This window comes from Paraburkholderia sp. USG1, assembly GCF_031570135.1.
In the GTDB taxonomy this organism is placed as follows: domain Bacteria; phylum Pseudomonadota; class Gammaproteobacteria; order Burkholderiales; family Burkholderiaceae; genus Paraburkholderia; species Paraburkholderia dioscoreae.
In genome coordinates this window covers 1-57,671 of record NZ_JAMWXW010000004.1, presented here as the reverse complement: position 1 = coordinate 57,671, position 57,671 = coordinate 1, and the positions used below count along the sequence as shown (strand labels likewise).

48 protein-coding genes, 1 pseudogene and 1 riboswitch (1 of these 50 running past the window's edge) are annotated in these 57,671 nt (G+C 63.7%); of the genes and pseudogenes, 20 read left to right on the top strand and 29 right to left on the bottom strand.

The features are described from left to right. A protein-coding gene (locus tag NE850_RS06705; RefSeq protein WP_007177351.1) for an MFS transporter crosses the window boundary here: on the top strand, window positions 1-1,218 show its 3' portion. It extends 39 nt beyond the left edge of the window; only the last 1,218 of its 1,257 coding nucleotides appear in the window; its start codon lies beyond the left edge, outside the window; its stop codon occupies window positions 1,216-1,218. A 14-nt stretch (window positions 1,219-1,232) separates the two neighbouring features. Here the strand turns inward: NE850_RS06705 and NE850_RS06700 are convergent, their stop codons facing one another. Then, complete coding sequence (locus NE850_RS06700) at window positions 1,233-1,865, bottom strand: LysE family translocator (protein WP_007177352.1); 633 nt, start codon at window positions 1,863-1,865, stop codon at window positions 1,233-1,235. Window positions 1,866-2,074: 209 nt separating this feature from the next. Then, a riboswitch (glycine riboswitch) is annotated at window positions 2,075-2,168 on the top strand. A 183-nt stretch (window positions 2,169-2,351) separates the two neighbouring features. On the opposite strand from NE850_RS06700, the gene NE850_RS06695 reads away from it, so the two are divergent. Both NE850_RS06695 and NE850_RS06690 read left to right on the top strand, forming a co-directional pair. Continuing rightward, window positions 2,352-3,563, top strand: a complete 1,212-nt coding sequence (locus NE850_RS06695) for a D-amino acid dehydrogenase (protein WP_165188420.1) — start codon at window positions 2,352-2,354, stop codon at window positions 3,561-3,563. A gap of 126 nt (window positions 3,564-3,689) precedes the next feature. Then, the gene (locus tag NE850_RS06690) at window positions 3,690-3,950 is read left to right on the top strand and encodes a BON domain-containing protein (protein ID WP_310698553.1); all 261 of its coding nucleotides are present in this window, start codon (window positions 3,690-3,692) and stop codon (window positions 3,948-3,950) included. 2 nt (window positions 3,951-3,952) lie between these two features. On the opposite strand, the gene NE850_RS06685 is transcribed toward NE850_RS06690, so the two are convergent. Together NE850_RS06685 and NE850_RS06680 are read right to left on the bottom strand one after the other, a co-directional pair. Further along, the gene (locus NE850_RS06685; protein WP_310698625.1) at window positions 3,953-5,113 is read right to left on the bottom strand and encodes an acetate/propionate family kinase; all 1,161 of its coding nucleotides are present in this window, start codon (window positions 5,111-5,113) and stop codon (window positions 3,953-3,955) included. A gap of 13 nt (window positions 5,114-5,126) precedes the next feature. Further along, window positions 5,127-7,520: a phosphoketolase gene (locus tag NE850_RS06680; protein WP_007177356.1), complete on the bottom strand. Its 2,394-nt coding sequence runs from the start codon at window positions 7,518-7,520 to the stop codon at window positions 5,127-5,129. A 401-nt stretch (window positions 7,521-7,921) separates the two neighbouring features. Here NE850_RS06680 and NE850_RS06675 point away from each other — a divergent pair, with 401 nt between their 5' ends. Both NE850_RS06675 and NE850_RS06670 read left to right on the top strand, forming a co-directional pair. After that, window positions 7,922-8,047 (top strand): hypothetical protein, encoded by a 126-nt coding sequence (locus NE850_RS06675; protein ID WP_007177357.1) that lies wholly within the window; start codon window positions 7,922-7,924, stop codon window positions 8,045-8,047. Between the two features lie 124 nt (window positions 8,048-8,171). Then, window positions 8,172-8,708 (top strand): ankyrin repeat domain-containing protein, encoded by a 537-nt coding sequence (locus tag NE850_RS06670; protein WP_007177358.1) that lies wholly within the window; start codon window positions 8,172-8,174, stop codon window positions 8,706-8,708. Between the two features lie 46 nt (window positions 8,709-8,754). On the opposite strand, the gene NE850_RS06665 is transcribed toward NE850_RS06670, so the two are convergent. The 5 genes from NE850_RS06665 to NE850_RS06645 form a co-directional block, all read right to left on the bottom strand. Then, on the bottom strand, window positions 8,755-9,447 hold the full coding sequence (locus tag NE850_RS06665) for an HAD family hydrolase (protein WP_007177359.1): 693 nt from the start codon (window positions 9,445-9,447) through the stop codon (window positions 8,755-8,757). Window positions 9,448-9,461: 14 nt separating this feature from the next. Next, window positions 9,462-10,559: a phosphogluconate dehydrogenase (NAD(+)-dependent, decarboxylating) gene (gnd, locus tag NE850_RS06660; protein WP_268738027.1), complete on the bottom strand. Its 1,098-nt coding sequence runs from the start codon at window positions 10,557-10,559 to the stop codon at window positions 9,462-9,464. Between the two features lie 347 nt (window positions 10,560-10,906). After that, the gene (locus NE850_RS06655; protein ID WP_007177361.1) at window positions 10,907-12,229 is read right to left on the bottom strand and encodes a sugar efflux transporter; all 1,323 of its coding nucleotides are present in this window, start codon (window positions 12,227-12,229) and stop codon (window positions 10,907-10,909) included. 172 nt (window positions 12,230-12,401) lie between these two features. After that, complete coding sequence (locus tag NE850_RS06650; protein WP_165188426.1) at window positions 12,402-13,007, bottom strand: hypothetical protein; 606 nt, start codon at window positions 13,005-13,007, stop codon at window positions 12,402-12,404. A gap of 146 nt (window positions 13,008-13,153) precedes the next feature. Further along, a complete protein-coding gene (locus NE850_RS06645; protein ID WP_007177363.1) occupies window positions 13,154-13,450 on the bottom strand; it encodes a DUF2628 domain-containing protein in 297 nt (98 codons plus the stop codon). A gap of 244 nt (window positions 13,451-13,694) precedes the next feature. Here NE850_RS06645 and NE850_RS06640 point away from each other — a divergent pair, with 244 nt between their 5' ends. The 3 genes from NE850_RS06640 (at window position 13,695) to NE850_RS06630 (ending at window position 15,654) form a co-directional block, all read left to right on the top strand. Next, entirely contained in the window at window positions 13,695-14,015 is a 321-nt protein-coding gene (locus NE850_RS06640; protein ID WP_007177364.1) for a thioredoxin family protein, read from the top strand. A 102-nt stretch (window positions 14,016-14,117) separates the two neighbouring features. Beyond that, complete coding sequence (locus tag NE850_RS06635) at window positions 14,118-14,537, top strand: secondary thiamine-phosphate synthase enzyme YjbQ (RefSeq protein ID WP_007177365.1); 420 nt, start codon at window positions 14,118-14,120, stop codon at window positions 14,535-14,537. A gap of 97 nt (window positions 14,538-14,634) precedes the next feature. Then, the gene (locus NE850_RS06630; protein ID WP_007177366.1) at window positions 14,635-15,654 is read left to right on the top strand and encodes a class I fructose-bisphosphate aldolase; all 1,020 of its coding nucleotides are present in this window, start codon (window positions 14,635-14,637) and stop codon (window positions 15,652-15,654) included. A gap of 65 nt (window positions 15,655-15,719) precedes the next feature. Here the strand turns inward: NE850_RS06630 and NE850_RS06625 are convergent, their stop codons facing one another. The 5 genes from NE850_RS06625 to NE850_RS06605 all read right to left on the bottom strand — a co-directional run bounded on the left by NE850_RS06625 (window position 15,720) and on the right by NE850_RS06605 (window position 22,927). After that, complete coding sequence (locus NE850_RS06625) at window positions 15,720-16,742, bottom strand: alpha/beta hydrolase (protein WP_165188429.1); 1,023 nt, start codon at window positions 16,740-16,742, stop codon at window positions 15,720-15,722. Between the two features lie 166 nt (window positions 16,743-16,908). Continuing rightward, window positions 16,909-17,997 (bottom strand): type VI secretion system baseplate subunit TssG, encoded by a 1,089-nt coding sequence (gene tssG / locus NE850_RS06620; RefSeq protein ID WP_405044806.1) that lies wholly within the window; start codon window positions 17,995-17,997, stop codon window positions 16,909-16,911. After that, on the bottom strand, window positions 17,997-19,892 hold the full coding sequence (tssF, locus tag NE850_RS06615) for a type VI secretion system baseplate subunit TssF (RefSeq protein WP_165188434.1): 1,896 nt from the start codon (window positions 19,890-19,892) through the stop codon (window positions 17,997-17,999). The genes tssG and tssF overlap by 1 nt, the downstream gene beginning before the upstream one ends. Window positions 19,893-20,324: 432 nt before the next feature. Then, window positions 20,325-20,624: a hypothetical protein gene (locus tag NE850_RS06610; protein ID WP_007177370.1), complete on the bottom strand. Its 300-nt coding sequence runs from the start codon at window positions 20,622-20,624 to the stop codon at window positions 20,325-20,327. A 149-nt stretch (window positions 20,625-20,773) separates the two neighbouring features. After that, on the bottom strand, window positions 20,774-22,927 hold the full coding sequence (locus tag NE850_RS06605) for an ATP-binding protein (RefSeq protein ID WP_310698620.1): 2,154 nt from the start codon (window positions 22,925-22,927) through the stop codon (window positions 20,774-20,776). Window positions 22,928-23,226: 299 nt separating this feature from the next. On the opposite strand from NE850_RS06605, the gene NE850_RS06600 reads away from it, so the two are divergent. The 5 genes from NE850_RS06600 to NE850_RS06580 all read left to right on the top strand — a co-directional run bounded on the left by NE850_RS06600 (window position 23,227) and on the right by NE850_RS06580 (window position 29,696). After that, on the top strand, window positions 23,227-24,792 hold the full coding sequence (locus NE850_RS06600; RefSeq protein ID WP_310698552.1) for an FAD-dependent oxidoreductase: 1,566 nt from the start codon (window positions 23,227-23,229) through the stop codon (window positions 24,790-24,792). 135 nt (window positions 24,793-24,927) lie between these two features. Beyond that, window positions 24,928-25,110: a hypothetical protein gene (locus NE850_RS06595; protein WP_007177373.1), complete on the top strand. Its 183-nt coding sequence runs from the start codon at window positions 24,928-24,930 to the stop codon at window positions 25,108-25,110. A 102-nt stretch (window positions 25,111-25,212) separates the two neighbouring features. Beyond that, window positions 25,213-26,394 (top strand): HlyD family secretion protein, encoded by a 1,182-nt coding sequence (locus NE850_RS06590; RefSeq protein WP_007177374.1) that lies wholly within the window; start codon window positions 25,213-25,215, stop codon window positions 26,392-26,394. A gap of 67 nt (window positions 26,395-26,461) precedes the next feature. Further along, window positions 26,462-28,051 (top strand): DHA2 family efflux MFS transporter permease subunit, encoded by a 1,590-nt coding sequence (locus tag NE850_RS06585; RefSeq protein ID WP_310698551.1) that lies wholly within the window; start codon window positions 26,462-26,464, stop codon window positions 28,049-28,051. 1 nt (window position 28,052) lies between these two features. Beyond that, on the top strand, window positions 28,053-29,696 hold the full coding sequence (locus tag NE850_RS06580; protein ID WP_007177376.1) for an efflux transporter outer membrane subunit: 1,644 nt from the start codon (window positions 28,053-28,055) through the stop codon (window positions 29,694-29,696). Between the two features lie 29 nt (window positions 29,697-29,725). Here NE850_RS06580 and NE850_RS06575 read toward each other — a convergent pair whose 3' ends face one another. The 3 genes from NE850_RS06575 to glgX all read right to left on the bottom strand — a co-directional run bounded on the left by NE850_RS06575 (window position 29,726) and on the right by glgX (window position 34,511). Then, window positions 29,726-31,762, bottom strand: coding sequence for an AI-2E family transporter (locus tag NE850_RS06575; RefSeq protein ID WP_007177377.1), 2,037 nt, complete (start codon window positions 31,760-31,762; stop codon window positions 29,726-29,728). A 205-nt stretch (window positions 31,763-31,967) separates the two neighbouring features. Continuing rightward, the gene (locus NE850_RS06570) at window positions 31,968-32,147 is read right to left on the bottom strand and encodes a DUF2934 domain-containing protein (protein WP_007177378.1); all 180 of its coding nucleotides are present in this window, start codon (window positions 32,145-32,147) and stop codon (window positions 31,968-31,970) included. A 147-nt stretch (window positions 32,148-32,294) separates the two neighbouring features. Then, window positions 32,295-34,511: a glycogen debranching protein GlgX gene (gene glgX / locus NE850_RS06565; protein WP_007177379.1), complete on the bottom strand. Its 2,217-nt coding sequence runs from the start codon at window positions 34,509-34,511 to the stop codon at window positions 32,295-32,297. A 212-nt stretch (window positions 34,512-34,723) separates the two neighbouring features. On the opposite strand from glgX, the gene NE850_RS06560 reads away from it, so the two are divergent. Beyond that, window positions 34,724-35,128 carry a PRC-barrel domain-containing protein gene (locus NE850_RS06560; protein WP_035517214.1) on the top strand — a complete coding sequence of 135 codons (405 nt, stop codon included), beginning with the start codon at window positions 34,724-34,726 and terminating at the stop codon, window positions 35,126-35,128. A gap of 51 nt (window positions 35,129-35,179) precedes the next feature. On the opposite strand, the gene NE850_RS06555 is transcribed toward NE850_RS06560, so the two are convergent. The 7 genes from NE850_RS06555 to NE850_RS06525 form a co-directional block, all read right to left on the bottom strand. Next, window positions 35,180-37,429 (bottom strand): xanthine dehydrogenase family protein molybdopterin-binding subunit, encoded by a 2,250-nt coding sequence (locus tag NE850_RS06555; protein WP_007177381.1) that lies wholly within the window; start codon window positions 37,427-37,429, stop codon window positions 35,180-35,182. Beyond that, a complete protein-coding gene (locus NE850_RS06550) occupies window positions 37,426-38,430 on the bottom strand; it encodes a xanthine dehydrogenase family protein subunit M (protein WP_165188442.1) in 1,005 nt (334 codons plus the stop codon). Before NE850_RS06550 ends, NE850_RS06555 begins: the two co-directional genes overlap by 4 nt. Continuing rightward, window positions 38,427-38,975, bottom strand: a complete 549-nt coding sequence (locus NE850_RS06545) for a (2Fe-2S)-binding protein (protein ID WP_007177383.1) — start codon at window positions 38,973-38,975, stop codon at window positions 38,427-38,429. Before NE850_RS06545 ends, NE850_RS06550 begins: the two co-directional genes overlap by 4 nt. Window positions 38,976-39,154: 179 nt before the next feature. Continuing rightward, window positions 39,155-40,021: an SDR family oxidoreductase gene (locus NE850_RS06540; protein WP_310698550.1), complete on the bottom strand. Its 867-nt coding sequence runs from the start codon at window positions 40,019-40,021 to the stop codon at window positions 39,155-39,157. Between the two features lie 225 nt (window positions 40,022-40,246). Further along, entirely contained in the window at window positions 40,247-40,705 is a 459-nt protein-coding gene (locus NE850_RS06535; protein WP_007177385.1) for a response regulator, read from the bottom strand. 349 nt (window positions 40,706-41,054) lie between these two features. Beyond that, a complete protein-coding gene (locus tag NE850_RS06530; RefSeq protein ID WP_165188446.1) occupies window positions 41,055-42,731 on the bottom strand; it encodes an ATP-dependent DNA ligase in 1,677 nt (558 codons plus the stop codon). After that, the gene (locus NE850_RS06525; protein ID WP_007177387.1) at window positions 42,728-43,879 is read right to left on the bottom strand and encodes a ligase-associated DNA damage response exonuclease; all 1,152 of its coding nucleotides are present in this window, start codon (window positions 43,877-43,879) and stop codon (window positions 42,728-42,730) included. The genes NE850_RS06530 and NE850_RS06525 overlap by 4 nt, the downstream gene beginning before the upstream one ends. A 193-nt stretch (window positions 43,880-44,072) precedes the next feature. Here NE850_RS06525 and NE850_RS06520 point away from each other — a divergent pair, with 193 nt between their 5' ends. From NE850_RS06520 to NE850_RS06505, 4 genes are all read left to right on the top strand, one after another. Further along, window positions 44,073-44,975: a YihY/virulence factor BrkB family protein gene (locus NE850_RS06520; protein ID WP_165188450.1), complete on the top strand. Its 903-nt coding sequence runs from the start codon at window positions 44,073-44,075 to the stop codon at window positions 44,973-44,975. A gap of 304 nt (window positions 44,976-45,279) precedes the next feature. After that, a complete protein-coding gene (locus NE850_RS06515) occupies window positions 45,280-45,510 on the top strand; it encodes an alpha/beta fold hydrolase (RefSeq protein WP_007177389.1) in 231 nt (76 codons plus the stop codon). A 4-nt stretch (window positions 45,511-45,514) separates the two neighbouring features. Next, the gene (locus NE850_RS06510) at window positions 45,515-47,845 is read left to right on the top strand and encodes a PAS domain S-box protein (protein ID WP_007177390.1); all 2,331 of its coding nucleotides are present in this window, start codon (window positions 45,515-45,517) and stop codon (window positions 47,843-47,845) included. 256 nt (window positions 47,846-48,101) lie between these two features. Next, window positions 48,102-49,187 carry a hypothetical protein gene (locus NE850_RS06505; protein WP_007177391.1) on the top strand — a complete coding sequence of 362 codons (1,086 nt, stop codon included), beginning with the start codon at window positions 48,102-48,104 and terminating at the stop codon, window positions 49,185-49,187. A gap of 162 nt (window positions 49,188-49,349) precedes the next feature. On the opposite strand, the gene tkt is transcribed toward NE850_RS06505, so the two are convergent. From tkt to NE850_RS06485, 4 genes are all read right to left on the bottom strand, one after another. Continuing rightward, window positions 49,350-51,434, bottom strand: coding sequence for a transketolase (gene tkt, locus NE850_RS06500; protein WP_310698549.1), 2,085 nt, complete (start codon window positions 51,432-51,434; stop codon window positions 49,350-49,352). 260 nt (window positions 51,435-51,694) lie between these two features. Beyond that, window positions 51,695-52,240, bottom strand: a complete 546-nt coding sequence (locus NE850_RS06495; RefSeq protein ID WP_007177393.1) for a cupin domain-containing protein — start codon at window positions 52,238-52,240, stop codon at window positions 51,695-51,697. A gap of 278 nt (window positions 52,241-52,518) precedes the next feature. Beyond that, a complete protein-coding gene (locus NE850_RS06490; protein WP_007177394.1) occupies window positions 52,519-52,689 on the bottom strand; it encodes a hypothetical protein in 171 nt (56 codons plus the stop codon). A 46-nt stretch (window positions 52,690-52,735) separates the two neighbouring features. Next, entirely contained in the window at window positions 52,736-52,996 is a 261-nt protein-coding gene (locus tag NE850_RS06485; RefSeq protein WP_007177395.1) for a hypothetical protein, read from the bottom strand. 154 nt (window positions 52,997-53,150) lie between these two features. On the opposite strand from NE850_RS06485, the gene NE850_RS06480 reads away from it, so the two are divergent. Beyond that, on the top strand, window positions 53,151-53,387 hold the full coding sequence (locus tag NE850_RS06480; RefSeq protein ID WP_007177396.1) for a hypothetical protein: 237 nt from the start codon (window positions 53,151-53,153) through the stop codon (window positions 53,385-53,387). A 40-nt stretch (window positions 53,388-53,427) separates the two neighbouring features. On the opposite strand, the gene NE850_RS06475 is transcribed toward NE850_RS06480, so the two are convergent. Beyond that, entirely contained in the window at window positions 53,428-53,673 is a 246-nt protein-coding gene (locus NE850_RS06475; protein WP_007177397.1) for a DUF6723 family protein, read from the bottom strand. Window positions 53,674-54,204: 531 nt separating this feature from the next. On the opposite strand from NE850_RS06475, the gene NE850_RS06470 reads away from it, so the two are divergent. After that, the gene (locus NE850_RS06470) at window positions 54,205-56,565 is read left to right on the top strand and encodes an FdhF/YdeP family oxidoreductase (RefSeq protein WP_310698548.1); all 2,361 of its coding nucleotides are present in this window, start codon (window positions 54,205-54,207) and stop codon (window positions 56,563-56,565) included. An 18-nt stretch (window positions 56,566-56,583) separates the two neighbouring features. Here NE850_RS06470 and NE850_RS06465 read toward each other — a convergent pair. Further along, window positions 56,584-57,555, bottom strand: a pseudogene (locus tag NE850_RS06465) (porin); the annotation flags it as partial. Window positions 57,556-57,671 lie beyond the last annotated feature (116 nt).

Below are 57,671 nucleotides of genomic sequence, written 5' to 3'. Positions count from 1 at the left end.
CAGCGCAATCTCTATGTCTGTCTGTTCGGTTCGTTCACGACCATCGTCGCGATGACCCTGCTGCTGCCGTTCCTGCCGCTCTATGTGCAGCAGCTCGGCGTGCATCCGGCCGCGGCCGCCGTGCAATGGTCGGGCGTCGCGTTCGGCGCGACGTTCCTCGCCGCGGCGCTGGTGTCGCCGCTGTGGGGACGCATGGCCGACCGCTACGGACGCAAGCTGATCCTGATTCGCGCGAGTCTCGGCATGGCCGTCGTGATGTCCCTGCTCGGGCTTGCGCAGAATGTCTGGCAACTGGTGGGACTGCGCTTTCTGGCGGGACTCGTCGGCGGCTATGCGTCGGGCGCGACCGTCATGATCGCCACGCAGACGCCGCGCGGACGCACCGGCTGGGCGCTCGGCACGTTGGCCTCGGGCGTGATGGCGGGCAGTCTCGTCGGCCCGCTGGTAGGCGGCGCGCTGCCGCCGCTGATCGGCATCCGCAATACGTTTTTCATTGCGGGGGCGATGATCTTCTGTGCTTTCATTGCGACCACGCTGCTCGTCAAGGAACAACCGGTGGACCGCACACGCGGCAAATCGCACGAGGAGCGGGCGGCCACCGGCTGGGCCACCGTGCCGGACCTGCGCCCCGTGCTGGCGATGCTGTTCACCTCCGGCTTGCTGATGTTCGCCAACATGTCGATCGAGCCGATCATCACCGTGTACGTCGGCCAACTGGTGCACGACGCGAGGCACGTCACGCTCGTGTCGGGCTTCGTGATGTCGGCCTCCGCGCTCGGCAGCGTGCTGGCGGCTTCGCGCGTGGGCCGTCTCGCCGACCGGATCGGCGCGCCGAAAGTGATCGTGACGTGTCTCAGCGTGTGCGCGGTGCTGCTCGTGCCGCAGGCGTTCGTCACGAGCGGCCTGCAACTGGTGGTGCTGCGCTTTCTGATGGGGCTCGCGCTGGCCGGCCTGTTGCCGTGCATTACGAGCGTGATCCGCCATAACGTGCCCGACCGTTCCGCCGGCTATATCCTCGGCTACGCGACTTCGGCGAATTACGCGGGACAGGTCACAGGGCCGCTCGCGGGCGGCTTTGTCGGGGCGCACTTCGGCATGCAGTCGGTGTTTCTCATCACCAGCGCGTTGATGCTATGCGGGGCGCTGTTCAACGGCTGGGTGTTCAGAGGTTCGGGTTCCGGTTCGGGCTCGGGCTCCGCTTCGGCGCGCGGCGGATAACGCGCCGCAAAAAATCAGCGGCGCGAATCGAGCGCAATGCGCACCGCGAGTCCGGCAAGCACGGTGCCCATCAACCAGCGCTGCACCAGCAGCCACACCGGGCGCCCGGCGAGAAACACGGCAATCGAGCCCGCCATGCTCGCGATCAACGCATTGACGGTCACGCTGATAACGATCTGCACGCAGCCCAGCGCGATCGATTGCGAAAGCACGCTGCCGTGTCCCGGCGAAATGAACTGCGGCAACAGCGACAGGTACATCACCGCGATCTTCGGGTTCGCGAGATTGGTGACGAGCCCCATCGTGAAGAGCTTGCGGCGGCTGTCGTGCGGCAGGTCGCGCACCTGGAACGGCGAGCGGCCACCCGGCTTGACCGCTTGCCATGCCAGATACAGCAGATAGAGCGCGCCGCAGAAACGCAATGCGTCGTACGCGTACGGCACAGTCAACAGCAGCGCGGTAATGCCGAATGCGGCGCAGAACATGTAGAACACGTAGCCGAGCGCGACGCCGCCAAGCGAAACGAGACCCGCGCGGCGCCCCTGGCAGAGCGATCGCGAGATCAGATAGATCATGTTCGGCCCGGGCGTGAGCACCATGCCGAGCGAGACCAGACCGAAGGCGAGCAACGTTGTGAGGGCGGGCACGGCATTCTCCTTTGCGAATGAAAGTCGGATAGTGCCGCCAAATATAGCCGATGCGGGCGCTTTCAGCCCCACAGCCGGCTTGAAAGATTCGCATCGGAGTAGAAACCGCATTCATCTTCAGACGTGCCGTTTCAGACCGCTACTCGCACGGTGCATTGCAGGAAACACTTGCGGCGAATTATTTTGACCGGTATTGTCGAGCCGTTCTGCAATGCAGCGCGGGAGAGATCGTCAGATGTTCGTGACGACGCCGACGGAGCAACCGCCCCGGAAACTCTCAGGCAAAAGGACCGCGCAGCAGGAACATCTGGAGAGCGGCGCATCGGCATAGCCTGTGCGCCCACCGAAGGGGATTCCCCGCACACGGCTCGCATCGGGCCGGCCGCTGCGGAGAAGAAACTCTCAGGTACATGGACAGATGGGGCATCAGCGCCGGTTTCGACACGAAATCGACACCGGTGATGCTCAACTACTCTGGACCATGTCATGTCACGAATCGCCATTATCGGCGCCGGCATTACCGGCGTCACGACCGCTCACGCCCTCGCCCAGCGCGGCCACCACGTTACTGTCTTCGAGCGCCATCGCTATGCGGCAATGGAGACCTCGTTCGCCAACGGCGGCCAGTTGTCCGCCAGCAATGCCGAAGTCTGGAACAGCGCCGCCACCGTCATGAAAGGACTGCGCTGGATGCTCACGCGCGACGCCCCGCTGCTGCTCAATCCCGCGCCCACCTGGCACAAATACTCGTGGATGGGCGAATTTCTGCGGCAGATTCCGCACTACCGGGCGAACACGGTCGAAACCGTGCGGCTCGCGATTGCCGCGCGCGAGCATCTGTTTTCGATTGCCGAGACCGAGGGCATCGACTTCGATCTGGAGCGGCGCGGCATTCTGCACATCTACAAGACCCGCAAGGAATTCGACGCTGCGAGCAAGGTGAACGAACTGTTGCGCGAAGGCGGACTCGACCGCAACCCGGTCACGGCGGGCGAGTTGCATGGCATCGAACCCACGCTGCATGGCGATTTCTACGGCGGATTTTTCACGCCGTCCGATTCGACCGGCGATATTCACAAGTTCACGCGCGGTCTCGCTCAGGCGTGCGTGCGGCACGGCGTCGAGTTTCACTACGACGCGGAGATCACGTCGATCGAGCAGCCTGGCGAGGGCCGCTTTTCGCTGGCGGTCAATCTCGAAGGCGAATCGCAGCGGTTTGCGTTCGAGCGGGTCGTCGTGTGCGCCGGCGTGAAGAGCCGAGATTTTGCGGCCATGTTGGGCGACCACGTGAACATCTACCCGGTGAAAGGCTATTCGATCACCGTCTGTCTCGACGACGAGATCAGCCAGCAGCGTGCCCCCTGGGTGAGTCTGCTCGACGATAGCGCGAAGATCGTCACGAGCCGGTTGGGCATGGATCGCTTTCGCGTGGCCGGCACGGCCGAGATCAACGGCTTCAACCGCGATATCCGTTCGGACCGGATTGCGCCGCTAGTGGACTGGACCCGGCGTTATTTCCCCGAGGTGTCGACCTCGCGCGTGGTCCCTTGGGCGGGCTTGCGGCCGATGCTGCCGAGCATGTTGCCCAAGGTAGGCCGAGGAAAGCGGCGTGGCGTGTTCTACAACACCGGGCATGGGCATCTGGGCTGGACGTTGTCGGCCGCGACGGCGCAGGCGCTGGCGGGCGCGATCCGGTAGGCTTGCGGCGGGATTTTTTTGCCGACGGCGGCGGATTGTATTGATCTCACCGCCGTCATCCAATGCGAGCAAAATCCGCCACTTCTGCTAGTGTTCTCCCATCCGTATCACTTCCGTGGAGAACGCATGCCACACGGTCGCGCCGCGAAACACCAGGCGGACAGCGCACGCCTGAGCGATGCACAGATCGCCGCGGAGGCGACGCAGCGTCTCGCCTGGGACGCCGCGGTCCCTGAACACGCCGTAAAGGTTCACGTCTCGCGCGGCCGCATCACGCTACGCGGCGAACTGCAGCGCGATCAGCAACGCACCGCCGCACTCGAAGACGTGACCCGCCTGTTCGGCGTAACCGGCGTTTCGGATCACACCGTCGTCAAGCCCAAATGAAGTCAGGCTGCATCCGTTTGCCGCAACAGCGTGCGGCAATGCCTCGCGATCTGCTTTTCCTCTTCCGTGTGAATCGCCCTCACCTTGCCCGCCGGATCGCCTTCCGTTAGCCCCATGAAAGCGAGCCCGTCGCACACGCGCCGCCGGATCTCCTGGCTGTGTTCGCCGATGCCGCCGGTAAATACCAGCAAATCGATTCCGCCCAGCAGCGCCGCATAGCCGCCGATCGTCTTGCGCACCGCTGTGGCAAATGCATCGAGCGCCAGCGACGCATTTGTATCGCCCGCCGCGGCGCGTTTTTCGAGCGCCTGCATATCGCTCTCGCCATCCGCGTAGCCGGCGAGGCCGCTCTCGCGATTGAGCAGCGTCTCCAACGCGCCCGCATCGAGCTTTTCCACGCGCATCAGATACAGCAGCACACCGGGGTCGAGATCGCCGCTGCGTGTGCCCATCGGCACGCCGCCGGTCGGGGTCAGCCCCATCGACGTATCGACCGATTGGCCGTCGCGTAGCGCGCATACGCTCGACCCGTTGCCGAGGTGCGCGAACACCGCGCGCGCCGGCAAGTCGGCGCCGAGCCGCGTCACCAGCGATTCGTATGAGAGCCCGTGAAAACCGTAGCGCATCACGCCGGCCTCCACATAGCGGCGCGGCAACGCAAGCTGCGCCGCACGCGGCGGCAGCGTGGCATGAAACGCCGTATCGAAGCAGGCAAAATGCGGCGCGTCGGCGAAAATGGTCTCTGCCTCGTCGATCAGCGCAAGCGCGGGGGGAATATGCAGCGGCGCAAAGTGCACGGCGTCCTGCAACTGACGGCGCACCCCGGCGGTAATCCGCTGATGCGCGCGCAGACGCGGTCCGCCGTGCACCACCCGATGCCCCACCGCCGAAGGCCGCGCATGGTGCTGTTGCGCGAGAACCTGCGCGAGCTTTTGCAATGCATCGGTCTGCGATTCCAGCTCGTGCTCCTGCTGCACCAGCACGCGGCCATCGGGCGCCTTGATCCGCAAGCTGCCGTCGCTGCGTCCAATGCCTTCCGCGCTGCCTTCCAGCAGGAGGGATTCGTCGTCGCCCGTGCGCCTGAAGAGCCCGAACTTCAACGAGGACGAACCGCTGTTCAGCACCAGAATCGTTTGATCCTCTGCACCGCCTTGAGTGCGCATGGTCATGCCTCGCTCAGCCTTTCCACGTCCAGTTGCGGATTTCTTCCCGGTCGATGCCCTCGGCATGCGCATAAGCGAGATGTTCGATAACCTGGCCGCGCAGCCATTCCTTCGCATGGTCGCCGACACCGCGCAGTTTCGGCACGCGATCGATCACATCGATCGCCAGCGAGAAGCGGTCGACCTGGTTGATGATCGCCAGTTCGAGCGGCGTATTGATATTGCCCTTCTCGTGATAGCCGTGCACATGCAGGTTGTCGTGGTTGGTGCGGTTATAGGTCAGCTTGTGAACCAGCGACGCATACGAGTGGAAATTGAAAATCACCGGCTTGGTCGCGGTAAACAACGAATCGAAATCGCGGTTGGACAGCCCGTGCGGATGCGCGTGCTCGGGCATCAGCCGGAACAGGTCGACCACGTTGACAAAGCGGATCTTCAGATCGGCGAAACGCTCCTTCAGAATCTGCACGGCGGCGAGCGCCTCCATCGTGGCGATGTCGCCCGCGCTGGCGATCACCACGTCCGGCTCCACGCCCTGATCCGTCGACGCCCAGTCCCAGATGCCGATGCCCTTGGTGCAATGCGTGAGCGCCGCGTCCATGTCGAGATACTGCAGATGCGGCTGCTTGTCGGCGACGATCACGTTGACGTAGTCGCGCGAGCGCAAACAATGATCGGCGACGCTCAGCAGGCAATTCGCATCGGGCGGCAGATAAATGCGCACCACGTCCGGGCTTTTATTCGTGACCACATCGAGAAAGCCGGGATCCTGATGCGTGAAACCGTTGTGATCCTGCCGCCACACGAGCGAGGTGATCAGCAGATTGATCGACGGCACCGGCTGCCGCCAGCCGAGATCGCGTTTGGCTTTCTCCAGCCACTTGGCGTGCTGGTTGAACATGGAATCGATCACGTGGACGAACGCTTCGTACGTGGCGAACAGGCCGTGGCGGCCGGTCAGCACGTAGCCTTCGAACCAGCCTTCGAGCGTATGCTCGCTGAGCATTTCCATCACGCGGCCGTCCACCGCGAGATCGCCGCCGTCCGCGTCGCTCGGCTCGGTTTGCGCGAGCCAGGTTTTTTCCGACGCTTCATAGATCGCGGTCAGCTTGTTGCTTGCGGTTTCGTCAGGACCGAATACGCGGAAGTTCGTCATGTTCCGGCGCATCACGTCGCACAGGAATTTGCCGAGCACCTCGGTCGGCGACGTGTACGTGCCGCCCGGTTTCTTCACCGCCACCGCGTAATCGCCAAACGCCGGCATGTCGAGCGTCTTGCAAAGCAAGCCGCCGTTCGCATGCGGATTGGCGCTGATGCGGCGCGCACCCTTCGGCGCGAGCTCGCGCAGTTCTTCGACGAGACGCCCGGCTTCGTCGAACAGCGACTCGGGCTCGTAACTGCGCATCCAGTTTTCCACCAGCTTCAGGCTCTTGCCATTGGTCACCGGATCGAGCACCGGCACCTGATGCGCGCGCCACGAGCCTTCCACCTTGTGGCCGTCGACTTCCTTCGGGCCGGTCCAGCCTTTCGGCGAACGCAGCACGATCATCGGCCAGCGTGGGCGCGTCGCGTCGTTGTTCGCGCGCGCATGCTGCTGGATCGCGCGGATTTCGCCGATGCATTGTTCGAGCGTCGCCGCCATCTGTTGATGCATGACGGCGGGGTCGTCGCCCTCGACGAAATACGCCTTGTGGCCGTAACCGGTCAGCAAGGCTTCGAGCTCCTCGCGGGGAATGCGCGCGAGAATGGTCGGATTGGCGATCTTGTAGCCGTTCAGGTGCAGCACCGGCAACACCGCGCCATCGCGGATCGGATTGAGGAATTTGTTCGAGTGCCACGAGGTGGCGAGCGGACCGGTTTCCGCTTCGCCGTCGCCGATCATCACGGTGACGATCAGGTCCGGGTTGTCGAACGCGGCGCCGTAGCCATGCGAGAGGCTATAGCCGAGCTCGCCGCCTTCATGAATCGAGCCCGGCGTCTCGGGCGTGCAATGCGAACCGATGCCGCCCGGAAACGAGAACTGCCGGAAGAAGCGCTGCATGCCGGCTTCGTCTTCGCTGCGGTCGGGATAGATTTCCGAGTAGTGGCCTTCGAGATAACAATTGGCCAGCGTAGCCGGTGCGCCATGACCGGGACCGGCTACGTAGATCACATTCAGATCGAGCTTTTTGATCAGCCGGTTCAGATGCACGAGCAGGAAACTCTGCCCCGGGTCCGAGCCCCAATGGCCCAGCAGACGGTTCTTGATGTGTTCGGGTTTCAGCGGTTCGCGCAGCAGCGGATTGTCGCGCAGATAGATCATCCCGGCCGAGAGGTAGTTGCAGGCGCGCCAGTAGCGATCCATGTTGCGCAACGTATCGGCATCCAGGACTTGCGGCGGCGTGGGACGGGAGGTTGCTTCAGCCATGGCGTCACTCCTTGGAAAGGACTGTCAGGCGGGTTGGCGGGTGCGGCGGCGGTGGTTCGTGACACGGCCGGCGCAAAAAAATCAGCGCGGCCGGCCATCCTGTCATGCGGATGACATCACGAAAGCGTAGCGGCAAAGGCCCGTTGCAGCGGGATTTCGCGCCGCTACCCGGCGCTCGTCACGGAGTGTGACAGGAAGTGTGCCGCATGGTTCGACGCAATCGTCCACGGCTTGAGCCAACCCCGTATCTGCCAGTTCGCGGGCACTCGGCCTCGCGCCGCATACGCTAGACTTATGCGCATATTAAGTGAATGCGTTTAAGCTCGTCACGCTGCATGCGCGACGGCGGACCGCATCCGGCGTATCCTCCGTTGCCCGCCTCCCTCCCTTACCGTTGAATCATGCCGACACCCAGCCGCTTCAAAGCACCGTTGATCCTTGTCATCGCACTCGTGCTGCTGTTCGCGGGTGTCGCCGTTCTGATCGGCGTGTTCGGCTTGCTGGTCAAGCTGTTCGGCCACGGCTGAGCGCCGCCGGGCGGGCATGGCGGGTGCAAACTGTGTATCCTGAACAATCTTGCCGGCGCCTTCGCGGGTTTTCTCCCGCCTTTGCAAGACGTGAGGCGCACGGGTTGATTGCAAGGAGATTTCATTGACGGACCACGCTGATACTTCCCCGCCCTCCGGCCAGCCGATCGATCCGGAGTTGCTCGAACTGGCGCAGCAGGTTTTCGACCTCGCGCGGCGCGGCGATGCCGCCATGCTCGCGGCGGTGATCGAAAAAGGCGTGCCGCCGAATCTGCGTAACGACAAGGGCGACAGTCTCGTCATGCTGGCCAGCTACCACGGCCACGCGGACGCCGTGCGCACGCTGCTCGAACGCGGCGCCGATCCTGATCTGCGTAACGACAACGGACAGACGCCGATTGCAGGCGCGGCCTTCAAGGGCTTCGATACCGTGATCGAAACCTTGCTGGCGCATGGTGCGGATGTCGAAGGCGCGTCGCCGGACGGGCGCACCGCGTTGATGATCGCCGCCATGTTCAATCGCACGGCGATCATGGAACTGCTGATCGCGCACGGCGCGAACCCGAAGGCCCGCGACGCGAACGGCGTGACGGCAATGGATGCAGCCGGCCGCATGGGCGCCGGCGATGCGCAAGCGCGCCTGAAGGAGCTCGGCTCCTGAACCGGAGCGCGGCTCGCCGCCAGCAACCCTGGCGTTTCCAGCAACCCTAGCGTTTCTCCGCCAATAGCCACTCCGCGTCGATCTCCACCAGATCGCCGATTCGCTCGACTGTCACATCCGCCGGCGGATGGCTGGAGATCTCCTTCGGATCGAACGCGTAGTGCCCCTGGCGGGGAAACACCGTCGTCAGTCTGGCGCCCCAGGCTTTTTTCATGGCGGCAAGAATCCGCAGCTTGTCGTCCACCATCACATAGTGGCGGGCGGGATAGCACTCCATCACCTGATCGAGCATCAGTTCTTTGTGGATGTAGATCAGCACCCGCCCTTCGACTTCATCCCATAGCCCCGAGCGGGCAATCTTGCGCGGCTGGAACACCACGTCGCCGTCCGAAAGGATGACCGTGGGACCGCGCGCGCCCAGATGCCGCAACGCATTCAGCGCGCCCGGATACAGGCGGCTCGCAAACGGATAATCGATCAGGAACGACGACATCAACAGCAGCCGCGTATCGCGCGGCTGCTCCAGCCGATACCGCTGCAGCGCGCCCAGGTAGTCGGCGTAGCCGAGCTCCGTGCGCAGGGTCTCGAAGATTTCCCAATACCGCGCGCTGTTCTGCGCGCCGAACTCGCGCATCATGTGCGCGCGCAGATCCGCGAGTACATGGTCGTTGTCCAGCAAGGTGTTGTCGCAGTCGAACAGAAACACGACGTCATGCGGCGTGGCGGTAGTGGCTTGCATCGCTGCCTCCTGAATCAGCCTTTCGGTCCATCGGCCGGCGTGGCCGCTTTTTCGACATGGCCGCCGAAATCGTGCCGCATGGCCGACAGCACCCGGTTCGCAAAATCCGCCTCGCCGCGCGAACTGAAGCGGGCAAACAGCGCGGCGCTCAGCACCGGCGTGGGCACACCTTCGTCGATGGCGGCGGCCACGGTCCAGCGCCCCTCGCCCGAGTCGGATACGCGCCCCGCGTAGTTCTTCAGCTCGGCGTCGCTGACGAGCGAGCCGGCAATCAGATCGAGCAGCCACGATCCGATCACGCTGCCGCGCCGCCAGACCTCGGTGACGTCGGCGAGATTCAGCTCGTACTGGTACAACTCGGGGCGGCGCAGCGGCGTTGTCTCGGCGTCGGCCTCGCGCGCGTGCTTGCCGGCGTTGGCGTGGCGCAGAATGTTCAGCCCTTCGGCGTACGCGGCCATCATGCCGTACTCGATGCCATTGTGAACCATCTTGACGAAGTGCCCCGCGCCCAGCGGCCCGCAGTGCAGGAAGCCCTGATCCGCCGTGCTAGTGCCGCTGGCGCGGCCCGGCGTGGCCGGCGCGGCGCCGGCGCCCGGCGCGAGCGTCGAGAAAATCGGTTCGAGCCGCTTCACGACCTCCGGCTCGCCGCCGATCATCAGACAGTAGCCGCGCTCGCGGCCCGCCACGCCGCCGCTCGTGCCGACGTCCACATAGTGAAGCTGGCGTTTCGCCAGCTCGGCGCCGCGGCGGATGTCGTCGTGATAGTAGGAATTGCCGCCGTCGATCACGATATCGCCGGGCGCGAGCAGGGGCACGAGTTTTTCCAGCGTCACATCGACCACCGCGGCCGGCACCATCAGCCACACGGCGCGCGGCTTGTCGAGTTGCGCGACCAGCTCTTCCAGCGACGCCGCGCCCGCGACACCGTCCTGCTTCAGCTTCTCCACCGCCGCCGGCTGCACGTCGTAAGCGATACATTGCTGACCGCCCTTCGTCAGACGCCGCACCATGTCGGCGCCCATGCGTCCCAATCCAATCATGCCTAGCTGCATATCTCGCTCCGGAAAGTGCCTCGTTGCGCTGCTCGATTTGCTTCGTTGTACTGCGGCAATCTTTGCGTTTTTGCTGAGTGTTTCGGTAGCGGCGCCGTGGATCGCGCGTCACTGCATTTTTATTGTAGCTGCGTCTTTCGTTGCGTCTTCGTTGCGTCTTCGTTGCGCCTTCGCTGCGTCTTTCTCGCATGCTCCGGGCGCACGGCGGTCATCCTGGATCGCTCACGCGGCGAAGCGGCACCGCCACGTGCATGGAAAGACGATACGCTTCTTTGCAGAGGTTTTGCGCGGCGTAAAGTTCCTGGTATGTGCGGTTGCGCGGCATCGCACTCGGGCAGGCTTCGATTCGGCTAACGGCCTTCTTACACTTCGACCTGGACTTGGGTCTCGCAGTCAGGGCTATGCCGCTAGCGCCGACCTGCCTGGAGCTTGCCGTATCGCGAACGCGCAAAACGCTTCACGGCCTGCCACATCAATGGATAACGATCGCCCGGCACGGCGAACAGCACCAACGCGCACAACGCAAGCAAGCCGCAGAACATGAACGTGCCGCGATAGCCGAACGCCTGCACCAGCAAACCCGACAACACGCCCGAGAGAATCGAGCCGACCCGCGCCGCGTTGAAGAAGAGCGCGGTGGCGCGGCCCGGCGCATGCGGCATCAGATCCTGCACATAGGTCATGCCGAGACACGAGGTCACGGCGACCACGAACGCGTTGAGCATCTGCATCGGAATCAGCACGTGGACGTTGCCCGCGAGCGCCATGCCGGCGAAATACACCGCGTGCACCGCCGCACACGCGCCCAGCCAGTTCGGCTTGTGCAGCGCCGACGACTTCGCGCCGAGCGCGAGCATCATCGGAATTTCCATCAGGGCGCCGAGGCCGAGCATGACCGACACGTCCAGATGCGTGCCCTTCAGGCCGTGCACGATGTAGAGCGGCAACACGATCATCGTCGCGTTCGCGGCGAGGCCGAGCAAGGTCAGCGCGGCCACCGCGCGGCCGATGTCGTTGGCCGAGGCGACGCCGGGCAAGTCCTCGTGCGCGTCTTCACCGGGCGTGGTCAGCGGCGGCACCGTGATCGAAGCCGACGGCTCGGCCGCCGTGTCTTCCACCGTGTGATCGCCCAGGTGACCCTGCGGCTCCCGCATGCGCCAGACAATGGTCGCGCACGCGCCGAAACTGGCGGCGGCAAACAGAAAGAGTCCGTAGAAGCTGCTGGCGGCGAGCACCAGCGCGCCCACCGACGGCCCGAACACCCAGGCGGCCGACAGAATGGTGCGCAAAGTCGCACTGGCGAACACGCGCTCCGCCGGGTCGGCGACCGGCAACGCCGCGCGGCTGAACGAGAACACCATTGAAATAGCCGAGCCGCCCGCGCCGATAAAGACGATCCCGACCACCAGCAGCAGCCGGTAGTCACGCACCACGCATAAACACAGATAGCCGAGCGCCGCCGCCGCCAGCGCGGCCAGCAGCAAAGGCCGATGCCGTCCGCTCGCGTCGCTCCAGCGGCCCGCGAAGGTGCTGGCGAGCACCCCGCTCGCCGCGATCAGCGTCATGAAGACCCCGAGTCTGAACGGTGTCATGCCGGCGCGCTCGACGCCGAACAGCGAAAGATAGGGAGCGGTGAACGACATCGCCACACCGAGCATCAGGGTCGCAGCGGCGAGCGGCTTGAAGCCGGGAATGCGCAGGAGATCGAAAAAACGTGAGGTTTTCAACACGGGGGCGGTGGGTCAGGGAAAGCGAGCCTGTGACGCGCAATGCGCACCGCAAACTTCGTGGCCGGAACGACCGGGGCATTATCGGCTTAGCTTGTGGGCGCGTAAACCCACGGCATCGCATCCCAAAATTGTGAGGCTCAGCGTTGGCTAGCAACAGTTGGCATGCACCGCGCTACTTGCCGTCCGTTGCGCGCATTTGCTGCGCTTGCGCCTTGTAGTCGTAGGTCGGATAGAACTCGGTGCGATAGCCGCCCCACGCGGTCGTTTCGATCGCCCGGTTGACTTCGCGCAGACGGTTTGCCGGCACGCGCAGCGTGACCACCTGGCCGATGCCCATCATCACGTACCACGACACGACTTCGATGCCGGGTGGAGGAAAGGTCTTGAAGAACCCTTGCGCGCGCAACTGGTCGTTGATTTTCGGCAGCGGTTTGGATTCGTCGTGACGCAGGAAGATGGTGAGGAGGAACGTGTCGTCGGACGGTGTGGTCGGTGTGGGGGCATTGGCCGGCGTGGGGGCTGTGGCCGCCACTGCACCTGGCGCGCGGGTCGCGGCCGGGTCCGGTGCAGTGGCCGGGTTGGTGCCCGGGTTGGTGCCTGGGTTAGTGCCTGGGTTAGTGCCTGGGTTGGTGCCTGGGTTAGAGCTCTGGTCCGCACCATGTGCCAGCGGCGCGATGCCGAGCGACACGGCCAGCGACGCGGCGAGCAGGCCGCGCAAACAACGGCGAAGCTGAAGAGAAAACGTGGCTGAACTGCGTGCGGCGACTGCATCTGGCATGGCATGCCTCCATGACGCGTTGGGACGATGTTCGACGGCGCGTTCAACGGCGCGCTTCGTTTGATTCGCTTCGGCGCGCGTAGGCGCGGCCTGTGCCCAGCAATATTCGCTCCTGCGCGGCCGCCTGCCGCGCATTGCCGCACCGCTCACACCACGACGTAGCCGCGTTTTTCCAGCGTCCAGCGGTGCCACTGATTGCCGTAAATGCCGCAGGCCATGCCGAACAGCACGGAGATCACCAGGCCGATCACGTCGGCGGTTTCGCCCCACAGGCCCGAGCAGAACAGCAGCAGATTGACCGCCAGCATGACGAACGCGGCGAACCACATTTTCTTCGACAACGCCCAGACAAAGCCCAGCAGCAGCGCGCCCCAACTGAAGCCCGTGGCCACCGCGACGGTTTCGTCCTTGTCTGGACACCGCAGATAAATCCTTTCGCCCATTTCCCTTCCTGAACACGATGATTTGCCGCCGCCTCGCGGCACCCGACCATGTTTACCACGCCATCCGCGTCAGGCGTATGCGTTCGCGTGAAATTCGCGCCGCCGCGTGCTTCGCCGCACATGGGCCGACGCGGCGCTGCCTGACGATCCCGGGCATAGCTGCTACTCTTAGCAAATCCGCGCGCAGGGAACGCGAGCGCAGCGCAACCCCTGCCCGCACAGGTTAAACCGCTTCGGAGCACGCATGGCCACGCAGACCGCCTATTCTTCCACCGCCCCCTCGCGAGCCGAACTCGACGCCTTGCCGGGCACCACCGTCGTCGAATTCGGCACGGACTGGTGCGGCTACTGCCAGGGTGCGCAAGCATCGATTGCCAATGCGCTCGAACCGCATGCGGACGTCAGGCACCTGAAAATCGAAGACGGCCCGGGCCGTTCGCTCGGCCGCTCGTTCAAGGTCAAGCTCTGGCCAACGCTGATCCTGATCCGCGACGGCGCCGAAGTCGCGCGCGTGGTGCGCCCGGCCAACGCGACGCAGATCACGGAGGCTTTCGCATCGCTCTGACGTCATGCCGATGTCGCGCTGATTTCAAATTGCATGCGGCGCAGCATACGCACCGCCGCACCGCCCCACGCCGGAGCAGGCAAGACCCACCGAACACCGACGATGCGACAAGCCATCCACCACCTGAGCGTCAAGGCCCGCACTCGCGGGCTGGTCGAGTTCACCGACGACGTGCGCCGCTTCGTCGCCGCGCAAGCCGTCGAAACCGGCCTGCTGACGCTGTTCTGCCGCCATACGTCCGCGTCGTTGCTGATTCAGGAAAACGCGGACCCTTCCGTGCAGCGCGATCTGGAACGCTACTTCGCGAGCCTCGCGCCCGAAGACGCCGAGCGCTACGAACATGACGCCGAAGGCCCGGACGACATGCCGGCCCATTTGCGCACCGCACTCACGCAGGTGCAATTGTCGGTGCCGGTCGAACACGGAAAAATGGTGCTCGGCACCTGGCAAGGCCTGTATCTGTTCGAACATCGCCGTCATACGCAGCAGCGGGATATCGTGCTGCATCTGATCGGAGAATGACGGCGCGGTGCGCGGCAGAGTACGTTTCGAATTGCGTTGTTGACAGAGATTCGCTGCAAGATTTCATCCGCAAACCGGATTAAAGGGAGCACACCTCATGGACACCCGTAGCGAGCTGCAAGCCACCATCAAGGCAATGGTTCAACCCGGCAAGGGTCTTCTCGCCGCCGACGAAAGCGGCCCGACCATTGCCAAACGCTTCAAGACGATCGGCCTCGAATCGAGCGAGGAAAACCGCCGCGCCTATCGTAACCTGCTGCTCACCACGCCCGGACTCGGCGAATTCGTGAGCGGCGTGATCCTGTACGAAGAAACGCTGGGCCAGAAAGCGGACGACGGCACGCCGTTCCCGCAACTCGCCGCGAAAAACGGCATCGTGCCCGGCATCAAGGTAGATCTCGGCAAGATCGCGCTCGCGCTCGCGCCGGGCGACGAGATCACCGAAGGTCTCGACGGACTCGCCCGCCGTTTCGTCGATTACAAACGGCAAGGCGCGCGCTTCGCCAAATGGCGCGCGGTCTACAACATCACGGCGAGCCTGCCGAGCCGTCTCGCGGTCGAGGCGAATGCCGATTCACTGGCGCGCTACGCCGCGATCTCGCAGGAAGCCGGCATCGTGCCGATCGTCGAACCCGAAGTGCTGATGGACGGCGAGCACACCATCGAGCGCAGCGCCGAAGTCACCGAAGCCGTTCTCCACGAGGTGTTCCATGCACTGCACCGGCATCGCGTAGTCCTCGAACATATTCTGCTGAAGCCGAGCATGGTGATCGCCGGGTCCGAACATGCGCAACAGTCGTCGACTTCCGACATTGCCGCTTATACCGTGCGGGTGCTCAAGCGCACGGTGCCCTCGGCGGTGCCGGGCATCGTGTTTCTGTCCGGTGGCCAATCGCCTGAAGAGGCGACGGCGAATCTCGACGCCATGAATCGTCTCGGCGCGTTGCCGTGGAATCTGAGCTTTTCATATGGACGCGCGTTGCAGGAACCGCCGCTGCAAGCGTGGAAGGGCCAGGCGAGCCATGTCGGGCAGGCCCAGCAGGCGTTGCTCAAGCGTGCGCGTCTGAATAGCGCCGCGGCCCTGGGCAAGTACGAGGCGGCGCAGGAAAAGAGCTAGCCCTGGCGCGGCACGGGTCCGTTGCGTCTCGAGATCGATCGAGGGCAGCGGACCGCTCAACCGCCTCAGAGCGGCGCGCCGCCGAACGCCTGGCGCTGCGCGAGCGACACGAAGGCCTGCGCATCGCGCGCCGCCTGCACCACGGCCGCCATGCCGAAGAACTCGTGCGTCGCGCCACGGTAGTTGCGATGCTCGACGGGCACGCCCGCGCCGTGCAATTTCTGCGCGAGCTTCTCGCCGTCCGAACGTAGCGGATCGATGCCCGCCGTCACGACGACAGCCGGCGGCAACCGTGACAGATCGGCGCTCACCACGTCGATCAACGGACTGGTGAGGTCGCTCTCGCTGTTGATCACGTTATGCAAGAACCACATCATCATCGGCTTGTTCAAGGGCCGGGCATTGCGATTCTCTTCATAAGAGATCGACACGATGTTGTTGCTCGCCACCGGATAGATCAGCGCCTGGTGCATCGGCATGCGCATGCCCGTGTCGCGGGCGTGAATCGCCACGTTGATCGCCAGATTGGCGCCGGCGCTTTCGCCCATCACCGCGAGCTTGCCGGCGTCGCCGCAGAGCTTCGGCGCCTGCTCGACCACCCAGCGCCACGCGGCAAACGCGTCTTCGTGCGCCGCCGGCAACCGGTGCTCTGGCGCCTGCCGGTAGTGCGCGGAGACCACGATCGCCCGGCTCTGCGCGGCCATGGAACGCGGTGTGGCGTCGTAGGTGTCGAGATCGGCGATCACCCAGCCGCCGCCATGAAAATACAGGATCAGCGGGAACGGCCCTTCGCCTTGCGGCGTATAGACCCTCGCGGGATTACTGCCCGCCGCGCCGGGAATCATGATGTCCTCGGTGCGCACCGCCTCCAGCTCCAGCGAAGGACGCGCGCTGAACGCGGGATCGCTCATCAGTTTGCGGACGGCGTCGGCGGGGGTCGGTTGCTGCCTTGCTTCGGTCACGGTGCAATCCTCGATCGGCTTCGGGTTGAGACTCCTGAGCGCGTCGAGCACTGCTTTCATGTCGGGATCGGCGTGACCCGTGGGGTCCATGCCGACCATGCCTTTAATGGTGTCACCGAGTGTCATGGCAAAGCTCCTGATGGAAGAATTCACGGCTCCATCGAAGCTTTTGAAGTCCTCGTTCGACGACCGTGCATGCCGTCGGAGTCGAGCAAGCGCTATACCCGTCGAACGGCCGCATGCAAGCGGGCGATGCGGCAAACGTCGGATCAATATCCAGCGCTTTTGGGGATCACTCGCGAGATACCGCCGTGCTCGCCTGATCGCGAGCGAATTGTGCCGCGTAGCACTCCGGTTTGAAACGCACGCCGGTAATCCGGTCGCCGTGCGGCGCATGGCCAAGCCAACCCGACCAGCCAAGTCGCTGCGCGCCGCCTAGAATGGCCGGCGGCGCGCTCTGCGGCTTGAGGCGCAACTCCAGTTCCCACTCGAACTCATAGCCCATGAACGTCCTCACCCACTCCACCAGCCGTGGCAAGTCCGCGCCTTGCGGCGTGAAGCGCAAGTACGCGTCGATATCGAGCGGACCGACGACAACGCGGAAGGTGTGCTGACGGTCGGCCACCTGTTCACCGAGCAGCGCGCCCACCGTCATGGTCGAAGCGGCGCCCGGCTTGCCCAGATAACTGCGCTCGTCGCCATCGACGCTGATCCAGTTGAAGACATACTCGTCGATTGCGACCGGCACGCCGAAGTAACGCTCAAGCGTCATGCGCAGGCCGTCTGGATTGCGCGCCTCCCGCACGAGGTGCGCCGAAGCGGATAGCCGCGCGTGCGGCGGCAGAGGGCCGTGGCCGATCTCACTGATGTCGAAGCCTGCGAGGCTCGCCACGTAAAACGAAAAACGCTCATCGTCCGGCCGATCGAGTCCCGCGGCAGCCTGCGCGGATGCCCAGGCCCGATACAGCAGCGTCAGATAACGGTGGTGGAAGATATCGAGAAAATTGACGAGCGTGCTGTCATGCCGGCTCTGTTCGCGATCGCGTGCGATTTCGGTCACGTGAATCGGCAGCGGTCCGTTCGGTCCGAGCATACCGAGGCCGAACAGGCGCACCTTCAACCGTCCGTCCGCGTCGTGCGCGCTCGCGATCTCGCGCGGCGCGAAAAACAGGCTGGGTTGCTGCCCGAGACGGAACGGCTCCGCCCGAGGACGCGGCGCCGTTCCAACCGGATCGATCCGCCGGTCGGCGCCGATGCGGCGCAGCAGTGCAAAAAACCCGTAGCGCCAGGGCTCGGACCGCAAGCGCTCGATCAGCGCCGATGACAGCGGCAGCGATGGCGACGCGCAAGGGGCCATCGCCTCGAAAGAGTCGCGCTCCATCATGCCGCGCCGCGCGTGCCCATACGCACCGGCCAGCGCGCGACGCAACCGCGCTGCATGGAATGCAATTCGGTTTGCGTGAACGCATTGATGGACGCGTGGCGTGCGAGAAAGTGTTCGAGAATCAGGCCGAACAGATAAGGGCTGGTCCCCGAAAATCCGGTTTCGTCCACCGTCAATACGCACTCCACCCCGCGGCCGAACACGAGCACGCCGCTGCCCGGCAGCTTGCGCGTGACAGGCCGCGTTTTTACGCCGACGAGACTTTCCGCCTGCCGGCGATGGTCCGTTGCGTCGTCCGTCAGGAACAGCCGCAACAGATCGCGCAGCCCCTGACCGCCGGCGCGGTGATCGAGATCGTCGAGCGGCAGGTAGTTGAAGTTCAGTTGGCGGATCAACCGCCATGCCATCTCGCGCTCCGCGTAGGGCGCTTTGGGAGCCGTGGGCGCGCGAACCAGCCCGATGCTCGCGAACGGACCGCTCCCGGCGAGTTCCAGATCGTTCATGCCGTTGCGCGGCACGAGACTGGACAAATCCCGGTTGGTGGCCAGCGCGGCAACCGAGAGATAGCGAAGCTCTTCGCGATACGGCGCGTCATGCTGATCGACGAGCGACACGTACACCTCCGTGCCGATGTACTGCGTACGCGTACCGTGGCGGCGGGCCGAATCGGAGATCAAACGGCGTTCGCGTCGCGTGGAAAAGTAGCGCCCGTAATTACCCTCGTCATTGTTGAGCGACTGATACAGCGGCCGGAATTCGAACTCGCCGGATTCCGCGCAGGTCTGCCCTTTGAGCGACTCGACGCAGAAAACTTCGTAGTCCAACGGAGCGGTGCGATCCGGAATCACCCTGAACTCGGTTTGCGCGCCGCTCAACGCAATGCTGTCCATGCGCATTGAAAACAGATTGATCAACGGCGTGCAGAACAGAGCGAAGCACGACGCGTCCACCAGATTCACGAGCCGCCCAGGTGCGCGCTCCAGCAGCACGACAATCTCGACTTCCTGGCCCTTCACGCGGCGAAAACCCGCGTCGAGCCCGGTCAGCGTAAAAAAGTAGAAACGGCCCGGACACGCAAAGTACTCCTGCAACAGGTTGTGGCCGTGAAACCTGGACCACGCCAGCGGCAGCAGTCCCTGAGCGGGGCCAAGTCCTTCGTGCGCCACCGCGTCGCCCGACACTACCGAAAGCATTCCCCCGGCTCCGGCGGATTCGAATTCGCCGGGCGCACCCGTAATCGACACCACGCTTGCCGTGTGCAGCAATTCGAAGACATGCGATGCAATCTGCTCGTCGCCCGTCAAATAGATGGGCAGCCTGTCCAGGCCCCGCAGCCCGGCAATGTCCATTCCGTTGACCGTGCGCAACCGCAGCCGAAGCGCGCCGCGCACCTCGGTACTCGCCGGCACGTAACGAGCGAGCGCGGGCATGTTCTGCGGAATATCGGTTAGCCGCGCTTCGACGATTTCGAGCGGATAGAGCATGACTTCCTGGCCATTCTGAAAACGGCAAGCCGTGTTTTCGCCATGCGCCAGCCGCGATGTGAATGTCGAACCGCGAGGCACCCGAAAGCCTTCCGCCGAATCGCCTTCTTTATGCCCAGGAAAGAAACGCGCAACCGCCATGGACGGCGTGGGTGCGACGTAGTTCGGATACAGCACTTCCAGCAGCCGCGCGGTGAAGCGCGGAAACTCCGCGTCCAGCTTGATCTGCATGCGCGCCGCCATGAAACAGAACGACTCGATCAGGCGCTCCACGTACGGGTCGGCCACATCGCCCGCCTGCATGCCCAGGCGCCGGGCAATCCTGGGATGAGCCTGCGCGAACTCGCCGGCGAGTTCACGCATATAGACCAACTCCTGGTTGTAGTAGTCGAGCAGTCGGGAATCCATCGGCGGTTTTGCGTTGTTCTCGTGGTGGACGCCTGGACACGGCTTGTGCGTCGCGCGAATTGTCTATCCGCATGCGAATGCGTGATGTCGGTTCGATCAATCGTTGCGGCATTCTTACCTGGCGCCTGAAAGCATTCAATCTGCGTGGGCCGGAAACCATCATCGATTAGTGGAAGAAAGCATGTGTGCCGGGCACATCCTCATAATGGAAATTGTTATGGAATGTTAATTTTCTCGAAAATTAACGAACGACAGGTCGATGTCTGACCGATGCGAGCGTGAGAGCGCTGACGCACCGATTGCGCTGCAAGCAGGATGAAAACGAAAACGCCCGGAGCGGAACGCTCCAGGCTTCATGCAGCTCCGGCATACGTAGCGGCCTCAACCGGAAACGCCTCACGGCGCGCGGTTACGCTGCGTCAGGTGTTACCGTCATTGTCCCTTCGTGTCGCTGCTGGCGTCGGCGCCCGGCATATTGGTGGTGTCGGTAGCAGGCTTGGTCGCCTTCGACTTCTTCATATGGTGCGTTCTGGTCGACTTCGAATGCGCCATTGCACCCGAGGCCTGCATGTCGCCGCCTTCGCGAGTTGTACCGGCCGTGGTACCTCCGTTCGGATCGCTGCCGGCCGGGCCGCCGCCACCGCCGCCGCTGCCCTGAGCCATCGCGAGCGAGGAAGCGGCGAGCAAGGTCGAGATTAGCAGTACGTTCCGGGTTCTGTTTCTGATGTTCATGACTCTCTCCAGTTCGAAAAAAAGAAGCGGGTTGCGCCGACTAAACAGCCAGCCCGACACGCATACCTCGTCGTCTTTTCAGCAAGCGCTGTGCCGCGAGTCATGAAACGCTTCGAACATGCGACGCCGCACGCCGCGGCCCGCGAGCCTTACGGTTCGCAAACCACCAATGCGTGCAGTTCGTCGATATTGAAAGGCTTGGCGAGAATCGCCACCCCTAGCCGCCGCGCGCGTTCGAGTTCGTCGGCGTAGCCGGTCATCAATGCGATCCTCTGCGACGGCCACGCGTTGCGCACTTTCTCCGCGAGGTCGATACCGTTGAGCTTGCCCGGCATCTGGATATCGGAGAGCACGAGTTCGAAGCGCGCGCCGGCCGCGAGCACGTCGAGCGCCTGATCGGCGGTCGGCTCGTGGCGCACCTCGCAGCCGAAGGTTTCCAGCACCGCCGCGACGCCCGCGGCCACTTCCTCGTTGTCCTCCACCAGCAGCACGACACCGCTCGGAGCAGGTGTGGGCGCTTGCGCCATTTCGACAGCCGTCGCCGGCGCTTTCTTGCGTTCGTGATATCGCGGCAAATACAGCCTGACCGTCGTGCCGCTGCCGGGCACGCTCTCGATCTTTGCCGTGCCGCCAGCCTGTTCGCACATGGAGAGCACCTGCGCGAGGCCGAGGCCCGTGCCCGAGCCGCGCAGCTTGGTGGTGAAGAGCGGCTCGAAGGCACGCCGCGCGACGGCTTCAGGCATGCCTTCGCCGTCGTCGGTACAGGCAATCAGTACGTATTCGCCGTCGGGCAGCAAGGTATCGCTACCGACCAGCCGGTTGTTCTGACAACGAATCACGAAGCGCCCGCCGCACGGCATCGCGTCGCGCGCGTTGACGGCCAGGTTCACGATCGCGAATTCGAGGTCGGTCGGGTCCGCCAGCACCTGCCAGATGTCGTCGACCACGTTCAGCGCCAGTTCCACCTTATCGCCGAGCGCCGCATCGATTAGCGGCGCAGCAGCGGGCAGCCACGCGGCGAGATCGAGCGGCTGCTGTTTGAGCGGCTGCTTGCGCGCCACGCTCAGCAGGCGCCGCGTGAGCGATTCAGCCGTGGCGGTGGCGCGCTCCACCGCGAGCACTTCCTTCTCCACGTTGTTGAAACGCTTGAGCCGCGCGAGCTCCGAGTTGGCGGACACCACCATCAGCAGATTGTTGAAGTCGTGCGCGACATTCGCGACGAGATTGCCGAGCGCGCCCATGCGTTGCAATTGCCGGCTGGCGGCTTCGGCCGACAGACGCATGGCCACTTCGCCCTGCCAGCGTTCCCACGCGCGGCGCTCCCCTTCCAGCTGACGCAGCGAGTAGAGCACCAGCAGCCAGATGGCGATACAGGGCACGGCCGTCAGTGCCGCGATCATCATGAAGTGCCGCCGCCACGCTGTCCCAATCGACGAAGTCGCGTACGCGCTTATCACATAGAGCGGATAGTCGCCGACGCGGCGGAACGCCAGCAGGCGCTCCACGCCATCCACCGTCGAATTCAGGCGAACGTGGCCGACCAATTGTCTGTCACGCAGCGCCTGAGCAAATTTGCTGTGCGGACTGGGCTTCGAGCCCGCCGGCCAAGGTGGATAGCGCACCAGCAGGTTGCCGTCCTGGCGATACAGGCCGAGCACCAACGACGAATCGCCGTTCGTCAGTTCGCGATAGAAGCGTGAAAAGTACGCTTGGCGCAGCGCCACCGAGACTACGCCGAGAAACTGACCCCCGGCGTCCGAGCGCCCTGTCGCGGTGGTGAACACATTGGTCTGTGACAGCGGCCCGAACATGGGCAGCGAGAAATACGGCTGCGGACGCATCGCCTTAGCCGAGACGAAGTCTTCGCGCTGACCGATCGAGATGGCAGGCGCGAAAAAAGCGCGGCTCGACACCAGCAGATCACCTTTCGCCCCGAGCAGATAGATCGACGACACCTGCGGAAAGTCACCGCCGATTTCGCGCAGACGCTCATGCAAGGTGGCTTCATGTGCGCGAATCTGTGCGTCGTCCTCGTTGCCGAGCAACTCCACGATGCGCGATGACATCTGCTGGTTGAGGTCCAGCACCTTGACGGCCTGTTCCTCGGCGACGCGCGCGAGCCGGTCGATCATGTCGTCTGAATCGGCGATCCGGCGCTGGTAATCGAAATAGCCGTAGCCCGCGAGACAGATCAGCGGAAACACAATCGAAACCGCGAGCACGATCAGAAGCATGCGCCGCGTTGCCGCGAAATTGCGCGACGGCATGGGGACGTCGACTGCGACTCGTTCCGCACGCTGCACGGTCAAGATCTCCACGAAAGGTCAATATCGCTCAGGGATAGCACGTCACGAGATGTATCGCTCGCGGTCGTGCGCTATTTCCATGTCCCGGAATTTACCGCACTTCAGCGCTTCTCCATAGCGTGGCCGGCAAGCGGCGGCGGGAGAAACCGCGCTTGTTGCGGGCGCTTGCGTTTGGGCACATGGATTGCTGCAGCACGGGAATTCAGCAGGTTGAAAGGCGTTCTGCCAATGCGCACTCCGTTGCGCGCGATATGCCGCCTGCGCCGTCACCTTTCATTGTCCGTGAGGAGCCCGCCATGCCCACGATTGCCCGACGCGTCGCCCAGCTATCGCAATTGCGATCGGACCGCGCCGAGCGCGTCGTGGTGGACGGCGAGCCCATTCTGCTGGTACGCGACGGCGACACGGTACACGCCTATTCCGCCGACTGCCCGCATGCCGGCGCACCGCTGGAAGAAGGCGCGCTGTGTCACGGCCGGATCATCTGCCCGTGGCACAAAGGGACGTTCGACGTCTCTACCGGCAACGTGCTCGAACCGCCCGCACTGGTTGCGCTCGACCGCTACCCCGCAGTCGTCGCGGGCGACGATGTGATGGTCACGCCGGAAAAACTGCCTCAACCGGTGCGCAACGCGAGTGCGCAGGAACCGCATTACGTAGTGATCGGCGCGGGCGCGGCAGGCGCGGCGGCTTGCGCGACCTTGCGCGAGTGCGGTTTTGGCGGCCGCATCACGCTGATCGGCGCGGAACCGCATGCGCCCTACGACCGCACCGCGTTAAGTAAATTCGTCCCGTCCGGTGAAATGTCCGCCGACGATGTGCCGCCGCTTCTTGCGCCCGATTGGCTCGCGCGCCATGACGTCGAGCGTATCGTCGCGAAAGTCGCGCGACTCGATGTGCCCGCCCGCACGATTCATTTCGAAACCGGCGGCCACCTGACTTACGACACCGCGTTGCTCGCCACCGGCAGCGTGCCGAAGCAGCCGCCGATTCCGGGCGTCGAACTCGGCGGCGTGCACGTGCTGCGTAGCCTCGACAACGCCGCCGCCCTTGTGGACGCAATCGGCGACGATGCCGGGCAAACCCGGGTGGCGATTCTCGGCAGTAGTTTTATCGGACTCGAAACGGCTTCCGCGTTACGCAAACGCGGCACGCCGGTAACCGTGATATCGCCGGAAAAAGTGCCGTTCGCGAAGCAGTTCGGTGAACGCGCCGGCGCCATGTTCCGTGAGCTTCACGAACGCAATGGCGTGGTGTTCCGTTTCGAGGCGAAGGTCGCCTCGCTCGAAGGCGACGAAGGCAACGTGCACGAAGTGATGCTCGAGAACGGCGCGCATGTCGAGGCCGACCTCGTTCTGTTGGGCACGGGCGTCGCGCCGGCCACCGGCTTTGTGGAAGGACTGCCGCTGCAAAAGGACGGCGGCGTGATCGTCAACGCAGGCATGCAGGCCGCGCCGGGTCTCTATGCGGCGGGCGACATCGCGGCGTTTCCATTGCACGAGGATCAGGAACCGGTGCGTATCGAACACTGGCGCGTCGCGCAGCAACATGCGCGCGTTGCCGCGGAAAACATGTGCGGCGCGCGCCATCGCTACAGCGGCGTGCCCTATTTCTGGACCTATCACTTCGGCAAACGCTTCGAATATCTCGGCCATGCGAGCGAGTGGGACGAGATCGTAACGGACGGCGAACTGGATCGCCAGCAATTCGTCGCGCTTTATCTCAAGGACGACAAGGTGGTCGCCGTACTGGCCTGCGAACGCGAGGCGCAGACCGCGCGCCTGATCGATGCGATGGGCCGTGGCGTGTCGCGCGCGGATGCGCTGGCGATTATCAGCGACGCATCGTGCGTCGCGCAATGATCGAGGTGAACGCAAGAGAAGCGCGGCAAAAAACCGCGCAGAACTACAGCACCCCATGTAAGAAACACCCGGATCGGCCGGCGTGCTTTACCACGCTGACCCGATGATGACTCAATGACCTGAAGGAGAAACGTTATGACAGATAACAAGGAAAAGCACCCGCACTCGAACAAGAGCGAAAAGCAGATCGACCGGGAGGTCGAAGACAGCTTCCCCGCAAGCGACCCGCCTTCCACCGGCGGCACCACGAAGATCGTCCCGGACAAGGACGCCGCTTCGCAAGACAGGTCGGCGACCAAGAAACCAGCCGGCCATTAAGCCCCGCTGAAGCGCATGTGAATCGCCCGGACGCACTAGGTTCGGGCGGTTTTTCTCTCCCTACGCAACGCTAACCCTTCTGGACGACGGGAACGAACCGCCATGTCAGACGAGACCGGCTCCGCTCGTGACGAGCACGATCAGGACGACCGCAAGAACACCAAAGACGGGCAGTCCGACGATAAAAAGAACAACAAGGACGACGGCAACCAAAAGGACGCGGACAACGGCGACGACAAGCCGCGCAAGAAACCCGGCAAGAAGCCGCTGATCATTCTTGCAGTGGTGGTGATCCTGCTAGCGATCGTCGCTTTCGTCTGGTGGTTCGCCACCCGCAACGAAATCACGACCGACGACGCCTACACCGACGGCAACGCTATTACGATGGCGCCGAAGGTCTCCGGCTACGTCGTGCAACTGGCGGTCAACGACAACGTCTACGTGCACAAGGGCGACCTTCTGGTCGTGATCGACAAGCGCGACTATCAGGCGCAGGTCGATCAGGCCGAAGCGCAGGTGGGCCTCGCCAAAGCGCAGTTGAATGCCGCGCTGGTTCAACTCGACATCGCGCGCATTCAGTACCCGGCGCAATACCGCCAGGCGAAAGCGCAGACGTCGTCGGCCGAGGCGAACTTCCGCCAGGCCGAAGCCGCCTATCTGCGTCAGCATGCCGTGGATCAGCGCGCCACCTCGCAGCAAAACATCGATACCGCCGACGCCCAACGGCAGTCGGCCAGCGCGAGCGTCGAACAGGCGCGCGCGCAGCAGCAGACCGCGAGCCTCGTGCCGCAGCAGATCCGCCAGACCGAAGCCACCGTCGAGGAGCGTCGCCAACAGGTGCAGCAAGCCGAAGCGCAACTGGAACAGGCGCAACTGAACCTCTCCTACTGCGAGGTGCGCTCGCCTTCGGACGGCTGGATCACGCGGCGCAACGTGCAACTCGGCACCTTCCTGCAAGCAGGCGTCTCGCTCTTTGCGATCGTCACGCCGCAGGTGTGGGTGACGGCGAACTTCAAGGAGTCGCAACTCGAACGCATGCGCCCCGGCGACAAGGTGAAAGTCGAAGTCGACGCCTATCCCAAGCTCGATTTGCGCGGCCACGTGGACAGCGTTCAACTCGGCAGCGGTTCGCGCTTCTCGGCCTTCCCGGCGGAAAACGCCACCGGCAACTTCGTGAAAATCGTGCAGCGTGTGCCGGTGAAGATCGTCATCGACGACGGCTTGCCGCGCGATCAACCGCTGGGGCTCGGGTTGTCCGTCACGCCAAAGGTGTATCTGAAATGACGGCGCAGACCATTACCGCGACGGTATTTCGCGCTTCGCCGCGCGCCCTCTTCTGAGCGGTGCGGGCATGAGTTCAGCCAACACCGCGAACGGCAATCAGTCGGACTGGAAACCGGCGGCGAACCCGTGGCTGATCGCCATTGTGGTGACACTGGCGGCGTTCATGGAGGTGCTCGACACGACCATCGTGAACGTCGCACTGCCGCACATTGCCGGCACCATGTCGGCCAGTTACGACGAAGCGACCTGGACGCTCACGTCGTATCTGGTGGCCAACGGCATCGTGTTGCCGATCTCCGGTTTTCTCGGCCGCCTGCTCGGTCGCAAGCGCTACTTTCTGGTGTGCATCGTCGCTTTCACCGTCTGCTCGTTCCTGTGCGGGATTGCAACGGATCTCTGGCAGCTGATCATTTTCCGCATCCTGCAGGGTTTTTTCGGCGGCGGACTGCAGCCGAACCAGCAGTCGATCATTCTCGACACCTTTCCGCCCGAACAGCGCGGCCGGGCGTTCTCGATTTCGGCGGTGGCGATCGTCGTCGCGCCGGTGCTCGGACCGACGCTCGGCGGTTGGATCACCGATAACTTCTCGTGGCGCTGGGTATTTCTGCTCAACGTGCCGGTCGGCGTGCTGACCACGCTCGCCGTGATGCAACTGGTGGAAGACCCGCCGTGGAAAAAGAAAGGCGACACGAGAGTATCGATCGACTACATCGGCATCACGTTGATCGCGATCGGGCTAGGCTGCCTGCAAGTGATGCTCGATCGCGGCGAAGACGACGACTGGTTCTCGTCGAACTTTATCCGCCTGTTCGCGGTGCTGGCCGTGGCGGGCATAGTCGGCGCGACCCTGTGGCTGCTTTACACCAGAAAGCCGGTGGTCGATCTGCGCTGCCTGAAAGACCGCAATTTCGCGCTCGGTTGCCTGACGATCGGTGCATTCGCCACGGTTCTCTACGGCAGCGCAGTGCTGGTGCCGCAACTCGCCCAGCAGCAGCTCGGCTACACGGCGATGCTCGCCGGTCTCGTGCTCTCGCCCGGCGCGGTGCTCATCACTTTGGAAATTCCGATCGTCAGCAAGCTGATGCCGTATGTGCAGACGCGGTTTCTGGTGGCGGCCGGCTTTGCGTTGCTGGCCTGCGCGCTCGCCTATTCGCATCTGCTGGTGCCGGATATCGACTACGCGACGCTGGTGAAGATGCGCAGCGCGCAATCGCTCGCCATCGGCTTCCTGTTCGTGCCGATCACGACGCTGGCTTACCTTACCGTGCCGCCGCGCCTGAACGACGACGCGTCCGCCCTCTTCACGATGTTCCGCAACGTGGCGGGGTCGATCGGCATTTCGCTGTCGACCGCGCTGATCCGCGAGCGCACCCAGGCTCGCATGGCTCATCTGTCCGAACACATGTCCACGCTTTCGCAAAACTACAACGACGCCGTGCAGCGCAGCGCGCAAACCATCGCCGAGATGACCGGCGTGCCGTTTGCGCAAGCGCTGCAAACCGCCACGGGGCGCATGTACACCACTTTCATTTCCCAGTCGACGATTCTGGCCTACGTCGACGTTTTTGCGATCCTCGCGATCTTTTGCGCACTATGCATTCCGATGACGTTGTTCTTTTCTCCAGCCAAAGCGGCCGGCGGCGCGGGAGGACACTGATATGAGACGCCCGCTTGTAAATTCGCCGTGGTTGACTCCGCGTTTATCCGCGCTGCCCGTGCTGTCCGCGCTGTCGGTTGCAATGCTGCTCTCCGCGTGCACGGTTGGCCCTGACTTCCACGCGCCGAAAGCGGACGTGCCTGACCAATGGCACGACACGCAGCGTAGCACCGCGACGGCGACGGGTGCTTCTGCCGCGAACGTCGCCTCGGTCCCCACGCTCGATACCGATCCCGATCCCCGCTGGTGGCGTAATTTCAACGACCCGACGCTGGACGCGCTGGTCGGGCGTGCCGCGCGCGGCAACCTGGACTTGCAGGAGGCTGTGCTGCGCATTGTCGAAGCGCGCACTCAGGTGCAAAGCGCGGCGGCCCAAGGTTTGCCGAACGTGCGGGCAACCGGCAGCTATCAGCGCGAACAACTCGGCGTGAAAGGCTTCCTCGAATCCGACGGCGTATACGACAAGGTCGATCAGCTCGGCGCGCCGAACTCGCCGGTCAACGCAGTCGCACCGGGTGCGGGTGCTACTTTGCAAAACGGCGCGAACAACCTGCTGAATCAATTGACCGCGCCGGTCAATCTCTGGCAAGCCGGCTTCGACGCCTCGTGGGAACTGGATCTGTTCGGCCGCGTGCGCCGCTCGGTCGAGGCTGCCAATGCGCAAACCGAAGCCGCCGTGGAAAGCCGCAACGACGCGCTGCTCTCGCTCGAAGCCGAAGTCGCGCAGACGTATATGCAATTACGCGGCGCACAGGCGTTGCACGCCATCACGGCAAGTCTCGTCGACGAACAGCGCGAGATCGTCACGTTGACGCAAAGCCAGGCAAAAGTCGGCCTGACGAGCGAACTCGACGTGAAGAGCGCGACCGCGCAACTGGCGCAAACTCAGGCACAGTTGCCGCAATACGAGCAGCAGATTGCCCAGGCGTTGAACGGACTCGCGTATCTGGTGGGCGAACCGCCCGGCGCACTGGAAGCCGAACTCGATGCGCCGGCCGCCGTGCCGCCCGTGCCGCCTGTCGTGCCGGTGGGTTTGCCGTCCACCCTGGCACGCCGGCGTCCCGACGTTCGCCGCGCGGAGGCGAGCCTGCATTCGGCGACGGCCAATGTCGGCGTTGCCGTGGCGCAGTTCTATCCCGACGTGTCCCTGACCGGCCAGGTGGGAACCCGGGCCACCAATGCGAGCGATCTGTCGCGCTGGTCGCATCTGTTCTATTCGTTCGGACCGAGCATTTCGCTGCCGATTTTCCAGGGTGGCGCGCTGGTTTCCAATTTGCGTCTGTCGAAAGCGCAGGAAGCCGAAGCGGCGCTCGATTACCGCAAAACGGTGTTGATGGCGCTGCGCGACGTGGACAATGCGCTCGCGGTGTACCGCACCGATCAGGCGCGGCGCGACTCGCTCAGCGAGAGCGTCGCCGCGGAACAGGCGGCTTTCGATCTCGCACGCGACAGTTATCGCAAGGGGATTACGAGCTTCATCAATGTGCTGGATGCAGAGCGGCAATTGGCGCAGGCCCGCCAGCAATATGCTCAGGGAACCATGCAGGTGAGCACAGACCTGGTGTCTTTGTACAAGGCGCTTGGCGGCGGCTGGCAGAGTGACGCGGATACATCGGCCGCGCCTGCCGCCCGTCAAGGCGGATGACGCCCAAGGCGAAGCGGCGCCGCGCCGTGCTAACCGTTGACGACCACGGGCAACGCTTCCTCGACCTGGGTCGTGCCCGTCTCGACGCGCTGGCAAGCCGCCACGATCTCCTGCAAAGAAGTGGCGTAACACTCCGCTCCGAGGGCGGTTTGCAGATCGATGCTCCACTTCTCCGTATCCTGCGCATCCCACAGTCCGACGACGATCGACACCTTGGGGAGCCGCGCGCGAATACGTCTGACCAGATAGCGCAAATGCGACGGAATGCCGTCGATCTGCAGGTACAGGATGCAGACGATGCCGACATCGTCCGCATCGAGACTGTCAATCGATGCTCGCGACGCGGCCTCATGCGGCAGCGCTCGCGAGGTGAAGCCGTGCTTGCCCAGCAACTGCAGCAGGATCGTCGTCGCCAGCGGATCGAGCGGGCCGCGGCCGGGAATGCACAGCACCCGGTTGCTGGCTGCGCGCGGCGGCTGTTGTTCGTTCAACGTGCTTTCTTCCGCGCGGCCTGAAGAGGCTGGCGAAACGGTCCGCGTAGTCGCGGATTCGGCTTGCGCATCATCCGAAGCGGAAGGCGCCATCGGTCCTACCGCGCTCCAGTTCTCCTCTGCCGCGAGCGTCGGCGGCTCGCGATCCTCGTAGCCGTCGAGGCCATCCACGAGGTCGTTGGTCGTCGCCTCGATTCGTGCAAGCTGTGCGGCGGTTACGCTGCCGCGCACCACGTCGGTCGCCGCGAGTTGCAGGCCTTTGATCGCGACCTCGTCGTAGTAGGTCGACAATGAACGGTCACGCAGCAGCGCCTCGGCCTGCTCGATCGCTTCATCGGGGTCGCCGGCCAACGCTCGCTGGTAGAAGTTCTCGATCGGCGTCAACGCCGGCTGGTCGCCCAGCAGCACGTCGAGAAACTCCAGACGGCGGACGTGCCGTCCGAGCACGAGCAGGCATAGCGTCAACGGTGTCGACAGAATCAGTCCTATCGGCCCCCAGATCCAGCTCCAGAAAATCGCGGCGACCACCACGGAGAACGGCGAGAGACCGGTGCTGCGCCCATACAGCAGCGGTTCCACAACCTGTCCCACCAGCAACTCGACGGTGACGAACAGCGCCAGCGACCAGATCGCCATGCTCCATCCGGGACTGACGGCAGCGGCGAGCGCGGTGGCCAGCGTCGCGGAGATCCAGATGCCGACGTACGGCACGAGCCGCAGCAGCGCCGCGAGAATGCCCCACAGAATCGGACTCGGTACGCCGATCAGAAAAAGCCCCGTGCCGATCACCACGCCCACGCCCGCATTCAGCCCGAGCTGCGAAACGAAATAGCGGCTCAGACGCCGCGCGGCCTCGTCCATCACCGTGGTCGTGCGGTGCAGATCGCGCGAGCCGAACAGGCGGATCGCGCGATCGCGTAAATCGTCGCGTTGCAACAGAATCACCACCATCACGACGAACACGATAAACGCCGTTTCGAGCGGACTGATGGCCGGCGACAACACACGCCGCGCGAGTTCGAACGGCGTCGGCACCGGCTCGCGCACCTCGACCGGCACGGCGGCGGGTGCATTGGCCGTGGAACGCGTGCTGCCGGGCGATGCGGAATCGCGTTGCGGCGCGGGCTGCGGCGGCTCGATCGTCGCGCGCTGCAGCGCCTGGCCGGCCGCGTCGGCAAAACGGTTCAGCTTGCCGATGGTCAGGTTGTGCGCGGTTTCCATCTTTCGCTCTATGGTCGCCTGGTAACGCGGCATGCCGGCGGCCAGATCGGTCAGCTGGGTGGCGATCACCGCGCCGAGCATGCCGATCACCGACACCGAAATCACCACCGCGGCGAATACGGACGCCACGTGGCCGAGCCGCAGGCGGGTCAATGCATCGGCGAGCGGTGCGACGAGGAAACTGAGCAGGATGGCGAGCGTCATCGGAATCAGCACGGCGCTCGCAAAGTACAGACACGCGACTACCGTTACGCCCACGGCAAGCGCAATCAGACCGTCGACACCGAAAGCCGTAGGCGGCGCTTGAATGCGGGCGGCTGGCCTCACGCCGCGCGGGTCGGGTATGTCCTTCATTGGCGAATGATCTGTCCGGTTCTGTTCGGTTCCCGTTCTTGTCAGGCGTGACAGGTCACACGGGTTGCGCACGTCGGCGGCGTTGCGGCTGCGTGCCGCGCGGGCGCCGACGTTGCAACTCGCTGCTGCACCTCACTTCGCGTTCAACCTTCTGTTCACTTTCATTCGATGCTGCCGTAGCCCGGCTTTTGCCGGAACAGCGCACCTACCTGGCGGGCGTCTTACCCACCGGTCCGCTTTCCGTGGGCGGCGCCTCCTTTTCTATCTCGGCGCGTGCCTGCTCCCAATACTCGTCAGGCGTGCCTTTCTGATCGCCTGCCTGCTCCCACAGGTAATAAGCGCGCGTGCGAATCTGTTCCTCTAGCGAGGTTTGTTCCTGTTCCATTTGATCACCCTTGGTTAGAGCTGGCGAAGACCGCTATCGTCTGTACTGCGCACCTGCCGCTGGATGCAGCCGGCGCGCAGTCATTCGCAATCGAGCAAGCGCTATACCTGGCGGCGCATGCCAAATGAGGATCTTCGTACCGGTTCGTCAGGCTTCTGCGGGCGGTTCGCTATCCTCGGTGGTCAGCTGTTCTTCGAGGCGGTCGAATACGCGCTGCGTGGCGAGGCTCGGCGCTTCCAGCGCAAGCAGCAGCAGCGAGCGGGCGGTCACCTGATACGCGTCGCCGGCCGCGAAGTGAGGCAACTCGGAGCGCACCGGCATGTTGGTGTCGAGCAGACAAGTCCAGCGCTGCCCCTCGGGAATGTCGGGCAGCGTGAAATTGACGACGTCGTGATGCGCGTTCAGCACCAGCAGCAAAGTCGCGTCCGACGCCGGACGGCGAATGCCGCTCGCCTGCGCGCGGCCGTCGATCACGAGACCAAAGCAGCGCATGGAAGCATCGTCCCACTGCTCCTGCGAGAGATCCTTGCCCTCCGGCGAGATCCAGCGGGCGTCGGTCACGTCGAGCGCCTCGTTGTATTCACCGGTCAGAAAACGGCCGCGCCGCAGCACCGGCAGACGGTGGCGCAGCGTGGTCAGATTCCTGACGAACTCGGTGAGCGCGCGGCCATCGTCGTCGATCGCTTCCCAATCGACCCAGCTGATCTCGTTGTCCTGACAATAGGCGTTGTTGTTGCCCTTCTGCGTGCGGCCGAATTCGTCGCCCGCGAGAATCATCGGCGAGCCTTGCGAAAGCAGCAGCGTGGCGAGCAGATTGCGCTTCTGCCGCTCGCGTTGCTGACGAATGCCCGGATCGTCGGTCGGGCCCTCCACGCCCATGTTCCAGGATTTGTTGTCCGAGTGGCCGTCCTTGTTGTCCTCGCCGTTGGCTTCGTTGTGTTTGTCGTTGTACGAGACCAGATCGTTGAGCGTGAAGCCGTCGTGCGCGGCAATGAAGTTCACGCTGGCCCACGGGCGGCGGCCGCGATGGTTGAACTTGTCGCCCGAACCGGTGAGCCGCGTGGCGAGATCGGGAACCTTGCCTTCGTCGCCCTTCCAGTATTCGCGTACGGTATCGCGAAAGCGGTCGTTCCATTCCGCCCAGCCGGGCGGAAAGCCGCCCACCTGATAGCCGCCGGGACCGCAATCCCACGGCTCGGCCACCAGCCGCACGCTGGACAGCACGGGGTCCTGCCGGCAGCTGTCGAGAAAGCCGCCGCCTTCGTCGAAACCGTGCAGTTCGCGGCCGAGAATCGTGGCGAGGTCGAAACGGAAACCGTCCACTTTCATTTCCGTCACCCAGTAGCGCAGGCTGTCGGTCACCATCTGCAATACGCGCGGATGCGACAGGTTCAGCGTGTTGCCAGTGCCGGTGTCGTTGATGTAGTAGCGCGGCTCGTCAGGCATCAGCCGATAATACGACGCGTTGTCGATACCTTTGAACGAGATGGTCGGCCCGCGTTCGTTGCCTTCGGCCGTGTGGTTGTAGACCACGTCGAGAATGACTTCGAGATTGGCGTTGTGGAAGCGGTCCACCATCTCCTTGAACTCGCCCACCGAATCGATCGACGACGCGAAGAAACGCGGATCGGCCGCGAAAAAACCGATGGTGTTGTAGCCCCAGTAGTTGGTGAGACCCTTATCGAGCAGATAGCTGTCGTTGACGAAGGTCTGGATCGGCATCAATTCCACCGACGTCACGCCGAGGTTCTTGATGTAGTCGAGCACGACCCGCTGCCCGAGTCCGGCGAACGTGCCGCGCAGATTTTCCGGTACTTCCGGATGCCGTTTGGTAAATCCGCGCACATGGGCTTCATAAAAAATCACGCGTTCCCACGGCAATGCATTGCGCTCGGGGTGACTCCACGAAAAATTGGCGTCGACCACCTTGCATTTCGGCACGAAGGGCGCGCTGTCGCGCTCGTCGAACGACAGGTCGCCCTCTTCGGAATCCAGCGTATAGCCGAAAATTTCCGGCGCCCATTTGAGCTCGCCGATATGCGCTTTCGCATACGGATCAAGCAGAAGTTTGTTCGGATTGAAGCGGTGCCCTTTCTCGGGCTCGTAAGGGCCGTGCACGCGATAACCGTAGACCGCGCCCGGTTTGAGATTCGGCACGAACACGTGCCACACCTCGTCGGTGTATTCCGGCAGTTCGATGCGCTCGATTTCGTTTTCGCCGGTTTCATCGAACAGACACAGTTCGACCTTGGTGGCGTGCGCCGAGAAAAGCGCGAAGTTGACGCCGCTTCCGTTCCATGTCGCGCCGAGCGGAAAAGGCGTGCCTTCCGCGATGCGCGTCGAGTAGTTGGCTTGGGATGACATAGTGGTTCCTGTGGAAGCAAGAGGCACTGAAGCGCTTGTTTCAAGCAGTGGACGGCAAGCTCGCAGAGACAGCAAATTCCGGACCTGACAGGATTGGCCTGATGGCCGGCCGGCGCGGCACAACTTTTGCAGCCGTCAAGGGAAACTGCTCAATCAAAGCCGACGCAGCGCGCAGCGAAAAGCGCCATGTCCACATCAGGGAGAATAACGTCATGAAAAGAATACACATCAAACCGCTGGCCGCCACCGCCTTGCTGCTCGTCACGCTCGCGTCGTATGGCAATGCCTACGCGCAAGGCGCTCCGCAGGCGATTACGGAAAAACGCACGGACGTGGTCCAGCTCGCCAGCGGCTATCGCGCGTCGAAGCTGAGTGGCGCCGATGTCTACAACAAAAACAAGGACACGATCGGCACGCTGGACGATCTGATCGTGTCGCCCACGGCGGACCGCGGCACATACGCGATCCTCTCGGTAGGCGGTTTTCTGGGCATGGGCAAACACCTTGTCGCCGTTCCGTTCAATGACCTCCAGATCAACAATCGCCGCGTGGTGCTGCCTGAGGCTACGAAAAAATCGCTCGAAGCGCTGCCCGAATTCAAGTACGCGCCGGACTGAAGATACGGACCGGCGCGTTCCCGAGGAACAAAATTCCAGACGTAGCGCGCCTCAGCCGAGCAGCTTGTCCAACGTGATCGGCAGTGCCCTCACCCGCTTGCCGGTTGCATGCCACACCGCATTGCTCACCGCGGCGGCCACGCCCACCACGCCGATCTCGCCTACGCCTTTCGCGCCCAACGGATTGACAACGTCGTCGTGCTCGTCGACGAACAGCACGTCGATATCATGGATGTCGGCATTCACCGGCACATGGTATTCAGAGAAGTTGTGATTCATCTGCCGCCCGAGCGCATGGTCGAACTGGCCGTGCTCGTGCAGCGCCATGCTGATGCCCCACACCACGCCGCCGGCGATCTGGTTGGCCGCCGTCTTCGGGTTGACGATGCGGCCCGCGGCGATCGCGCTGACCACGCGCGTCACCCGCACGGTGCCAAGCGTTTCGTCCACGCGAACTTCAGCGAAAACGGCCGAATGCGTGCCCATTGAATACGCCTGCTGTTTTTCATGCGGCTTGACGCTCGCCTGCTCGTCGAGTTCATCGATTCCGGCGCGGCTGAACAGTGCGTCGATGCCGATCGCGTCGTCCGCACTCGTGCCGCAAATGAGCCGCGCGCCCGAGCGTCGGATGCTATCGCGCCCAACGGTTGAAAAGCGTTCGCCGCCATATTGCCTCGCCAGATCGACAAGGCGGTTGTGCAACCGTTTGCAGACGACATCGACCGCACTGCCCACCGACGATACGGTCCACGAGCCGCCTTCAATCGGCGCCTTCGGCAAGCGTGTGTCGCCGAGTTCGAAAGTAACGTCGTGAATCGATACGCCGAGCGCGTCGGCTGCGATCTGGCTCATTGCAGTGTAGGTGCCGGTGCCGATATCCGCGGTCGAACTGGAAACCTTCACCCGTCCGTCACGCGTCATGACCGCGCGCGCCGCCGCTTCGTTCTGCATGGCGTCCCATGCGCCGGTCGCCATGCCCCAGCCGATCAGTTCGTGACCTTCGCGCCGGGCGCGCGGCGCTAGCGGCCGTCTCTCCCAGCCGAAGCGCGCCGCGCCCTCGCGATAGCATTCGCGCAAAGCCTTGCTCGAAAAAGGCAGATTCTTGTTGGCGTCGCGCTCGGCGTAATTGATCAATCGCAGATCGAGCGGATCCATCTGCAAGGCTTCGGCAAGTTCGTCCATCGCCATTTCGAGCGGAAAGAGACCTTGCGCCGCGCCCGGCGCGCGCGTGTCCGCAGGCGTCGGCACGTCGATTCGCGCGACCTTGTAGCCCATCTTGACGTTGTCGCAGCAATACAGTTGGCCCGCCCAATTGACGACTACGTCGCAGTAATCTTCGTATTGCGAGGTTTCCGCCACCGCTTCATGAATCACCGCCTGCAATCTGCCGTCGGCGCCCGCGCCCAATGCGACACGCTGGATAGATTGCGGGCGATGAGCAAACGTGAACATCTGCTGCCGTGTCAACGTGAGCCGCACGGGCCGTTTCAGCTCGCGCGCGGCCATGACCGCAAGTGCGAGATGGTAGTGCGGCCGCAAGCCCGAGCCGAACGCCCCGCCGACAAACGGCGCGATCACTTGTACCTCGTCGTCCTGCAAACCGAATACGCTGGTGAGATACGACTTGGTATTGCCGACACCCTGGGTCTTTTCATACACGGTCAGACGCCCTTGCGCGTCCGGCACCACGGTGCAGCCGTGCATTTCCATCGGATTGTGATACTCCGCGGGCGTGCTGTAGAAAGTATCGACGCGCGCGACAGCACTCGCCAGCGCCCTATCCGCATCGCCACGCGCGGGCGGCGGCGGTTCGAAGCCGCCTTTTTCCGTGGAAGGCGGAACGGCGCTCATTACCGCTTCGCTCAGATCGGTCTGGTGCGGCGTGGCCTCGTAACGGACTTTCACGAGCGCTGCCGCATGGCGCGCCAATTCCAGCGACTCAGCAACTACCAGAGCGACCGGTTGTCCGCTATACCAGACGCGGTCGTCCCATAGCGGCCTGAATGGACTTCCGCCTGGCGCGACCATGTCTTTGTAAGGCTTGTCTTCGAGCGGCAATTCCGGGCGATTCTGATGCGTCAGCACGAGCAGCACGCCAGGCAGTTCGAGCGCGGCGGACGAATCGATCGATACGATACGGCCGGTTGCCATCGTGCTCGATATGACGAACCCATAGGTGAGCCCCTCGGCCGTGAAATCGGCGGAATATTGTGCGGCGCCCGTCACTTTCTGCCTGCCGTCCACGCGCTTATGCGGCACGCCGGTAGCGCGCGCGGCCGGCAACATTTCGGCGCGGTTCATGATGCGGTCTCCTCAAACGAACGTTGCGTCGCCAGTTCGAACGCGCGCGCGATGACGCGTGCCGCCAGTTCGATCTTGAACGCGTTATCGCGGCGGCCGTGAGCGCCGCGCAATAGCATGGCCGCGAAATCGCGCACGGCGGCCGCTTCGAGACGCTTGCCGCGCAACACGGCTTCGGCTTCAGCATCGCGCCACGGTTTGTGCGCCACGCCGCCGAGCGCGCAACGCGCGTTCACGATCGTGTCGCCTTCGAGTTCCAGTCCCACAGCCGCCGACACCAGCGCGAACGCATACGAAGCCCTGTCTCGCACTTTCACGTAAGCGTGATGCGCGGCAAAACCCTCTTTCGGCAATTCGATCGCCGTGATCAATTCGTCGTCGCGCAGATTCGAGTCGATGTGCGGCGTATCGCCGGGCAAGCGGTGAAAGTCGGCAAACGGCAGCGTGCGCGTGCCGTTCCCGCCGGCGACATGAACCTTGGCGTCGAGCGCCGCCAGTGCCACGCACATATCCGACGGATGCACGGCGATACATTGCTCGCTTGCGCCGAGTATCGCGTGAATGCGGTTCACCCCTTCCAGCGCCGGGCAGCCCGTTCCCGGCTCGCGCTTGTTGCAGGGCGTACCGGCGTCGTAGAAATAATGGCAACGGGTGCGTTGCAACAGATTGCCGCCGACTGTCGCCACATTGCGAATCTGCGCGGACGCGCCGGCCAGAATCGCTTTGGCGAGCAACGGGTAGCGCGCGGCCACCGTGTCGTCATACGCAAGCGCGCTGTTGGTCACCAGCGCTCCGATCGTCAGGCCGCCTGCATCAGTCGCCTCGATCTTTCTCAGCGGCAAACGGTTGATATCGACGAGCACCGCCGGATGCGCCACGTCTTCGCGCAACAGGTCCACGAGGTTCGTACCGCCCGCAATGAACGCAGCAGTCCCATTGGCGCGATGCTGATCGATTGCCTGAGGCACCGCACTGGCGCGGGTATAGGAGAAGCGGTTCATGAGCGCGCTCCCTCATCGCCGTGCTGCGGGTCCGGCAGATCCGCGGCATCCAGAATCGCGGCCACGATGTTCGTGTAGGCACCGCAGCGGCAGAGGTTGCCGCTCATCAGTTCGCGCACGTCGTCGGCACACTTCACGTGGCCTTCGTCGAGCATGGCGACAGCGGAGCAGATCTGCCCCGGCGTACAGTAACCGCATTGGAACGCATCGTGGTCGATGAAAGCCTGCTGCATGGTATGCAGCGTGTCGCCGTCGGCGAGGCCTTCGATCGTCGTGATCGTTGCGCCGTCGTGCACGACCGCCAGTGCGAGACACGTGTTGATCCGCCGGCCGTCGACGATTGCCGTGCAAGCGCCGCACTGTCCATGATCGCAGCCTTTTTTGGTGCCGCTCAACTGACAGTGTTCGCGCAGAAGGTCGAGCAGCGTGGTCCATGCTTCCACTTCGAAATGCCGTGTTTTACCGTTGACTTCGAATGTCACGGCCATGCGCTCGGCTTCGCTCGGCGCGAGATCGAGCGGAGTCTCTATGGTGGGGGTATTCATGGGTATTCTCCTTCTCCTGACGATGGGTCGCAGCGCGATATAGCGGAAATGCGCAAGCGACGTGCCACTGCAGCACACACCGCCGCGCGCTCGGGCCGCGACGGAGTGCACGTGGCTACATCGTCGAACAGCGGGTAAAAAACAGGTGGTTCCCGATAGCCTGCCGATATTCAACAAACCTAAATGATCGGCGATCCGCCCGTCACCGCAATAGTCGCGCCGGAGATATAGCTGGCTTCGTCGGATGCCAGCATCACATAGGCGGCCGCCAGTTCGGCCGGCTGGCCGGGGCGCTTCATCGGCACCTGCGCGCCGAATTGCTCGACTTTCTCCGGCGGCATGGTGGAGGGAATCAGCGGCGTCCAGATGGGCCCCGGCGCCACGCAGTTCGCACGGATACCTTTCTCCGCGAGCAACTGCGCAAGGCCGCCGGTGAAGTTCTGAATCGCGCCCTTGGTCGCCGCGTAGGCGATCAAACCGGGGTTCGGGTGATCCGCATTGATCGATGTCGTGTTCACGATCGCGGCACCCGGTTTCATATGTTTGACCGCGGCCCGGGTGATCCTGAACATCGCGCCAATGTTCGTATCGAAGGTCTTGTCCCACTCTTCGTCGCTGATCGCTTCGAGCGAGGGGTAGCTCATTTGATACGCGGCGTTGTTGACCAGCACGTCGAGCCGGCCAAAAACCTCGATAGCTCTGTCGACGATCGCATTGCAGTGCGCGGGGTTCGTGATATCGCCAGGCAGCAGGACCGCCTTGCGGCCTGCCTCCTCGATCCAGCGCGCGGTGTCGCGCGCGTCGTCGTCCTCGTTCAGATACGAAATCAGTACGTCCGCGCCCTCACGCGCGAACGCAATGGCAACGGCGCGGCCAATTCCGCTATCTCCGCCCGTGACGATCGCCGCTTTACCCGCGAGCCGTCCCGAACCTCGATAGGAGCGCTCGCCGTGATCGGGTTGAGGTTGCATTTCCGCCGTGTGCCCGGGCGTGGGGTTTTGCTGCTGCTTCGGAAACGGCGGTGTAGGACGCTGCGTGTCGCTCATGACGAATCTCCCGAGTGCGATAGACATGGGCGGTGTGCGAAAGACACACCGCATGCCAACGTATTCAGCAACCCGTGGACCCGCGGTTTATCGCAGGCCGAAAAACTTCGTCATGCTGTGGAACGAGAACCGGCAGCTTCGATGAATCTCATGCGTCTGCTTCAATCCACCGATGAATATCGGGGGCGGCAATATGGAGAATTTTTTTCAAAGCGAACGCAGCCTTTACGGCGGTCCGGCCACGTTCAGCGCCGCCGCCGATTCGAGTACGCGCAACAGGCGCTCGGGCGTCAGCGGCTTCGCGCAATGCGCGTCGAACCCGGCGGCTTTGGCGCGCACCCGGTCGTCACGCGAAGCAAACGCGGTGCATGCCACCAGCAACATATGGGAAGTCGAAGCATGGGCGCGCAGGCGGCGCGCCAGTTCCAGACCGTCCAGCCCCGGCATCTTGATGTCCAGTACCACCGCGAACGGTTGCCATTCGCGCGCCATGTCGCACACTGCAAGCGGATCTTCGAGCGCGCGGCACTCGAAGCCGTCGGCACTCAGCAATACCTGCAATGCGTCTGCCGCTTCCCGGTAATCGTCCACCACGAGCACACGCCGGTGCGACACCATCGCATACTGGATTGGCCGCCACACTACGACGTCGTCGTTATCATCCATCTGGTCGTCGAACGTCACCCTCTTCTCCCTGGCTTTTCTTACGCGCGCCACTCACGGGCACCTCGGAACACGCGCGCAAGATTCGCTCCCGACGTGCAGACAAAACTCATCCTGCACCCGACGAAGGCTTCGGTTTGCGTTGCGGATTGCGTCGGCCGCGCCCAGCGCGCCACCGCATAGGCTTTACCTCACAACCATAGCTCACGTCACAAATCATCGCCCGTGGATTGAGGGCGTGGAGGCACTGCGAAGTGCGCGCGAACGAGTGTTTGCGCGTCGGTGAAACGCACAACTGCTGTGCAGATCGCGCTTGCCGTGTGCATCAGGCAGCCCGCATTCGAGGCTTTAGGGATTTCTACTCAGCGGGTTATCCCGCACGGTCGTCGATGAAGCCTTTGAGCATTGCCAGCGTGTCGGCGTCGTCGATATGTTTGTCCGTGCGCCAGCGCAGCATGCGCGGAAACCGCACCGCCACGCCGGACTTATGACGCGGGCTCGCCTGAATGCCTTCGAAACCGATTTCGAATACGAGCGTGGGCGTTACGCTGCGCACCGGCCCGAACTTTTCGATCGTGGTCTTGCGCACGATCGCATCCACCTGGCGCATTTCTTCGTCAGTGAGACCGGAATAAGCCTTGGCGAACGGCACCAGCGTGCGCACACCGTCCGCTTCGTCCCACACCGCAAATGTGAAATCGGTGTAGAGACTCGCACGGCGGCCGTGGCCGCGCTGCGCGTAAACCAGCACCGCGTCCACCGCATACGGATCGATCTTCCATTTCCACCACGTGCCGGAGGCCTTGGTGCGGCCCACGCCATACATCGACTCGCGCTCCTTGACCATCAGACCTTCCACGCCGCGCGCCCGGCTCTCGTCGCGCAGCGCCGCGAGGGCTTGCCAATCGGGCGCACTCACCAGCGGCGATACGCGCAGCAGATCGCGTGCGAGCGTGCTGTCCACGGTAGTTGCCAATGCATCCAGTTGCGCGCGCCGTTCGGCGAGCGGCGTCATGCGCAGATCCTGGCCGTGCGCTTCGAGCAGATCGTAGGCAAGCAGCGTGGCGGGCGAATCGGCGAGGATTTTTTTCGTCAGCGTTTTGCGCGCAATACGCGGTTGCAAACGCGCGAACGGCAATGGCGCGCTTGCGCCGGGTTCCCACGCGAGAATCTCGCCGTCGATCACGAAGCCTTCCGGCAAGGCTTCGCCTAGCGCCGCGACTTCGGGAAACCGGTCCGTGATCAGGTCCTCGCCGCGCGACCACAGCCACACCCGCCCGCCGCGCTTGACGAGTTGCGCGCGAATGCCGTCCCATTTCCATTCGATCTGCCATTGCGATGGGTCGCCGAGCGTTGCCGGATCGGCTTGCAATGGATGGGCGAGAAAGAACGGATAGGGCAGTCCGAGATCGCTGTCATGCTGGGGCGCACCGGACTGCGCATCGTCGCTGGTCGCCTCAGGTGCGATCAAACGCAGGTAGCGCACCGCGTCGGGCTTCTGTCGCGAGTCGGTCCAGCCGACCATGCGTTGCGCGATCCGCTTATGATCGACGCCCGCCACTTCCGCAAGCGCCCGCACCACCAGTTGCCGCGCTACGCCCACGCGAAACCCGCCGCCGATCAGTTTCGTCAGCAGAAAACGGCCACCCCAATCGAGTTCGTCCCAATAGTTGATGAGACGCGTGCGCAACTCTTCCGGCGCCGCACCGCGCAAGGTCAATACGCGGTGCTCGATCCACTGCGTGAGACCCAGTTCGGAGTTGCGCTGCGCGGGCGGCAGGATATGGGCGATGGTCTCGGCCAGATCGCCCACCGCATGATAAGACTCCTCGAACAACCACGCCGGCAGACCGGCGCGCTCGCGCGCGATCTCGCTCAAAAGACGCGTGGGCACCGATTGGCGAGGCTTGCCGCCGGCGAGAAAATACGACGCCCAGGCGGCATCTTCCGGCTCCGCCGCCGCAAAATAGCTGGTAAGGGCTTCGAGTTTGTCGTGCGTGGACGTGGTGGCGTCGAGCGCGGTGTAAAGGGCGGCGAAGCGTTTCATGCGCTACTCGCGGGATCGACCGGGGTGACGTCTTTGTCGGCAGACTCGTTCTGCTTGCCCACCGACTCGGGCTCGAACGATACGCTACCCGTGGCGGCCGTTTCGTCCGCACCCGCGGCATCGGCTTCGACCGTATCGTCGCCGTATTGCGTTTCAAACGCGCCCGCTTCGAGGCCGTGCTCGCGTAACCAGCGCACCATCGGCTCGACCGATCCGTGGGTGACGATCACGCGTTCGGCTCCCGTCGCGCGAATGGCCGTTTGCAGGCCCGGCCAGTCAGCATGATCCGACAGCACGAAGCCACGATCGACGCCGCGTCTGCGGCGTGCGCCGCGCAGACGCATCCAGCCCGACGCGAACGCGTCGCTATAGTCGCCGAAGCGCTTGAGCCATGCGCTGCCCTGCGCGGAAGGCGGCGCCACGATCAATGCCTGACGGAAAGCCGCCTTGTCCTTCGCCGGCATCTCGCTCACGAGACGCACCGGCGGCAAGCGCACGCCGGCCTCCCGATACGCGCGATTGAGCGGCTCAACGGCGCCGTGACAGAAGATCGGCCCAATGCCCGCATCGACACTTGCCAGCACGCGCTGCGCCTTGCCGAACGAATAGCAGAACAACACGGAAGCGCGCCCTTGCGCAGCGTTATGACGCCACCAGGAATCGACGCCGTCGAACACGGTTTGCGGCGCGTCCCATCGATAGATCGGCAGGCCGAAGGTCGACTCGGTAATGAAGGTATCGCAGCGCACCGGTTCGAAAGCGTCACAGGTCGGGTCGGGGTCGAGCTTGTAGTCGCCCGACGCAACCCAGACGCGCCCGCGGTGTTCGATCCGCAATTGCGCCGAGCCCAGCACGTGGCCGGCGGGATGCAGCGACACGGTCGTACCGTTGAGATCGATACGCTCGCCATACGCCAGAGTTTGCAGCGAAATGCCGGGCAGACGCGACAACAGCACGTTCGCCCCCGCTCGCGACGCAAGATAGTGCCGATGCCCGAAGCGTGCGTGATCGGAATGCGCATGCGTAATCACGGCCCGTTCGACAGGGCGCCACGGATCGATATGGAAGTCGCCCGCCGGGCAATACAATCCCTCGGGCCGTGCGACCACCAGGTCCGCGAGGTCCGCTTGGTCAGAGGCTATATTCAAGTAGGATCCTGAAGCAGATTGATGCAACAGCGACACAGCCCCCAAGCAAACTGCATTCCTGGCACGCTTTAACAATTCGACGCGCAGGAACAACAGTGTGCCCCAGTATGGCCGCATACTTGCTTAAGTAACAAGGCAAGCGCGTCGGCCTACCCTGTATTCCCTCAGACTCCTCAACGCGCCATGAGGCCCCATGCAAACCATCATCGACGATCACGCGTTGTATGTGGCGAAACATCCCGGCACATTCGTGCTGCAAACCCTGAAGGCATTCCGCGCGAACCAGGGCTTGCTGCTAGCCGGTGCAGTCGCGTATTACGCATTGCTCTCGATCGTGCCGCTGATGATCCTGATCGTGATCGCCCTGTCGCGCGTCGTGCCGCAACATGTTCTGCTGGCGGCGCTCGCGCATCTATTGCAATGGCTGGTGCCGGGGCAGTCCAACGCGCTGGTGCGCGAACTGGCCAATTTTCTCGCACATCGCGCAGTCATCGGCTGGGTTCTGCTGCTCACCATGATCTTCTTCAGCTCGCTCGCCTTCACCGTGCTCGAGAACGCGATGTCGCTGATCTTCGTCCACCGCGTGGTGGTGCGACGGCGGCACTTCCTGCTGTCGGCCATGCTGCCGTATTGCTACATTCTTTTTCTCGGCGTCGGCCTGCTGATCGTCACCTTCGTATCGAGCGGCCTGGAGGCGATCGGCGCCGAAGGCATCGACCTGTTCGGCCTGCATGTTTCGTTGCAAGGCCTCTCACGTGCCGTGCTGTATCTGCTCGGCCTCGCGGGCGAAATCTTCGTGCTGACCTCGATCTATATGGTGATGCCGGTCGGGCGCCCTTCGCTCAAACATGCCCTGTTCGGCGGCGTGGTCGCCGCCGTGCTGTGGGAGATCACCCGGCACGTGCTGGTCTGGTATTTCGCGACCCTTTCGCAAGTCAGCGTGGTATACGGCTCGCTGACCATGGCGATCGTGATCCTGTTCAGCCTGGAATGGCTCGCCACGTTGCTGCTATTCGGCGCCCAGGTGATTTCGCAATACGAACGATTCGGAATCGAACCGCGCGAGGCGCCGCAACCGAAGATAGAGACCGGTTGAGGCGACCTGAACGAAGAACCCGCCGGGGTCTTCGCGTCCATGAACCCCTCGCGTCACAGTTGATGCCAATTGCATCGCCCAGGCTGGCTAACAAGGAATCGCGTGCAATCCGGAACCAAACGATGCGAGCGCCGTCAGACGCGAGCCACCTCGTTCCGCGCGCAGGCGCCATGCGCGCAACGACGCAAGTGCGCGGCCAGGCGGCGAGACTGCGGTAACATTCTGTTGAATACTGGCCGGCGCGCACGCTTCGTGTAATCGCGCGCAATCGCCGCTCCGCCCCGGCGGGCTTCAGGATCCGACAATGAGCATCACCCAGCGCAACCACCTACAGATTTCCGGCAGCGGCAAACGTACCACAGTGCTGGTGCACGGCTTCGGTTGCGATCAGAGCATGCGGCGCTATCTCGCGCCGTCGTTTCATGGCGAATGCCGCATGGTGCGGGTCGATCACGTCGGCCATTGTCCGCACCTGATTTCGCCTCGCGCAAGCGCGGCTGCCATGAGCGCCTTTCCCGGGCCGGTGAGCCCGTAACGCGATGCACAGCACGGACTATCCGCTGCCCGCTGCCGATGCGTTGTTCGAGCATGCCGCCTGCGGCCTGCTCGTCACCGATACCAACGGCCGTATCCTGCGCGTGAACGCAACCTTCTGCGGCTGGCTCGGCTATCAGACAGCTGAACTCGCCGGGACGAGGCAGATCCAGGATCTGCTGAGCGCCGGCGGCAAAGTGTTCTATCAGACGCATTGGGCGCCGCTCCTGCAAATGCAGGGTTCGGTTGCCGAGGTCAAGCTCAGCTTGATGCATCGGGACGGCCATATGCTGCCGATGCTGCTCAATGCCGTGCGCCGCCGTCATGGCGAGGCCACCTACCTCGAAGTGGCCGTACTGATCGTCGCCGATCGTCATAAGTACGAGCAGGAGCTGCTGCTCGCGCGGCGCAATGCCGAGGCGTCCGTGGCCGCGCATCAGTTCGCGCAGAAAGAGTTGCAGGAAAGCCGCGACGTGCTGAGTCTCGCCATGCGCGGCGCGCGCATGGGCGCGTGGTCGCACGAGCCGAAGTCCGGCAGATTCTGGTGGAGCCGCGAGCTGGAAGCGCTCGCGGGCTACGCCGAGGGACGCTTTGCGCACACGCCCGGCGGTTTTTTCGAACGGATTCACCCGGGCGACCTGATCGCGCTCAACGAGGCGGTGGATCACGCGGTGGAAACCGGTGACGACTATGTCGCCGAGTTCCGCTTTCTGCATGCGAGCGGCGACTGGTGCTGGATGGAAGGCCGCGGGCGCGCCGCCTACGACCGCCACGGCGTGCCGCTGATGATCTACGGCCTCGGCATCGACATCACCGAACGCAAGGAAGCGCAGACGGTGCTGCTGCGCCAGGCCGCGATCTTCGAGCACTTGAGCGACGCGATCGTGATCACCGATCTGCGCGGCAATATCACCGACTTCAACGTGGGCGGCGAACGCATGCTCGGTTATCGCATGCGGGAGATTCTCGGCAGGCCGGTCGCGATGTTCCTGCCGCCGGAACAGGCGCTGGGCATTCGCCGGGAAGCGCTGGCGGCGCTCGCCGCCGAAGGCACGTGGCGCAGCGAGTTGCCGTTCGTGCGGCGCGACGGTTCGCGCGGCGTCTGCGAAACGGTGGTCAAGCCGCTTGCAAACGCGCGAGGCGATGTCTACGGCGCGGTCAGCATCAATCGCGACATTACCGAGCGCAGGCGCGCCGAACAGCAACTCACCCGGCTCAATCTCGAACTCTCCAAAGCCGACCGCCGCAAGGACGAATTCCTCGCCACGCTGGCGCACGAACTGCGCAATCCGCTTGCGCCGATGCGCAACGTGCTGGAAATTCTGCGTTTGAAGGAGTTCGCCGATCCGCAATTGAGCTGGTCACGCGACGTGTTCGACCGGCAACTGCAACACATGACCCACCTGGTCGACGATCTGCTGGAGGTCTCGCGCATCACCCAAGGCAAACTCGAGTTGCGCAAGCAACGGCTCGAACTGGCGCGCGCGATGCAATCGGCAATGGAAGCGGCGCGGCCGACCGTGCAGGCCTCGTCGCACCATCTGAGCGTGACGCTGCCGCGCGAGCCGCTGTATCTGATCGCAGACCCCACGCGCCTGTCGCAGATGATCCTGAATCTGCTGAACAACGCCGCCAAGTACACGCCGCCTGGCGGCAGCATCTCGCTCGCGGCGGAACGCGAAGGCGACGAAGCGGTGATCGTCGTGCGCGATTCCGGTATCGGCATTCCGGGCGAGCATCTGGACAGCGTATTCGAAATGTTCTCGCAACTCGCGCCGGCTCTCGACCGCTCGCAGGGCGGCCTCGGCATTGGTCTCGCGCTGGTGCGCGGCCTCGCCGAACTGCATGGCGGCACGGTCGCTGCCTTCAGCGAGGGCCCCGGCAAAGGCAGCGAGTTCATGATCCGGCTGCCGTTGACAAAAACCGCTTCGCAGCCGTCCGACAGCACGCCGCCCGAAACGCCGCGCGCGGCCGGCCTGCGCGTGCTGGTCGTCGACGATAACGCGGACGCCGCCGAGAGCCTCGCGATGGTGCTCGAACTCGAAGGCCACGAAGTGCGCACCGCTGGCGACGGCATTGCCGGTCTCGAACGGGTCGACGCATTTGCCCCGCAGGCGGTGATTCTCGATATCGGCTTGCCGCTCCTGAACGGTTACGAAATGGCGCGGCGGATTCGCCGCGATTACCCGGACGCGGGCATTCTGCTGATCGCCGTCACGGGTTGGGGCCAGCAGCAGGACAAGCAAACCGCCGTGGCCGCCGGGTTCGACCACCACTTCACGAAACCGGTCGACCCACGGGAATTGCAACGGGTGTTAAGCCGGCAGCGGGTATGAGCGGTGAGCGCGGCTTGCGGGACAGACGCGATATCCGCGCAATCCACACGTAACCGGTGCGCGCGCTCCTGCAAATATTGCAACGCAATAGCAATTCCTGCGCGTTGCCTCCACCGTTAGATCCGGGCGGATACAGCTCGAATTCATAGGACGAAAACGGAGATCGGCGCCTTTACGCGCGCATTCGGGAATAGGTTCTGCTACCGCCGTTGCGGGCCCATTCTTCAGCGGATAATCTTCCGCTCTCCTCGCCGTTATGATCAGAACCGCTTCCGTTGCCGCGGCGTTGTGCGCGGCCTGCCTCGCTTCCGCCTGCGTACACATCGGACCGTCCCGCCTGAAAGCCGACCAGGTGGACTATGCGCGCGCCCTCGGCGACGCGAAAAAACGCGAGATTCTCGCTGCCGTGGTCGGCCTGCGTTACGGCGACGCGCCGGCCTTCCTGACGGTCAGCAGCATCATCGCCGCCTATACGTTCGACGCCACCGGCGGCGCGACCGCCAATGCCGGCTCGGGCAGCCAGCCGAGCTATGCGCTCGCGACGGGCAGCGTGTCCTATTCGAATCATCCGACCTTCACCTTCACGCCGACCACCGGCGAAGCATTTGCGTCCGCCTATATCCGACCGCTTGCGCCCGCGCTGGTGTTGCCGCTTGCCGAGGGCGGCATTCCGATCGATCTGCTGTTGCGCATCACCGCGCAATCGGTGGGCGGCTTGCAGAACGGCAATGCGCTCGGCGGCGAAAATAGCGCGGGCGCGCCGGGTTTCTTCGAATTGCTGCAAGCGTTGCGGCGCCTGCAACTGGCGGGCGAGCTGAATGTCGAGTCGCGCCAGGCGGACGGGAAAAACGGCGCAATGGGCGTGTATCTGGTGATGGGCGCGACCACAAGCGGCGAGTCGGCAGCCACGGCGGCCGATCTTGCGCGCGTGCGCAAGCTGCTGCATCTGTCTTCGACTACGCGGACCTATGAAATCGTCTATGGGCCGTCGTCGGCTTCACAGAAGGGCGACAAGATTCCGATGGTGACGCGTTCCGTGCTCGGTATCCTGTCCGACCTCGGCGCCCAGGTGCAGGTGCCCGTCGAGCGTATCAGCGATGGATCGACCAAGCCGACCGTCGGGCTGATCGGCGGCGAGACGCGGCCGACTATCATCGTGCACTCGGGCAAGACACCGCCCGATAACGCGTATGTGATGATTGCGTACGGTCCGTCGACATATTGGGTCGATCGCAACGACTTCGATTCGAAATACGCGTTCACGGTGGTGCAGAATCTGATGGCGCTTGCCGAGGCCGACACCAGTAGCAAGGCGCCGGTGGTGACGATTCCGGCGAATTGATGCCGCGGGTTTTTTAGCACGGTCTTTGCCTCAGATGAGGCCACAGTCGATCCCGCAGCGTTGACGTCGCACGAATCCAGGCTGCAAATAAAAATCCGGCGGGTGTCATTTCATGACACCCGCCGGATTTTTTTCCAGGCACGCTATGCGTGCCCTACTCCCCTACTCCTGGCTGCGCTTGCCTTGCACCCGCGCGATCTGCTGCTTTGCCGCTTCGTATACATGCTCCGGCGTGAAGCCGAACTTCTTCTTCAGCTCGGCAAGCGGCGCGGACGCGCCGAACGTATGCATCACCACCTGCGCGCCGAGACGCCCCACATAGCGGTCCCAGCCAAGCGAAGCTGCCTGCTCGACCGCCACGCGCGCGTCCACATCCGGTGGCAGCACCGAGTCCTGATACGCCTCGTCCTGGCGCTCGAAGATATCCCATGACGGCATCGACACCACGCGCGCCGCAATGCCTTCGCCCTTGAGTTTCTCGTACACGTCGACACAAACCGAGAGTTCGCTGCCCGTCGCCATCAGGATCACCTGCGGCTTCTGCCCGCCGGCTGCATCGGCCAGCACGTAGGCGCCCTTCTGCGTGCCCTTCGCGGCCGCATAGCGGCTGCGGTCCAGCGTGGGCAACGGCTGGCGCGACACGACGATGCACGACGGCCGCCGCGGATCGGCAAGCGCCACGCGCCACGCCTCGGCCACCTCGTTGGCATCGCCCGGACGCAGCACGGTCAGTCCCGGCACGCCGCGCAGCGAGGCGAGCTGCTCGATTGGCTGATGGGTCGGACCATCTTCGCCGACGCCGATCGAATCGTGCGTGAACACGTAAATGGCCGGCACTTCCATGATCGCCGAGAGCCGGATAGGCGGCTTCATGTAGTCGCTGAAAATCAGGAAGGTCGAGCCGAACGGCCGCAGATTCGACAGCGCGAGGCCGTTTACCGCCGCACCCATCGCGTGTTCGCGAATGCCGAAATGCAGATTGCAGCCGCCATAGTTATCGTGTTCGAAGCTGCCCGCGCCCTCGAATTTCAGATTGGTTTTGGTGGACGGCGAAAGGTCGGCCGCGCCGCCGATCATCCACGGAACGCGCGCGGCAATCGCATTGAGCACCTTGCCCGACGATTCGCGCGAGGCAACGCCCTTCGGGTCCGCGTCGAAGGTAGGAATGTCGCTGTCCCAACCGGCCGGTAATTCGTGCGCTTCGATCTGCGCGAATTCACGCGCGAGTTCCGGGTGCTTTTTGTTGTAGGCGTCGTACTTCGCCTGCCATTCCTCGCGCGCCGCCTTGCCGCGCGCACCGATGCCCGCCGCGAAGCGTTCGCGCACACCGTCGGGCACATAGAAGAATTTATCCTCGGGCCAGCCGTACGCTTTCTTGGCGAGCGCCACTTCTTCTACGCCAAGCGGCTCGCCGTGCGCCGCCGAGGTGTCCTGCTTATGCGGCGCACCCCAGCCGATTATGCTGTGCACCACGATCAGCGTCGGCCTGTCGGTAATGCTTTTCGCTTCGACGAATGCCGCTTCGAGCGCGGCGGCGTCGTTCGCGTCGCTCACATGCAGCGTGTGCCAGTTGTAGCCGCGAAAGCGGGTTTCCACGTCGTCGCTATAAGCGAGGTCGGTGTGGCCTTCAATCGTCACGCGGTTGCTGTCGTAGATCCAGATCAGATTGGACAGCTTCAGGTGACCGGCGAGCGAAGCCGCCTCGTGCGAGATGCCTTCCATCATGTCGCCGTCGCCGCACAGCGCGTAGACCCGATAGTCGAACAGCGGCGCATCGGGCTTGTTGAAATGGCTCTCGTACCAGCGTGCCGCCATCGCCATGCCGACGCTATTGCCGAGCCCTTGCCCAAGCGGGCCTGTCGTGGTCTCGACGCCTGTGGTCATCCGGTACTCCGGGTGGCCCGGTGTCTTGCTGCCCAACTGGCGGAAATGTTCGATATCGTCGAGCGAGACCGCGGGTCCGTCGGTCGGGTTGCCGGCGTCGTCCACGGCTTTCACGTTCGCAAGGTGCAACAGCGAATACAGCAGCATCGAGGCGTGCCCCACCGATAAGACGAAGCGGTCGCGGTTAGGCCAGAGCGGCTCGTCGGGGTCGTAACGCAGATGGTTTTGCCACAGGTGATAGGCAACGGGTGCCAGTGCCATCGGCGTACCGGGGTGGCCGGAATTGGCCTTTTGCACAGCGTCCATCGACAGCGTGCGGATCGTGTTGATACACAGCTGGTCGAGGGCGGGATCGTTTTGCATGGGACACTCCTTGTTCGGCGTTGAAGAGACGGCCGGGACGCGCTGCGTGCTTCGGCGCACCCGGCGAACCGTGTTGACGGGGCAGAACGCATGAGGAACCGCTGCGAGGCTCAACGATGATGCGCCGATGCGCGCAAACCTGCACGGCGCGTGTCATGCGGAATGAGACGGCTCGCGCCTGGAAGCGAACCGCCTTTCAGAGGGCTTGCGGTGCGAACCCGTTCGGCGCCCGCACAAGCGAAAAGTGATGCAAACGCGTTTCAAGCCGCATGCAGCCAGTGTTCGACCAGTGGCCCATGCTTGCCGTCGATCGGATCCAGCGAAGGGAAAGGCAACGCCTCCATAGTAGCGAGTTCATCCGGCGTGAGCGCTTCGCGGCGGATATCCCACTGCTGGCCCTCCGGATACCCGGCCACCACCTGAAAATGCCGCGCGAACGATTGCAGACAATGGCCGGTGCCGGCCGGCAGCAGGAGCGCGTCGCCGGCGGACAGCGTCACCACCCTGCCGCCTGGCCCGCCCACGATCACCTGCGCGGAACCGTCCGTCACACCGAGTATTTCGTGCGCAGTGGCGTGGAAATGATGGTAGTCGAAGATGCCGTCGCGCCATTGCGGCGGCCACGCGTTGCGCTCGAACAGGATCTCGAACGCCGCCGCCAGATCGCCGCTGTCCGGCATGAGCGCGCGCCGGTAAATCACCACCGGCAGTTTGCGGTTATTCGGCACCCAGTCGTGCGGCTCCAGCATGAAGGCTTCGTACTCGGTCTGAGCGACATCGAATCCATGCTTCGAATCGTTGTACATGGTTTGCTCCTTTGCGTCCTGATCCTGACGCTCGCAGTGCTCTCCCGAAGCCGGCGCATGCGTCGGCCCCGGTGGGCCATTCAGCGCCGCATAAAGCGCGCCTGCCTGGGCACGTACGGTCTTATAGGCCGCTGTGCGCGCAGAGCTATGTCGGTGGACGAATTTTGCAAACATATGAAGTTAATGCTCCGTGTCTGCCACTATGTGCGCGGCGTTGGCTGGCGCGATCGCGGGTCGCGTAGTCGCGGCGGCGCAATCGCGGCGCAGCCTCATTGCGCTCAGCCGCCGCCTATGCCTTGCAGCACTTTTCCCGTGCCGCCGCATAGCGTGCACTGCACGCCTTCCACCGTGCCGGTGCCGTGGCACGCACGGCATACATCTTCGCCGACGCCGGGCGCATCGGCCGAAGCTTCGTCGCCGGGATTCAGCGGTTCATTGTCGTGTTGCATGCGTCTCTCCGTTGGTTTGGGTGCGTACCGTTCAGCACACGCCGCGTCAGTCCTTGCGCTGTGACTCGCGTCCACCGCCTCCCGGCGGCTCGGCATGCGCGCCTGTGCCCAGCGGTACTTCGGCCGTTTGCGCCGGGCGCTCGCTCGAACGCGGCGGATTGGTCTGCCTGTCCACGCCGGTCTGTTCTACGGGCTCGATACCGAGCGGGCTCGGTTCCACGTAGTGCGTGCCGCTCGGCCGGTTGCGCTGCTTTACCGCCTCCGCTGTCTGTTCGTCTGGACTTTGCTGGGGTTTGTCATTCTGCATGTCGACCTCCTTCGGGTGTCGGGTAGGTGTTCACAGCAGCAACATCCGGTCCCTCTCCGTCAATTATGTGGATCGCCCGCGCGCGGGACTTGGGCACGGCCATTGCGGCATTCGGTACGGAGGTCTGGTTCAACATTGTAAAAAGGAGAACATCATGACGATGACGACGATTCGCGTATCCGATACCGAAGTGCAGGTTGAGCGGACCCTGTACCTGTTCGCGCACAAGAACGACGCGGACGCATTCCAACGCTGCCTGGCCGATACGTCGATCGATAGTTGCTACCGCACCCATCCGCCGCTGGCGGTACGTCCGAGGGTGCCCGACGAACATCCCGACGACCCGGGCCGCGGCAGTACGATTTCTCCGTCGCTCGGCGGCATGCCATAAAAGAATCCGTTATTGCGGCGGCGCGCACGCGCCGCCATCGTCATTTCTCAGGAGCCGCGCGATCTGCAGCGACGATCTCCCGGCCATATTCGATCGCGGCACGGCGTGCCTCGTCGGCAGTTGCGTACGGCCCGATTTCGGGCGCGCCGTCGAATGGAAACAGAATTTTTCTGTCCGCTTTCCTGACAACCTTCAGTCCACCTACGTAACGGCCGTCGCCTGTCCCGTGATAGCTGGCGTAAATCTCGAAGTCGTCGTCAGCAACGTCGGCCTTATGTCGCGCCATTTGTCTTTCCCTTGTCCCTGCACTTCAGTGCGTCATGTTCGGAGTGATATGGCGGGGGCGTATCGCCGCTCGGCACCACGCGCATGCCGTGACCGAGCAATAGCCGTTCCACACGGCCAGCACCGGCATCTGCGCGAAATAAAAGGCGAGTGGCATGCCGGTTGCAATCGACAAACCGACTCGCCGACAGGCACGCATCACACGGAGAACACGATGAACATAACGAGCGCACCTCGCATGCCGAATCTTCGCCTGCATGCGCCGACCCCGCCGGAGGTCGATCCCGACACGCCGCCTCCGACCACCGATCCCGACCCGTCGCCTCCGCCTGACGACGTGCCGCCGAGCGGTCCGGCACATGTCCCCGAAGGCGATCCCCCTGTCAAACCGCCGCCCGTCAGCGCCGCTTGCTGCCGAACGTTGCCAAAATGGCGAAGGTTGTAAGCGCAAATTAATCCGGTGGTCCGGTAATTGCGGACTCCTTCGTGCGAGCCGGCATTCAAGCACCGGCTAACCCGCGAGGAGCGAACAATGAGTACGGATCAGATCACCGGAACATCGACAGACGGCGCAACAGACGCCACACCCGCCAGTGCCCCGCTCAAGGAATACCGCAACGCGGCGGGCGGTTGGGGTTCGGTGAAAGCAGTCGCGTCGATTCTCGTGCAGGAACACGTCACGTTGAACGGCAGCCGCATTCTGTCGCAACAGAACAAGCCTGACGGCTTCGCCTGTGTGAGTTGCTCATGGGCCAAACCCGCGGACCCGCACCTTTTCGAGTTCTGCGAAAACGGCGCGAAGGCGACCGCGTGGGAAATCACCAACAAACGCATCAATGCCGACTTTTTCGCCGCGCACACCCTGAGCGAATTGCGCTCATGGAGCGGCTTCGAGCTCGAATCGCGCGGCCGTCTGACCGCGCCGATGCGCTGGGATGCCGCGACCGACCGTTACGTGCAGACCACATGGGAACATGCATTCGCCGGGATCGCGAAAGAACTGCAAGCAATCGATCCGAACGAGGCGGTGTTCTATGCCTCCGGCCGCGCCTCGCTCGAAACCTCGTACATGTATGCGCTGCTCGCCCGGCTGTATGGCACCAACAACCTGCCCGACAGTTCGAACATGTGTCACGAGAGTACTTCGGTTGGCTTACCTAAATCGATCGGCGTGCCGGTCGGGACCGTGCAGCTCGAAGACTTCACGCACACCGACTGCATGCTGTTCTTCGGCCACAACACGGGCACCAACGCGCCGCGCATGCTGCATCAGTTGCAGGACGCGCGCAAACGCGGGGTGGAGATCATCACTTTCAATCCACTCAAGGAGCGCGGACTGGTCAGCTTTGCGAATCCACAGTCGCCGCTCGACATGCTCACCCCCTCCGAAACGCAGATCAGCACGCAATACCATCAGGTGAAGATCGGCGGCGACGCGGCCGCGATTGCCGGACTCTGCAAGCTGCTGATCGAATGGGATGACGACGCGCAGCGCAACGGCGCGCCGCGTGTGCTGGATGCGGCGTTCATCGCCGAACACACGCACGGCTTCGAAGCCTTCGCAGACGCCATGCGCGCTACCTCATGGGAAGAAATCGAGGAGCACTCGCAACTCAGCCGCGCCGCGCTGGAAAACGCCGCGCGGGTCTATGCCCAAGCGAACGCCGCAATGGTGTTGTACGGCATGGGCATCACGCAGCATCGCAACGGCGTGCATAACGTGCAGATGCTGTCGAACCTGCTGCTTCTGCGCGGCAATATCGGCAGGCCGGGCGCGGGTATCTGCCCGATTCGCGGCCACTCGAACGTGCAGGGACAGCGCACGGTTGGCATTACGGAGAAGCCTGAACTCGCGCCGCTCGACAAGCTGAAGCAACTGTATGGCTTCGAGCCGCCGCGCGACAAAGGCATGACCACGGTCGAAGCCTGCCGCGGTGTGCTCGACGGCAAGGTCAAAGCCTTCATCGGCCTGGGGGGCAATTTCCAGGTGGCGATTCCCGATCATCATGTGATGGATCCGGCCTGGCGGCGGCTGCGGCTCACGGTGCAGATCGCGACCAAGCTTAAACGCAGCCATCTATTGCACGGCGAAGTCGCCTACCTGCTGCCGTGCCTCGGGCGCATCGAGATCGACCGCCAGGCGGGCGGCGAGCAATGGGTGAGTGTGGAGGACAGCACGGCGTGCGTGCACGGTTCGCATGGACTCGCCGAACCGGCCGGCGATATGCTGCTATCCGAGCCGGCCATTGTCGCGGGCATCGCGAAGGCGCTGTTGCCGCGCAATCCAAACGTGGACTGGGATGCCTGGGTGAACGATTACGCGCTGGTGCGCGAGGCGATCGAGCGCACCTATCCGGATCAGTTCAAGGACTTCAACCAGCGCTTCAGGCAGCCGGGTGGGTTCCACCGGCCGCTCGCCGCGTGCGAGCGCAAATGGAACACGGAAAGCGGCAAGGCGAATTTCATCGTGCCCGATACGCTCGACGAGGACGCGGACATGCCCTCGCGCGGCCCCGACGTGTTGCGCCTGATGACGACCCGCGGCGACAGCCAGTTCAACACCACCGTCTACGGTCCCGACGACCGCTTCCGCGGCGTGCATGGCACACGCGACGTCCTGCTCATGCATCAGGACGACATGACCCGGCTCGGTCTGGCGGAAGGCGCCGCGGTATGCATCTCCACCGACTCGAACGACGGCATCGCGCGCGAGGTCGACGGCATGCATGTCCACGCGTTCGACATTCCGCCTGGCTGCGTCATGGGCTATTACCCGGAATGCAACCGGTTGATTCCGCTCTCGCATCACGCGAAATCGAGTCAGGTGCCGGCCTCGAAGTCGATTCCGGTGCGGCTGCGCAAATCGGCGGCGGTCGGGCAGGCCGCCGCCTGACGATGCAAAAAGCGCAAGTCAGAACTGATGCAGCATGCCGACATAAGCGCCGGTCTGCGATTCGCCGACGAGCGGACTCGTGTTGCCGGCCGCATCGCGCGGCGATGCTTCGAGCGAGAAGTTCGAGTTGCTGCCGTTGTGCACATAGCCCACCGTGCCGTACAGGAAGGTGCGCTTCGACAGATTGTAGGTGGTGCCGAGCACGTACATCATCGCGTGGCCGGACGGGTCGTGCGCGGCATCGCCCGAGCCGTCCCCTACCTTCACGTAGTAGCCGCCCGCCGTCACGGCCCAACTCGGCAGGAAGCTGTAGGTGGCGCCGAGCCAGTAGTGATCGGCGGTGTCGGCCACGCCGACCGGCGAATCGGGCGCCGAGTAGTGCGTATAGGCGCCCTGGATCTTGACCGCGTTCAGACGCACATTGGCGCCCACGAAATATTCGCGTGACGCCTGGAAGATATTGCTGAAGCGGCCATTGGCGTCGCGCAGTTCGTCGTAGATGCCGCGCACGTCGAAGAGCGGCGAGTGATACGTCAGCATGATGCCGTCCGAGCGGCCGAACTCGCAGGCCGCGCCGCTGTTGAAGGCGCCTGGCTGATTGCCGAACGCGTATTGTGCCTGCACGTCGAAACCCCAGAACACCGGGCTGTGATACTCGACGTTGTTGCTGGTCTGCTGCCAGTTGCGCCCGCGCACGAGCGAGGCCGACGAAAACGCCTGCTGCACGAACGGGTCGAATTCCCATACGCCGTCGCTGTCGATAAACAGATTACGGCCGGCCTGCAACGTGCCCCACTGCTCGCTTTTCAAACCGGCGAACGCGCGACGCGACCACAGCCGCCCGCCGCTCGTCGTGCCGTTCATGACCTGCAACCCGGTTTCGAGGTTGAAGATGGCATTGAGCCCGCCGCCCAGATCTTCATTGCCTTTGAGGCCCAGCATACTGGTGCCCCAATCGCCGCCCTCGGCGCTCCAACGGTGGGGCGGCCCCCGTGAAAACCGGACACGAGGAACGCTTAAACTTTGAGGTAGTCTTACGCCTATGTTTAAGCCCAGCTCTAACGTGGAACCCATTGAAGTTTTGACCCAGCCCGAACAGCGCCGCA

What these genes read in the sequence shown, in the direction of transcription:
- NE850_RS06695 (WP_165188420.1), top strand. Translation starts at nt 2,352, where the DNA reads ATGTCACGAATCGCCATTATCGGCGCCGGCATTACCGGCGTCACGACC.
- NE850_RS06690 (WP_310698553.1), top strand. Translation starts at nt 3,690, where the DNA reads ATGCCACACGGTCGCGCCGCGAAACACCAGGCGGACAGCGCACGCCTG.
- NE850_RS06685 (WP_310698625.1), bottom strand. Translation starts at nt 5,113, where the DNA reads ATGCGCACTCAAGGCGGTGCAGAGGATCAAACGATTCTGGTGCTGAAC.
- NE850_RS06680 (WP_007177356.1), bottom strand. Translation starts at nt 7,520, where the DNA reads ATGGCTGAAGCAACCTCCCGTCCCACGCCGCCGCAAGTCCTGGATGCC.
- NE850_RS06675 (WP_007177357.1), top strand. Translation starts at nt 7,922, where the DNA reads ATGCCGACACCCAGCCGCTTCAAAGCACCGTTGATCCTTGTCATCGCA.
- NE850_RS06665 (WP_007177359.1), bottom strand. Translation starts at nt 9,447, where the DNA reads ATGCAAGCCACTACCGCCACGCCGCATGACGTCGTGTTTCTGTTCGAC.
- NE850_RS06650 (WP_165188426.1), bottom strand. Translation starts at nt 13,007, where the DNA reads ATGCCAGATGCAGTCGCCGCACGCAGTTCAGCCACGTTTTCTCTTCAG.
- NE850_RS06645 (WP_007177363.1), bottom strand. Translation starts at nt 13,450, where the DNA reads ATGGGCGAAAGGATTTATCTGCGGTGTCCAGACAAGGACGAAACCGTC.
- NE850_RS06640 (WP_007177364.1), top strand. Translation starts at nt 13,695, where the DNA reads ATGGCCACGCAGACCGCCTATTCTTCCACCGCCCCCTCGCGAGCCGAA.
- NE850_RS06635 (WP_007177365.1), top strand. Translation starts at nt 14,118, where the DNA reads ATGCGACAAGCCATCCACCACCTGAGCGTCAAGGCCCGCACTCGCGGG.
- NE850_RS06630 (WP_007177366.1), top strand. Translation starts at nt 14,635, where the DNA reads ATGGACACCCGTAGCGAGCTGCAAGCCACCATCAAGGCAATGGTTCAA.
- NE850_RS06625 (WP_165188429.1), bottom strand. Translation starts at nt 16,742, where the DNA reads ATGACACTCGGTGACACCATTAAAGGCATGGTCGGCATGGACCCCACG.
- tssG (WP_405044806.1), bottom strand. Translation starts at nt 17,997, where the DNA reads ATGGAGCGCGACTCTTTCGAGGCGATGGCCCCTTGCGCGTCGCCATCG.
- tssF (WP_165188434.1), bottom strand. Translation starts at nt 19,892, where the DNA reads ATGGATTCCCGACTGCTCGACTACTACAACCAGGAGTTGGTCTATATG.
- NE850_RS06610 (WP_007177370.1), bottom strand. Translation starts at nt 20,624, where the DNA reads ATGAACATCAGAAACAGAACCCGGAACGTACTGCTAATCTCGACCTTG.
- NE850_RS06600 (WP_310698552.1), top strand. Translation starts at nt 23,227, where the DNA reads ATGCCCACGATTGCCCGACGCGTCGCCCAGCTATCGCAATTGCGATCG.
- NE850_RS06595 (WP_007177373.1), top strand. Translation starts at nt 24,928, where the DNA reads ATGACAGATAACAAGGAAAAGCACCCGCACTCGAACAAGAGCGAAAAG.
- NE850_RS06590 (WP_007177374.1), top strand. Translation starts at nt 25,213, where the DNA reads ATGTCAGACGAGACCGGCTCCGCTCGTGACGAGCACGATCAGGACGAC.
- NE850_RS06585 (WP_310698551.1), top strand. Translation starts at nt 26,462, where the DNA reads ATGAGTTCAGCCAACACCGCGAACGGCAATCAGTCGGACTGGAAACCG.
- NE850_RS06580 (WP_007177376.1), top strand. Translation starts at nt 28,053, where the DNA reads ATGAGACGCCCGCTTGTAAATTCGCCGTGGTTGACTCCGCGTTTATCC.
- NE850_RS06575 (WP_007177377.1), bottom strand. Translation starts at nt 31,762, where the DNA reads ATGAAGGACATACCCGACCCGCGCGGCGTGAGGCCAGCCGCCCGCATT.
- NE850_RS06570 (WP_007177378.1), bottom strand. Translation starts at nt 32,147, where the DNA reads ATGGAACAGGAACAAACCTCGCTAGAGGAACAGATTCGCACGCGCGCT.
- glgX (WP_007177379.1), bottom strand. Translation starts at nt 34,511, where the DNA reads ATGTCATCCCAAGCCAACTACTCGACGCGCATCGCGGAAGGCACGCCT.
- NE850_RS06560 (WP_035517214.1), top strand. Translation starts at nt 34,724, where the DNA reads ATGAAAAGAATACACATCAAACCGCTGGCCGCCACCGCCTTGCTGCTC.
- NE850_RS06555 (WP_007177381.1), bottom strand. Translation starts at nt 37,429, where the DNA reads ATGAACCGCGCCGAAATGTTGCCGGCCGCGCGCGCTACCGGCGTGCCG.
- NE850_RS06550 (WP_165188442.1), bottom strand. Translation starts at nt 38,430, where the DNA reads ATGAACCGCTTCTCCTATACCCGCGCCAGTGCGGTGCCTCAGGCAATC.
- NE850_RS06545 (WP_007177383.1), bottom strand. Translation starts at nt 38,975, where the DNA reads ATGAATACCCCCACCATAGAGACTCCGCTCGATCTCGCGCCGAGCGAA.
- NE850_RS06540 (WP_310698550.1), bottom strand. Translation starts at nt 40,021, where the DNA reads ATGAGCGACACGCAGCGTCCTACACCGCCGTTTCCGAAGCAGCAGCAA.
- NE850_RS06530 (WP_165188446.1), bottom strand. Translation starts at nt 42,731, where the DNA reads ATGAAACGCTTCGCCGCCCTTTACACCGCGCTCGACGCCACCACGTCC.
- NE850_RS06520 (WP_165188450.1), top strand. Translation starts at nt 44,073, where the DNA reads ATGCAAACCATCATCGACGATCACGCGTTGTATGTGGCGAAACATCCC.
- NE850_RS06515 (WP_007177389.1), top strand. Translation starts at nt 45,280, where the DNA reads ATGAGCATCACCCAGCGCAACCACCTACAGATTTCCGGCAGCGGCAAA.
- NE850_RS06510 (WP_007177390.1), top strand. Translation starts at nt 45,515, where the DNA reads ATGCACAGCACGGACTATCCGCTGCCCGCTGCCGATGCGTTGTTCGAG.
- NE850_RS06505 (WP_007177391.1), top strand. Translation starts at nt 48,102, where the DNA reads ATGATCAGAACCGCTTCCGTTGCCGCGGCGTTGTGCGCGGCCTGCCTC.
- tkt (WP_310698549.1), bottom strand. Translation starts at nt 51,434, where the DNA reads ATGCAAAACGATCCCGCCCTCGACCAGCTGTGTATCAACACGATCCGC.
- NE850_RS06495 (WP_007177393.1), bottom strand. Translation starts at nt 52,240, where the DNA reads ATGTACAACGATTCGAAGCATGGATTCGATGTCGCTCAGACCGAGTAC.
- NE850_RS06490 (WP_007177394.1), bottom strand. Translation starts at nt 52,689, where the DNA reads ATGCAACACGACAATGAACCGCTGAATCCCGGCGACGAAGCTTCGGCC.
- NE850_RS06485 (WP_007177395.1), bottom strand. Translation starts at nt 52,996, where the DNA reads ATGCAGAATGACAAACCCCAGCAAAGTCCAGACGAACAGACAGCGGAG.
- NE850_RS06480 (WP_007177396.1), top strand. Translation starts at nt 53,151, where the DNA reads ATGACGATGACGACGATTCGCGTATCCGATACCGAAGTGCAGGTTGAG.
- NE850_RS06475 (WP_007177397.1), bottom strand. Translation starts at nt 53,673, where the DNA reads ATGGCGCGACATAAGGCCGACGTTGCTGACGACGACTTCGAGATTTAC.
- NE850_RS06470 (WP_310698548.1), top strand. Translation starts at nt 54,205, where the DNA reads ATGAGTACGGATCAGATCACCGGAACATCGACAGACGGCGCAACAGAC.